The organism is Paenibacillus polysaccharolyticus (assembly GCF_023714295.1).
Taxonomy (GTDB): domain Bacteria; phylum Bacillota; class Bacilli; order Paenibacillales; family Paenibacillaceae; genus Paenibacillus; species Paenibacillus polysaccharolyticus_A.
Genome location: NZ_JAMAUN010000013.1, coordinates 1 through 57,671 on the forward strand (window position 1 = coordinate 1; position 57,671 = coordinate 57,671).

47 protein-coding genes, 9 tRNA genes, 1 rRNA gene and 1 other RNA gene (1 of these 58 running past the window's edge) are annotated in these 57,671 nt (G+C 45.6%); 55 read left to right on the forward strand and 3 right to left on the reverse strand.

Annotation, left to right across the window (positions count from 1 at the left end):
• The 31 genes from M3629_RS23860 to M3629_RS24010 form a co-directional block, all read left to right on the forward strand.
• Nucleotides 1–182 (forward strand): 23S ribosomal RNA (locus M3629_RS23860); the annotation flags it as partial.
• Between the two features lie 81 nt (nt 183–263).
• Nucleotides 264–355 (forward strand) — tRNA-Ser (locus M3629_RS23865).
• 43 nt (nt 356–398) lie between these two features.
• Nucleotides 399–475, forward strand: a tRNA-Met gene (locus M3629_RS23870).
• Between the two features lie 9 nt (nt 476–484).
• Nucleotides 485–560, forward strand: a tRNA-Val gene (locus M3629_RS23875).
• Between the two features lie 5 nt (nt 561–565).
• Nucleotides 566–641 (forward strand) — tRNA-Thr (locus M3629_RS23880).
• A gap of 9 nt (nt 642–650) precedes the next feature.
• Nucleotides 651–728: transfer RNA gene (locus M3629_RS23885), tRNA-Asp, on the forward strand.
• A gap of 20 nt (nt 729–748) precedes the next feature.
• Nucleotides 749–821, forward strand: a tRNA-Phe gene (locus M3629_RS23890).
• Between the two features lie 12 nt (nt 822–833).
• Nucleotides 834–919, forward strand: a tRNA-Tyr gene (locus tag M3629_RS23895).
• 7 nt (nt 920–926) lie between these two features.
• A tRNA-Lys gene (locus M3629_RS23900) sits at nt 927–999 on the forward strand.
• A 108-nt stretch (nt 1,000–1,107) separates the two neighbouring features.
• Complete coding sequence (locus tag M3629_RS23905) at nt 1,108–2,346, forward strand: PucR family transcriptional regulator (RefSeq protein ID WP_251510917.1); 1,239 nt, start codon at nt 1,108–1,110, stop codon at nt 2,344–2,346.
• Between the two features lie 103 nt (nt 2,347–2,449).
• A complete protein-coding gene (locus tag M3629_RS23910; protein ID WP_251510919.1) occupies nt 2,450–3,574 on the forward strand; it encodes an ABC transporter ATP-binding protein in 1,125 nt (374 codons plus the stop codon).
• Between the two features lie 470 nt (nt 3,575–4,044).
• Nucleotides 4,045–4,983 (forward strand): HPr(Ser) kinase/phosphatase, encoded by a 939-nt coding sequence (gene hprK / locus M3629_RS23915; RefSeq protein WP_251510920.1) that lies wholly within the window; start codon nt 4,045–4,047, stop codon nt 4,981–4,983.
• Nucleotides 4,984–5,181: 198 nt separating this feature from the next.
• The gene (gene lgt, locus M3629_RS23920; RefSeq protein WP_251510922.1) at nt 5,182–6,216 is read left to right on the forward strand and encodes a prolipoprotein diacylglyceryl transferase; all 1,035 of its coding nucleotides are present in this window, start codon (nt 5,182–5,184) and stop codon (nt 6,214–6,216) included.
• A 6-nt stretch (nt 6,217–6,222) separates the two neighbouring features.
• Entirely contained in the window at nt 6,223–6,879 is a 657-nt protein-coding gene (gene ppaX, locus M3629_RS23925; RefSeq protein WP_251510924.1) for a pyrophosphatase PpaX, read from the forward strand.
• Nucleotides 6,876–7,418, forward strand: a complete 543-nt coding sequence (locus M3629_RS23930) for an acyltransferase (protein ID WP_251510926.1) — start codon at nt 6,876–6,878, stop codon at nt 7,416–7,418. The genes ppaX and M3629_RS23930 overlap by 4 nt, the downstream gene beginning before the upstream one ends.
• 580 nt (nt 7,419–7,998) lie before the next feature.
• On the forward strand, nt 7,999–9,198 hold the full coding sequence (locus M3629_RS23935; RefSeq protein WP_251510927.1) for an ATP phosphoribosyltransferase regulatory subunit: 1,200 nt from the start codon (nt 7,999–8,001) through the stop codon (nt 9,196–9,198).
• 1 nt (nt 9,199) lies between these two features.
• Entirely contained in the window at nt 9,200–9,859 is a 660-nt protein-coding gene (hisG, locus tag M3629_RS23940; RefSeq protein WP_251510928.1) for an ATP phosphoribosyltransferase, read from the forward strand.
• Nucleotides 9,860–9,922: 63 nt separating this feature from the next.
• Complete coding sequence (gene hisD / locus M3629_RS23945; protein WP_251510929.1) at nt 9,923–11,227, forward strand: histidinol dehydrogenase; 1,305 nt, start codon at nt 9,923–9,925, stop codon at nt 11,225–11,227.
• Nucleotides 11,220–11,861 (forward strand): imidazoleglycerol-phosphate dehydratase HisB, encoded by a 642-nt coding sequence (gene hisB / locus M3629_RS23950; RefSeq protein WP_251510930.1) that lies wholly within the window; start codon nt 11,220–11,222, stop codon nt 11,859–11,861. The genes hisD and hisB overlap by 8 nt, the downstream gene beginning before the upstream one ends.
• A gap of 3 nt (nt 11,862–11,864) precedes the next feature.
• Complete coding sequence (gene hisH, locus M3629_RS23955) at nt 11,865–12,485, forward strand: imidazole glycerol phosphate synthase subunit HisH (RefSeq protein ID WP_251510931.1); 621 nt, start codon at nt 11,865–11,867, stop codon at nt 12,483–12,485.
• 152 nt (nt 12,486–12,637) lie between these two features.
• Nucleotides 12,638–13,372 (forward strand): 1-(5-phosphoribosyl)-5-[(5-phosphoribosylamino)methylideneamino]imidazole-4-carboxamide isomerase, encoded by a 735-nt coding sequence (gene hisA / locus M3629_RS23960; protein WP_154891573.1) that lies wholly within the window; start codon nt 12,638–12,640, stop codon nt 13,370–13,372.
• A gap of 30 nt (nt 13,373–13,402) precedes the next feature.
• Nucleotides 13,403–14,164, forward strand: a complete 762-nt coding sequence (gene hisF / locus M3629_RS23965; protein WP_251510932.1) for an imidazole glycerol phosphate synthase subunit HisF — start codon at nt 13,403–13,405, stop codon at nt 14,162–14,164.
• Nucleotides 14,157–14,903: a bifunctional phosphoribosyl-AMP cyclohydrolase/phosphoribosyl-ATP diphosphatase HisIE gene (hisIE, locus tag M3629_RS23970; RefSeq protein ID WP_251510934.1), complete on the forward strand. Its 747-nt coding sequence runs from the start codon at nt 14,157–14,159 to the stop codon at nt 14,901–14,903. Before hisF ends, hisIE begins: the two co-directional genes overlap by 8 nt.
• 14 nt (nt 14,904–14,917) lie before the next feature.
• Nucleotides 14,918–15,757, forward strand: coding sequence for a histidinol-phosphatase HisJ (gene hisJ, locus M3629_RS23975; RefSeq protein ID WP_251510935.1), 840 nt, complete (start codon nt 14,918–14,920; stop codon nt 15,755–15,757).
• An 89-nt stretch (nt 15,758–15,846) separates the two neighbouring features.
• On the forward strand, nt 15,847–16,794 hold the full coding sequence (locus M3629_RS23980) for a ribose-phosphate diphosphokinase (RefSeq protein ID WP_090924777.1): 948 nt from the start codon (nt 15,847–15,849) through the stop codon (nt 16,792–16,794).
• 267 nt (nt 16,795–17,061) lie between these two features.
• On the forward strand, nt 17,062–19,323 hold the full coding sequence (locus M3629_RS23985) for a helix-turn-helix domain-containing protein (RefSeq protein WP_251510936.1): 2,262 nt from the start codon (nt 17,062–17,064) through the stop codon (nt 19,321–19,323).
• A gap of 506 nt (nt 19,324–19,829) precedes the next feature.
• A complete protein-coding gene (locus M3629_RS23990; protein WP_435368264.1) occupies nt 19,830–21,416 on the forward strand; it encodes an extracellular solute-binding protein in 1,587 nt (528 codons plus the stop codon).
• A 104-nt stretch (nt 21,417–21,520) separates the two neighbouring features.
• A complete protein-coding gene (locus M3629_RS23995; RefSeq protein WP_251510938.1) occupies nt 21,521–22,417 on the forward strand; it encodes an ABC transporter permease in 897 nt (298 codons plus the stop codon).
• Nucleotides 22,418–22,490: 73 nt separating this feature from the next.
• Nucleotides 22,491–23,363, forward strand: a complete 873-nt coding sequence (locus tag M3629_RS24000; RefSeq protein ID WP_251510939.1) for a carbohydrate ABC transporter permease — start codon at nt 22,491–22,493, stop codon at nt 23,361–23,363.
• A 55-nt stretch (nt 23,364–23,418) separates the two neighbouring features.
• Nucleotides 23,419–24,372, forward strand: coding sequence for a sugar phosphate isomerase/epimerase family protein (locus tag M3629_RS24005; protein WP_251510940.1), 954 nt, complete (start codon nt 23,419–23,421; stop codon nt 24,370–24,372).
• A gap of 129 nt (nt 24,373–24,501) precedes the next feature.
• The gene (locus M3629_RS24010; protein WP_251510941.1) at nt 24,502–26,244 is read left to right on the forward strand and encodes a hypothetical protein; all 1,743 of its coding nucleotides are present in this window, start codon (nt 24,502–24,504) and stop codon (nt 26,242–26,244) included.
• Nucleotides 26,245–26,376: 132 nt separating this feature from the next.
• On the opposite strand, the gene M3629_RS24015 is transcribed toward M3629_RS24010, so the two are convergent.
• A complete protein-coding gene (locus M3629_RS24015) occupies nt 26,377–26,826 on the reverse strand; it encodes a hypothetical protein (RefSeq protein ID WP_251510943.1) in 450 nt (149 codons plus the stop codon).
• Between the two features lie 397 nt (nt 26,827–27,223).
• On the opposite strand from M3629_RS24015, the gene M3629_RS24020 reads away from it, so the two are divergent.
• From M3629_RS24020 to M3629_RS24065, 10 genes are all read left to right on the forward strand, one after another.
• Nucleotides 27,224–28,972: a tetratricopeptide repeat protein gene (locus M3629_RS24020; RefSeq protein WP_251510945.1), complete on the forward strand. Its 1,749-nt coding sequence runs from the start codon at nt 27,224–27,226 to the stop codon at nt 28,970–28,972.
• A 191-nt stretch (nt 28,973–29,163) separates the two neighbouring features.
• A complete protein-coding gene (trxB, locus tag M3629_RS24025; RefSeq protein WP_251510946.1) occupies nt 29,164–30,123 on the forward strand; it encodes a thioredoxin-disulfide reductase in 960 nt (319 codons plus the stop codon).
• 163 nt (nt 30,124–30,286) lie between these two features.
• On the forward strand, nt 30,287–31,318 hold the full coding sequence (locus M3629_RS24030) for an AI-2E family transporter (protein ID WP_251510947.1): 1,032 nt from the start codon (nt 30,287–30,289) through the stop codon (nt 31,316–31,318).
• A 411-nt stretch (nt 31,319–31,729) separates the two neighbouring features.
• Entirely contained in the window at nt 31,730–32,680 is a 951-nt protein-coding gene (locus M3629_RS24035) for an ROK family glucokinase (protein WP_251510948.1), read from the forward strand.
• A 52-nt stretch (nt 32,681–32,732) separates the two neighbouring features.
• Nucleotides 32,733–33,632, forward strand: coding sequence for an RNase adapter RapZ (rapZ, locus tag M3629_RS24040; RefSeq protein ID WP_090924789.1), 900 nt, complete (start codon nt 32,733–32,735; stop codon nt 33,630–33,632).
• 13 nt (nt 33,633–33,645) lie between these two features.
• A complete protein-coding gene (locus tag M3629_RS24045) occupies nt 33,646–34,632 on the forward strand; it encodes a gluconeogenesis factor YvcK family protein (protein WP_251510949.1) in 987 nt (328 codons plus the stop codon).
• Between the two features lie 6 nt (nt 34,633–34,638).
• Nucleotides 34,639–35,577 carry a DNA-binding protein WhiA gene (gene whiA / locus M3629_RS24050; protein ID WP_145335933.1) on the forward strand — a complete coding sequence of 313 codons (939 nt, stop codon included), beginning with the start codon at nt 34,639–34,641 and terminating at the stop codon, nt 35,575–35,577.
• 221 nt (nt 35,578–35,798) lie between these two features.
• Nucleotides 35,799–36,068 carry an HPr family phosphocarrier protein gene (locus M3629_RS24055; protein WP_090924792.1) on the forward strand — a complete coding sequence of 90 codons (270 nt, stop codon included), beginning with the start codon at nt 35,799–35,801 and terminating at the stop codon, nt 36,066–36,068.
• 173 nt (nt 36,069–36,241) lie between these two features.
• Nucleotides 36,242–36,994, forward strand: coding sequence for an SIMPL domain-containing protein (locus M3629_RS24060; RefSeq protein WP_251510950.1), 753 nt, complete (start codon nt 36,242–36,244; stop codon nt 36,992–36,994).
• Nucleotides 36,995–37,360: 366 nt separating this feature from the next.
• Nucleotides 37,361–38,458: a stalk domain-containing protein gene (locus M3629_RS24065; RefSeq protein WP_251510951.1), complete on the forward strand. Its 1,098-nt coding sequence runs from the start codon at nt 37,361–37,363 to the stop codon at nt 38,456–38,458.
• Nucleotides 38,459–38,677: 219 nt separating this feature from the next.
• Here M3629_RS24065 and clpP read toward each other — a convergent pair whose 3' ends face one another.
• Nucleotides 38,678–39,274: an ATP-dependent Clp endopeptidase proteolytic subunit ClpP gene (gene clpP, locus M3629_RS24070; protein ID WP_090924795.1), complete on the reverse strand. Its 597-nt coding sequence runs from the start codon at nt 39,272–39,274 to the stop codon at nt 38,678–38,680.
• A 179-nt stretch (nt 39,275–39,453) separates the two neighbouring features.
• Nucleotides 39,454–39,528, reverse strand: a tRNA-Arg gene (locus tag M3629_RS24075).
• Nucleotides 39,529–40,026: 498 nt separating this feature from the next.
• Here M3629_RS24075 and M3629_RS24080 point away from each other — a divergent pair.
• The 14 genes from M3629_RS24080 to M3629_RS24145 form a co-directional block, all read left to right on the forward strand.
• Entirely contained in the window at nt 40,027–41,058 is a 1,032-nt protein-coding gene (locus M3629_RS24080) for a sugar-binding transcriptional regulator (protein WP_154959907.1), read from the forward strand.
• A gap of 121 nt (nt 41,059–41,179) precedes the next feature.
• Nucleotides 41,180–42,187 carry a type I glyceraldehyde-3-phosphate dehydrogenase gene (gene gap / locus M3629_RS24085; RefSeq protein ID WP_056695277.1) on the forward strand — a complete coding sequence of 336 codons (1,008 nt, stop codon included), beginning with the start codon at nt 41,180–41,182 and terminating at the stop codon, nt 42,185–42,187.
• 149 nt (nt 42,188–42,336) lie between these two features.
• Nucleotides 42,337–43,518: a phosphoglycerate kinase gene (locus tag M3629_RS24090; RefSeq protein ID WP_251510953.1), complete on the forward strand. Its 1,182-nt coding sequence runs from the start codon at nt 42,337–42,339 to the stop codon at nt 43,516–43,518.
• A gap of 33 nt (nt 43,519–43,551) precedes the next feature.
• Entirely contained in the window at nt 43,552–44,304 is a 753-nt protein-coding gene (gene tpiA, locus M3629_RS24095; protein WP_251510954.1) for a triose-phosphate isomerase, read from the forward strand.
• Nucleotide 44,305: 1 nt separating this feature from the next.
• Nucleotides 44,306–45,850, forward strand: a complete 1,545-nt coding sequence (gpmI, locus tag M3629_RS24100; RefSeq protein ID WP_251510955.1) for a 2,3-bisphosphoglycerate-independent phosphoglycerate mutase — start codon at nt 44,306–44,308, stop codon at nt 45,848–45,850.
• A 238-nt stretch (nt 45,851–46,088) separates the two neighbouring features.
• Nucleotides 46,089–47,375 carry a phosphopyruvate hydratase gene (eno, locus tag M3629_RS24105; RefSeq protein WP_123066178.1) on the forward strand — a complete coding sequence of 429 codons (1,287 nt, stop codon included), beginning with the start codon at nt 46,089–46,091 and terminating at the stop codon, nt 47,373–47,375.
• Nucleotides 47,376–47,643: 268 nt separating this feature from the next.
• Nucleotides 47,644–47,877, forward strand: coding sequence for a preprotein translocase subunit SecG (gene secG / locus M3629_RS24110; RefSeq protein ID WP_123066179.1), 234 nt, complete (start codon nt 47,644–47,646; stop codon nt 47,875–47,877).
• Between the two features lie 590 nt (nt 47,878–48,467).
• Nucleotides 48,468–51,281 carry a ribonuclease R gene (gene rnr, locus M3629_RS24115; RefSeq protein WP_251510956.1) on the forward strand — a complete coding sequence of 938 codons (2,814 nt, stop codon included), beginning with the start codon at nt 48,468–48,470 and terminating at the stop codon, nt 51,279–51,281.
• A 158-nt stretch (nt 51,282–51,439) separates the two neighbouring features.
• Nucleotides 51,440–51,922 (forward strand): SsrA-binding protein SmpB, encoded by a 483-nt coding sequence (smpB, locus tag M3629_RS24120; RefSeq protein WP_090924803.1) that lies wholly within the window; start codon nt 51,440–51,442, stop codon nt 51,920–51,922.
• A gap of 521 nt (nt 51,923–52,443) precedes the next feature.
• Nucleotides 52,444–52,808, forward strand: a transfer-messenger RNA (tmRNA) gene (gene ssrA, locus M3629_RS24125).
• Between the two features lie 937 nt (nt 52,809–53,745).
• Nucleotides 53,746–53,991, forward strand: coding sequence for a hypothetical protein (locus M3629_RS24130; RefSeq protein WP_251510957.1), 246 nt, complete (start codon nt 53,746–53,748; stop codon nt 53,989–53,991).
• A 294-nt stretch (nt 53,992–54,285) separates the two neighbouring features.
• Complete coding sequence (locus tag M3629_RS24135; protein ID WP_251510958.1) at nt 54,286–55,212, forward strand: class I SAM-dependent methyltransferase; 927 nt, start codon at nt 54,286–54,288, stop codon at nt 55,210–55,212.
• Between the two features lie 347 nt (nt 55,213–55,559).
• Nucleotides 55,560–55,922, forward strand: a complete 363-nt coding sequence (locus M3629_RS24140) for a hypothetical protein (protein WP_251510959.1) — start codon at nt 55,560–55,562, stop codon at nt 55,920–55,922.
• Between the two features lie 259 nt (nt 55,923–56,181).
• Nucleotides 56,182–57,671: the 5' portion of a sensor histidine kinase gene (locus M3629_RS24145; RefSeq protein WP_353056775.1), read on the forward strand. It continues 877 nt past the right edge of the window; the window shows 1,490 of its 2,367 coding nt (coding positions 1–1,490); the start codon lies at nt 56,182–56,184; its stop codon lies off the right edge, out of view.

The window sequence follows — 57,671 nt, forward strand, 5'->3', positions numbered from 1 at the left end:
CACCGCTGGGTAGCTATGTACGGACGGGATAAGCGCTGAAAGCATCTAAGCGTGAAGCCCCCCTCAAGATGAGATTTCCCAGTATGTAAGACCCCTTGAAGACGACGAGGTAGATAGGCTGGGGGTGTAAGTGCAGTAATGCATGGAGCTGACCAGTACTAATCGGTCGAGGGCTTATCCAATAGCAAGTTTTAAATCGCGTGCGTTTCGTTTCGAATCTAGTTTTCAAGGAGCAATCCTTGTACAACGTTGAGATTGTCTTTGGAGAGATACCCAAGTGGCTATAAGGGGACCCTCTGCTAAGGGGTTAGGCTGAGTAATCGGTGCGAGGGTTCGAATCCCTCTCTCTCCGCCATCTTTACCTAAGGATGGACAAGCAATCGAAACATTTATAATATGGCGGTGTAGCTCAGCTGGCTAGAGCGTACGGTTCATACCCGTAAGGTCGGGGGTTCGATCCCCTCCGCCGCTACCATATTACCCAGGAGGCTTAGCTCAGCTGGGAGAGCATCTGCCTTACAAGCAGAGGGTCGGGGGTTCGATCCCCTCAGCCTCCACCATATATGCCGGTGTAGCTCAACTGGTAGAGCAACTGACTTGTAATCAGTAGGTTGGGGGTTCAAGTCCTCTCGCCGGCACCATTAATGCCTGGAACCGTGGTGTAGTTGGCCTAACATGCCTGCCTGTCACGCAGGAGATCGCGGGTTCGAATCCCGTCGGTTCCGCCATTAATTCTAAAAATAAATATGGCTCGGTAGCTCAGTCGGTAGAGCAGAGGACTGAAAATCCTCGTGTCGGCGGTTCGATTCCGTCCCGAGCCACCTTTAATCCTTGGAGGATTAGCGAAGTGGCCAAACGCATCAGACTGTAAATCTGCTCCCGTACGGGTTCGGTGGTTCGAATCCATCATCCTCCACCAGTTTCATGAGTCATTAGCTCAGTTGGTAGAGCACCTGACTTTTAATCAGGGTGTCGAAGGTTCGAATCCTTCATGACTCATCTTAAAAAAAGAGTGATTGATCATTTTATGATCAATCACTCTTTTTGTTTACACAGATATATTGCAGAATAGTGGATACAAAGCGGCAAGCATCAAGATATGATAAAATGATGATAAAAATAAAGCAGAGTGGTGAAGTTCATCAGATGAAGCTCATACCTGATTTGAAACAGCAGATTGAAGTGATTATAGGCACCACATTGGACGAGTATGAAATTACGATGCATGAGTGGATACAATCGATTGATCATTTGATTGGCTTAGACGAAAATAAATCGCAAAATAATCTAATTAAAGCGGGTAGGGATGAATACGAGCCATTAGAAAGTTCAGTCATATCAAGTGATGTTGTTAGTTTACACCACGGTGAGCGTATTTTTTTCAAAGTTGGCATGAACGAGCAGGAAAAAACCATTCTGTGCTGGAGATGCGATGCGGCGTCTATTACAATGGAGACTCGCCGTCTAATTGAGTTGCTGATTCTTAATAAGTTTGATTCCAGTCAACAAAGCGATGATGTATCATTGCTCACGAGCGATACCGATAAACAGTTATTTTTGCTGGGGACATGGCTTAAGGAGCAGATTAAAGCTTACGATACGGGAAATTTCGTTGCACTACCTGATTCGTTCACCTCTATTGCAGGATTCCGGGAGGAGAAAGTTCTTTTTCTGTTACAGGGTGAGACTCCGGATTCTCAGCGTGTTGACTCTAAAGTTTTGAATAAATTGTTGGAAAGTTATTTTGGCGAAGAAATTACACTAATTCCGCTCGGAGAGCAGGAATGGCTCTTCATGGGAGATGAAGAGATTGTTACTGGGGAAGCCGATGAAGATACAGCGGAAGCGAGAAAAGAGTCACTCAATGCTTTTTGTATGGGACTATATGAGCTTGTTGCCAGTGAATTTGCGGGTGTTTTCCACTTGTCGGCTTCGCTACCGTGTATTCCCAAGGAGGCTTTGCTTCAGGTGACATGCCTTCTTCAGGAAAGTATGCAGATTGGTCGCTCTTTTCATGTCACACAACATATCCACCTTCCTTGGAATTTGCAACTAGAGCAATTGGTGGCCAGTATTTCAGAGCAACAGCGGCTACGTTTTATTCGGGAAACGGGAAAGGACACAACTCTCTTTAATGATAGCGAGACATTGGCAACATTGGAGACCTTCTTTAATTTGGACTGTAACGTCAGCGAGACAGCAAAGCGTTTGTTTATTCATCGTAATACGCTGGTGTACCGTCTGGATAAGATTAAACAGGAGATTGGTTATGATGTAAGACACTTTAAAAGTGCGATCATTGTGCAACTTTTACTTCTAATGTACAAAGTGACGAAAAAGGCTTAATATTTTTGTGCAGTTTGCGAATAGTCAGATAACCAAGCAATAGGGTATTATAAAAATACAAATTGTATTCGATTACAAAATGATCTCTGAGGAGGCAACAATCATGGCAGGAGTACGTTTAGAGCATATTTTCAAAAAATACCCGGGTTCTGATAAAGCAACTGTAGTTGACATTAACCTGGACATTAAAGATAAAGAGTTTCTGGTACTGGTAGGTCCGTCCGGTTGTGGTAAATCAACAACACTGCGTATGATCGCAGGCCTTGAGGAAATTTCTGAAGGTAAACTCTATATCGGTGACCGTGTCGTTAATGATGTTGCACCTAAAGACCGCGATATCGCGATGGTATTCCAATCTTATGCCTTGTATCCGCATATGAGCGTATATCAGAACATGGCATTTGGTCTGAAATTGCGTAAGGTTAAAAAAGATGAGATCGACAAACGTGTACGTGAAGCAGCTAAAATTCTCGACATCGAGCACTTGCTTGAGCGTAAGCCTAAAGCATTGTCCGGTGGTCAACGTCAACGTGTCGCTTTGGGACGTGCGATTGTCCGTGATCCACAAGTCTTCTTGATGGATGAGCCACTTTCCAACTTGGATGCGAAACTCCGTGGACAGATGCGTGCGGAAATCACTAAGCTTGCTAAACGTTTGGAAACAACCGTTATCTATGTAACGCATGACCAGATCGAAGCCATGACGATGGGTGACCGGATCGTCGTTATGAAGGATGGTATCATCCAACAAGCTGCTTCTCCAGAAGAGCTTTATAACCACCCAGCAAACCTGTTCGTAGCTGGTTTCATTGGTTCCCCGACTATGAACTTTATCTCGGGTAAACTGGCTGAGCAAGGTGGAAATCTTCACTTCGTAGCTCCTGGTGTGGATGTTGAAATCCCGCAAGGTAAAGCACAAGTTTTGAAATCCAGAGGATATGTAGGTAAAGAAGTTATTCTGGGTGTACGTCCAGAAGACATTCACGAAGAGCCAGTATTCCTGGAAGCTTCCCCGAACTCTGTATTCTCTACTCACGTAGATGTAACAGAGAACCTGGGTCACGAAATGCTCCTCTACTTGAGCGGTGTAGGTAACGACACTACAATCGCACGTGTAGACGGACGTTCCAACACTCGTGATGGTTCTACAGTTAAAATGGCCATTGACATGAACAAAGTTCATATCTTTGACAAAGAGTCCGAAGTTAACGTACTTCTTCAAGACTAATCCTACTGTGGATCCTCGGTGACGATGGAATCTCCCAGTAACGCAATTATATAATGTAACTTGAGCCCCTTCCGTTATTGCTGGAAGGGGCTTTTTTCAAAAATACTTTTCCGCAGTGAATGAAGATGAATAAAACGTTCCGGCGGTAAATCTCGATTGATGAAAGTCTCTCCACCAGAAGACGTTACTTTTTTGTTCACCTACGTAAGTCTTTAGGAGTAAACTGCTCCTAGTTTCTTAGTATAGCGCAGGTAGAGCAGAGGGAGTCTGCGATTGCAATCGATCCCAAATTCATTTAAGATTATTTGAAGGTCTGTCTTCAAAATGTTGCATGTTGGAGTATTAAAGAGCGATATTTTACAGGCGAAGTGACCTGGTTATGAATGTTGTTGTGAATACGCTAATAATGGAAAGAAACGATACACGAATGGGTACATAGAGGCACAGCGAATGCTGAAAGGAAGAGACAAATGGCGAAAAAAGTGAAAGTATCCGAATTGGTGCAGCAATTTCAGATGGAAGTCGTTTCGGGGTCACAAGGTTTGAAACGATATATCACAGTAGATGATCTTAACCGTCCTGGCCTAGAGATGGCCGGTTACTTTGAATATCATCCAAAAGAGCGGGTGCAACTGCTGGGAAGAACAGAGCTGGCCTTTTTTGCGATGTTGCCTGAACATGAGCGTCGTGAACGTATGCAGCGTTTATGCACAGAGGAAACACCTTGTATTGTGGTTACACGTGGACTCGAAGTTCCTCAGGAACTGATCGAGATCAGTGAGGAACAGAATCTGGCTGTGCTCCGCAGCAATATGGCGACAACGATTCTATCCAGCCGCATTACTGGTTTTCTGGAAGGTAAGTTGGCGCCGACAGCCACCATTCACGGTGTATTGTGTGACGTGTATGGTGTAGGTATGCTAATCACTGGTAGCAGCGGTATTGGTAAAAGTGAAACTGCGCTTGAACTCGTAAAGCGCGGTCACCGTCTGATTGCCGATGATGCCGTTGAAATTCGCCAAACCTCCGACTTTCAACTTCACGGTACCGCACCGGAACTGATTCGTCACCTGCTTGAAATCCGGGGTGTCGGCATTATCAACGTTATGACTTTGTTTGGCGCAGGGGCTGTTCGTAATAATAAACGGATTACCTTGGTTGTACGTCTTGAAGCGTGGCAGCAGGATAAACAGTATGACCGCTTGGGATTGGATGAAGAAACAACGCGTATTATTGATACCGATGTACCTTTGGTTACCATTCCGGTTCGTCCTGGACGGAATCTAGCTGTAATTATTGAAGTAGCGGGCATGAACTATCGCTTGAAACAGATGGGGCTTAATGCTGCACTCCAATTCACGAACAAGCTGACAGCAACGATTTCGGAAGATATGGATGATATGGACTAAGGCAGGCCAAGGAAAGTTCACCGATTAGCTGGAATAACAGGATAAGGAAATACAAGGCATCAGGCTTTAAATATAAAGCATAACGGCTTTTACGAAGCATGGCATCTGGAGCTTGCACGCCTTCAAAGAGGAAGGTTGATAGCGGGCTCCAAACGGTCATGCTTACCGATGTGAATTGATTGATAGGAGTGTGAATGAATGGATACATTATTACTGTTGAACCCGATTGCGTTCTCTATTGGCGCTTTAAAGGTTCACTGGTATGGCCTTATTTTGGGTGCTGCTGCACTTTTGGGTCTATTGCTCGTTATTCGGGAGGGCAAACGATTTAATATTCCGCAAGAAGTGTTCATGGATATGGTTTTGCTAGGCGTGCCTTCTGCCATTATTGGAGCCCGAATCTACTATGTGGCGTTTAAGTGGGAAGATTATAAGGACAACCTCTGGGACGTTTTTAAAATATGGAACGGCGGTATTGCGATCTACGGCGCATTGATTGGTGCCATTATATGTGCAGTCATTTTCTTCCGTCGTAAAGGATACAACTTCTGGCGTATGGCCGACATCTGTGCACCTGGACTAATTGTTGGACAAATGATTGGACGCTGGGGTAACTTTGTGAACCAAGAGGCATATGGCGGTCCTGTAGAGGAATCATTTTTAAGAGACAAGTTACACTTGCCAGATTTTATTGTGAATCAAATGAACGTGGAGGGTGTATTCCATCATCCGGCCTTTTTGTATGAATCCGTATGGAGTTTTGCAGGGCTAATCCTGCTGTTGGTGCTTCGCCGTCAGAAGTTTATGCGTGCAGGCGAGCTGTTCATGTCCTATTTCATCTGGTATTCCATCGGACGGTTCTTTATTGAAGCTGTGCGTACAGACAGTCTCGGTTTCCAAGCTCCGGATTGGATTGCTTCATTGGTGAACGGATTATGGTCTCCAATGACTGCACTCGGCTTCGAACAAGGTTATTTAGATCCAGCGTACGGTAATGTACGAATTTCACAACTGCTTGCGATTGGCATTATTATTGTAGCTGTTGTGTTTATTGTGGTGAGAAGAGTGACAGGGAAAGCAAGCGCGCACTATAGTGATCCGATTGTCTCATCGAAAGTGGCTGCAGATGATATTGGACATTCGGAAACAGTAGCTGTAGAAGAGGACAAGGTAACAACGGCACCCATTGAGGATCAAGATGATCCGAAGCAAGTTGAAGATAAAAAGGAGTAATGCAACGTGATTAACACGGTACTGTTTGATCTGGATGGAACGATTATTGATACCAATGAGCTAATTATCAACTCATTCCTGCATGTTATGGGAGGCTGGGATCATGCTACGCCGTGGACAAGGGAACAGATTATCCCGCATATGGGAGGCACATTGGAGCAACAGATGCGAACCTTTTCAGGTCAGGAGGAGGTATCGGAGTACGTCAAAGGTTATCGTGCCTATAATGATATCCACCATGAGGCGATGGTCAAACCTTTTCCACATGTGATCGAGGTGGTTGAGGCTTTGGACCAGGCAGGGATTACGATGGGTGTGGTGACGACCAAAATCCGCCCTTCTACATTAAAGGTGCTAGAACGTTTCGATTTGCTTAAATATATGAAGTCCATTGTGACTGTGCAGGATGTAACTCATCCCAAACCTCATGCGGAACCCGTGCAAAAAGCCATGGCGGAACTGGGATCGAACCCAGCTCACACACTGATGATTGGGGACAGTCCTGTTGATATTCAATCGGCGCAAAATGCAGGTGCTCTCTCCGCTGGTGTAGCTTGGTCGCTTAAAGGGGAGCAGGTCCTTAGCGAGTATAAGCCAGATTATATTTTGCATGATATGAGGGACTTGCTGGATATGGTTCTTACGGGAACGGGACGTTCATGAGAAAGGTAACCCGCTATCCGGTAGAAAGTCAAAATGCACTTTGGCATATCTACAAGACAGTGAGTCCATGGAAGGGCGTACGTAATTTTATCTGGATTCAGTTTTCACGGTACTGTCCTGTACTGCCACTTAAGAACTGGATATATCGACGCATGCTTGGTATGAAGGTGGGGGAGCATACAGCTTTTGGCCTGATGGTAATGGTGGATGTATTTTTTCCGGAAAAAATAACGATTGGCGAAAACTCAGTGATTGGTTACAACACGACGATTCTGGCTCACGAGTATCTCATTAAGGAGTACAGACTTGGCGATGTCATTATCGGAGATAACGTGTTAATTGGAGCGAATACAACCATTCTGCCTGGGGTAACGATTGGAGATGGGGCTGTAGTTGCCGCCGGGGCCGTGGTTCATAAAAATGTCGCTCCAGGAGCCTTTGTTGGAGGTAACCCCTTACGTGATTTGTCTCGCCCGGCAGACTCGCCGGAAGAAACGGCATTTAAAACGGAGGAACCTTCTCAGCGAAAACTGCATTAAACGCGGGGATTATGGTTTGCAAGGATAAGCGTGTATGAAGTGGTACATGACCGATAATTGAACTGATTTTTGAACGAATGCATGAACTAGTTCATGGAGAAAGAGCTGCTGAGGAGCAGCTTTTTTCGTATACAAAACTTGAATTGAAGCAAACGGTGGGAATCATAACAGATGACAGGGCAGGCTTACCTATACCAAGGTATCTCGGCAAGAGCCTTCACGGTTGAAGTTTGTTGACGATTCAGCAGCATCCATGTTATCATATCCCATATCCTTTAGTTTGTTAGCACTTTACCATACGAAAGTGATTGGAATGAAAGTGATAAACATTTTATAGTTGGAAACGGGTTATTATTGTAAGAGGTAAAGCCTTCGTTAAGCTAAGAACATGTGGCTTTGCTGTAAATGGGTAACTAACATAGGATGGGGACTTGTTATACATAAATCCTATTGAGATAAAGTACTTGAACGATACAAATGACGACAAAGATTTTGTCATTGAATTGAAGTAGACGTGAAGATATTATAGTGAAATTTTATATAACAATCCAAATCCATGACTCGGGGTGAATCATTTTCCATGTCCAAACCAAAAGGCTTTGAAAAACCAACAGGTTTCCGTGACTATACACCGCATGTGGTGTCCAAGCTACGTAAAATTGAACGAAACGTACTGGAGTGCATGGAGCGCTGGGGTTATCGTCAGATTATAACGCCAACGATTGAGTATTACGACACCGTAGGGGTGGCTAGTTCTACTTCGGATCGCAAATTATTTAAATTGCTGAACAGCCGGGGTACAACACTGGTTCTGCGTTCTGATCTGACAGCACCGATTGCGCGCGTAGTATCATCAATGCTCAAAGATGAGGCTTTGCCGCTACGTCTGTCCTATCATGCGAACGTATTTCGTTCCATCGAAGAGGAAGCTGGACGTGAGGCTGAATTTTTTCAAACAGGTGTTGAACTTGTAGGAGACGATTCCCCTGAGGCGGATGCGGAAGTAGTTGCATTAGCGATTGCCTCATTGCAGGCAGCAGGAGTGTCTTCTTTTAAAATAGCAATGGGTCATATGGGTTTTCTGAATGGACTGCTGGAAGAAGTGATTCCGGGTCAGACAGCTGAGCAGGAACAGTTGAAGGAAGGGCTCTTAGGGCGCGATTATGTGGGCTACCGTCAGTCCATTGAAGCATTGCAACTGGAACCCAAACAAAAACAGCAACTTGAAGCGATTTTACGTCTGCGTGGCGGGAAAGAAATCTGTACACATGCGAGCGAACTTAGCTCAAGTGCTGAAGCGGCACAATCCATTGCACATCTGTATGCAGTGTTTGAAGTATTGGAGGCCTATGGTGTCTCCGAGCATGTGCTGATTGATCTGACGATGATCGGAGATTTCTCCTATTACACAGGCATGACATTCGAAGGGTATGCGGCAGAGCTGGGATCACCTGTGTGCAGCGGAGGACGATATGACAATCTGTTGCAGCAGTTCGGGCGAGCTCTTCCGGCTACAGGATTTGCGTTGAAAACCAACCGGATTATCGATGGTGTTCATGGCATTACTATTGAAGAGACGAAACCGGTACGTATTGAATATAGCCCAGATCGCCGTGCTGAAGCATTGACCGAAGCAGCGAGATTACGCAGTTTGGGTCACAATGTAGTTACATCTCTTCTTGCTAATGAAAAGGCAGAGACGACATCTGTAACAAGTGAAACGACTGCGGACCAGGTTGAGCAGGTCATTATCTATGGATCGAAAAAGGGAGGGAACTGAGATGTCGGATATTCTGAAGGTGGCCATGCCTAAAGGCCGCATCTATAAAAAGGCCTCCAAATTGTTCCGTGAGGCAGGGCTAGACATTCCGGAGGACGTGGACGATACACGCAAACTTGTGATCGAGGTACCAGAAGCGGGTATGGAATTTATTATGGCTAAACCTGTGGATGTGCCAACGTACGTGGAGTATGGTGTTGCCGATATTGGCATTGTCGGGAAAGACGTGTTGCTTGAAGAGGATCGTGATGTGTATGAACTGCTGAATCTAGGCATTGCCCAGTGCCGTATGTCGGTTATCGGGCTACCGGACTGGAAGGCAGGTATCCAGCAGCGAGTTGCAACCAAATATCCACGAATCGCTTCCCAGTACTTCCGTGAGCAAGGACAACAGGTTGAGGTTATTAAGCTGAACGGATCAATTGAGCTTGCGCCTCTAATCGGACTGGCTGATCGGATTGTCGATCTAGTGGAGACCGGGCAGACGTTACGTGAGAACGGACTTGTGGAAATGACAGAAATTTTGAATATCACGAGTCGTCTGATTGCGAATCGGGTGAGCTACCGGATGAAAAATGCGCGTATTCAGGCGCTGTGTGACGCACTTCAATCGGTCATTCCAAGTGGGAATGAGGTTTCTGCGGGAAGTGCAGGAAGATAGCAAGCAGATACGGGGTCTGTTGACTATAGACAAGAGAAGTAGATACGTGAGGAGGTTGTACGGATGAAGATTGTATCAGCACGGGACTTTGATCTGAAACGGGAAGTGGAGTATGGTACACCGGAGCAAAATGAAGCGGTACGGCGAATTGTCGCAGATATTCGCCGGGAAGGTGATGCGGCCCTGCTGCGTTACACGGAGCAGCTGGATCGCACGACGCTGACGGCTGCGCAGCTGCGCGTGCCGCAAGAGGAGCTCCAGGCAGCGTATGCCGCCGTGGAGCCATCTTTTGTGACGGCGATTCGCCAAGCCGCCGTCAATATTCGTGCGTTTCATGAGAAGCAGAAACGCAATTCGTGGATGGACTGGCAGCCGGATGGCAGTCTGCTCGGCCAGGTTATTCGGTCGCTTAAGAGAGTCGGCGTGTATGTTCCTGGGGGGAAAGCAGCGTATCCATCGTCGGTGCTGATGAATGTCATTCCGGCACAAGTGGCAGGCGTGCCGGAGATTGTGCTTGTCACACCGCCGGCGACGAACGGCGGTGAGGGCATTGACCCGTACATTCTCGTGGCTGCCGCGGAAGCGGGCGTGAACGAGATGTACCGGGTTGGTGGCGCGCAGGCAATCGCTGCCCTCGCTTACGGCACGGATAGCATTGCTCCGGTCGACAAGATCTGTGGACCCGGTAATATCTACGTGGCGCTCGCGAAGCGCGAGGTATATGGGGCGGTCGATATCGACAGTATCGCCGGACCAAGCGAGATTGTGGTACTCGCCGATGATACGGCGAACCCGGTGTATGTCGCCGCGGACCTGTTGTCCCAGGCGGAGCACGACGAGATGGCATCGGCCATTCTCGTCACGAATTCGGCCTCGCTGGCGGCAGCTGTGCAGACAGAGGTGCAGCGGCAGCTGGATGTGCTGCCGCGGCGCGATATTGCTTCTGCTTCCGTGGAGCAGCATGGCGCGATTATTGTGGTCGATTCCATCGATGAGGGAATCGATGTCGTGAACCGGCTTGCACCGGAGCATCTGGAGATCATGGTGCAAGAGCCGATGGCTTACGCTGGCCGGGTCGAGAATGCCGGTGCGATTTTCCTCGGGCCCTACAGCTCCGAGCCAGTAGGTGATTATTTCGCCGGACCGAATCATATTATTCCAACGAATGGAACGGCCCGATTCAGTTCACCGGTCGATGTGGATGATTTTATCAAAAAATCGAGTTTGATTTATTATAGTAAAGAAGCACTCTTGCAAAATGGAGCGGCTATTATCGAATTAGCCCGTCATGAGGGACTTGAAGGACATGCTCGTGCAATCGCTGTACGCTTAGAACAGGAAGGAAAGGCGGAATCGGACAATGGATAATCAGAATAAGAGTGTAGAACAGGATGTAGAGCTTCAAAATAAAGGTGCAGTTCGCCAAGCAGAGGTCGACCGCAAAACGAACGAAACGAATATCCAACTTTCATTCAACGTAGATGGCACAGGACAATCGAATATTGAAACGGATGTACCGTTTCTGAACCATATGCTCGATCTGTTCACAAAACATGGACAATTTGACTTAAACGTACAGGCTCGCGGAGATATCGACATTGACGATCACCATACGGTTGAAGACATCGGGATTTGCCTGGGACAGACGCTTTACCAGGCGCTGGGCGACAAACGTGGTATTAAGCGTTATGCCAGCGTGTTTGTACCGATGGACGAAGCGCTTGCTCAGGTTATCATTGATGTAAGTAACCGTCCGCACTTTGAATACCGGGCTGAATACCCGTCACAACAAGTAGGTAGCTTTTCTATAGAGCTGGTACATGAATTTCTGTGGAAATTAGCGCTCGAAGCACGGATTACGCTACATGTCATTGTGCACTACGGTCAGAACACACACCACATGATTGAAGCAGTCTTCAAAGCTCTCGGACGCGCGCTGGATGAAGCAACGATGATTGACCCACGAGTAACCGGAGTACCTTCCACGAAGGGAGTGCTGTAGCCGATGGCGATTGCAATTGTCGATTACGGTATGGGGAACCTGCACAGCGTCGGCAAAGCGGTCGAACGTCTTGGCTATGAGGCGCTGGTCACGGGTGAGCGAGAGGCTATTCTTGGTGCGGATGGTGTTATTCTGCCGGGGGTTGGTGCTTTTGGTGACGCGATGGTACATTTGCGGGAGACGGGTCTGGATGTGGTCGTTAAAGAAGCTGCTGCTGGAACAAAACCGCTCCTTGGCATCTGTCTGGGCATGCAGCTACTATTCAGTTCCAGTGCGGAGCATGGCGAGCATGAAGGACTGGACATTTTACCGGGAAAAGTAGTGCGCTTCGCCCCAAGTGAGCTGAAGGTTCCCCATATGGGATGGAACCGTTTGGAATTTCTACATCCTGAAAATCCGCTCTTCGCGGGTCTGGATGCAGGGCATGTCTATTTCGTCCACTCTTATCATGCACTTACGGAGAACAAGGGCGATCTGCTCGCCGTTACGGATTACGGACATCCCGTTACAGCGATTGTAGGTAGAGGATCGAATTTTGGCATGCAGTTCCATCCCGAGAAGAGCGGTGAACTCGGCATGAAATTGCTGGGCAATTTCCTGTCTTTGACGGGCTCATCAGTATAACATCCATATAAGCCTAATTCTCATCAATGTTTATAGTAAGTTGTGTGTATTGTTATTTCACCTAAAACGAAATTAGTTTTAAATATACGCAACTTGAAGTTACATGAAAGTTTAATCGATATTCAATCGAATCTACACTCAGGAGGCCTTGTATGTCATCTTTTATCTTATACCCGGCAATCGATATCCGGGACGGCAAATGTGTAAGACTGGTGCAGGGAGATTATAATCAGGAAACCGTGTACAACGATGACCCGGTTCAGGTTGCCCTTAACTGGGAGAAGCAAGGCGGTACATATGTTCATCTGGTGGATCTGGATGGGGCAAAGGCCGGACACCCGGTTAATGATGAGCTGATTGGACGCATCGCATCTGCTGTGAATGTACCTGTGCAGGTTGGCGGCGGGCTTCGTACAGTCACTGACGTTGAGCGTTTATTGGGACTGGGTGTTAGCCGATTGATTATCGGGACAGCGGCGATTGAGGATCGTGCTTTTACGGAAGAAGTACTGGGACGTTACGGGGATAAAGTAGCGATCGGTATCGATGCGCGGGGCGGATATGTTGCCACTCGTGGCTGGCTAGAAACCTCCGAAGTACAGGCTGAAGTGCTAGCGAAGGAGCTCGCTGCTTATGGAGCGGAAACGTTTATCTTTACGGACATCTCCCGTGACGGTATGATGCAGGGGCCTAATGTTGAGGCAATTGTGTCTCTTGCCAAAGCAAGCGGACGTACAGTTATTGCTTCTGGCGGTGTCAGTGTGATGGATGATTTGCTTCGTTTGAGTCGTCATGCAGATGACGGTGTTGGCGGAGCCATTGTAGGTAAAGCCTTGTATACGGGAAGTATTGATCTGGCTGAAGCGGTGCGTTTGGTTAACAAGTAACGGATAACCGGGTAGAGAGGAAGAAACAGTATGCTGGCAAAAAGAATCATTCCCTGTCTGGACGTGAAGGACGGCCGGGTCGTTAAAGGCGTGAACTTCGTCAATCTCCGCGATGCGGGTGATCCGGTAGAGCTAGCGGCACTGTACGACCGCGAAGGCGCGGACGAGCTCGTATTTCTCGATATCTCCGCATCGGTGGAGGGCCGTGAAACGATGGAGGAAGTCGTAAGACAGACAGCAGGCGAAATTGCCATTCCATTTACGGTAGGCGGCGGGATCTCCAAAGTGGAGGACATGAAGCGTATTTTGCGTGCAGGTGCGGACAAAATTGCGGTAAATACAGCGGCAGTACTTAATCCACAGATTATTGCGGATGGCGCACGCCGCTTTGGCTCGCAATGTATCGTGGTTGCAATTGATGCCAAGTATAACGAGGCGTGGGGCGAGTGGGAAGTGTACACCCACGGCGGACGGAAGCCATCTGGCATTAAAGCATTGGAGTGGGTGAGACAAGCCGAGGAACTGGGTGCAGGCGAAATCCTGTTAACCAGTATGGATGCAGATGGCACAAAGGACGGTTTTGATCTGAAGCTGACTGCTGCCGTTTCGGAATCGGTGAGCATTCCTGTTATTGCATCAGGCGGTGCAGGCAAGGAATCACACTTCTATGATGTATTCACAACAGGCAAAGCGGACGCAGGTCTGGCTGCAACCATTTTTCACTATAAAGAGATTGCCGTACCGGCTTTAAAACAACAATTACGAGAGCAAGGGGTGGAAATCCGTGACTAAAGTAAGCGATGAAATCAAGGAGCAACTCTCCTTGGAGCAGGTTGTGGAGCATATACGCTGGGATGAAGGATTGGTCCCTGCCATTGTGCAGGATGTGGATACCCGTGAAGTGTTAATGATGGCTTATATGAACCGTGAATCCCTCAAATTATCACTCGAATCAGGGGAAACTTGGTTCTGGTCACGTTCACGTCAGGAGTTGTGGAATAAAGGAGCAACTTCAGGTAATATACAGAAGATCGTTTCTTTAAAATATGACTGCGACGGCGACACGCTGTTAGTTGAGGTGAAGCCGAAGGGGCCGGCTTGTCATACAGGTGCAGTGACCTGTTTCCATAATGAAATTATCGGGTTGTCCGCAAGTGAAACGGAACAAGACAACAAAGACGAAGCGGGAAGCACTATAAACTCCAGCACAACCTCTTCATCTAATGCGGAAAGCCGCTTTGATGTTCTTGCTGAACTGGAATCCGTCATTGCTGAACGTGAGCGCGAACGCCCAGAAGGTGCGTATACCACGTATCTCTTCGATAAAGGTGTCGATAAAATCTTGAAAAAAATCGGTGAGGAAGCCTCCGAGACGATTATTGCCGCGAAAAATAAAGACAATGACGAACTTCGTCTTGAAGTCAGTGACCTGATGTATCACTTGCTCGTATTGCTCCAAGAGCGCAAGCTACCGCTGGATGACATCATGTCCGAATTGAGTCGCCGTCACGAACGGCCGCGCCGCGATTAGGAGGCGAACGCTGAATGCGTATAGACTATCACACCCACCATGAACGCTGCGGACATGCTGTTGGCAAGTTGGAAGAATACGTGCAACGCGGGATCGCCATCGGTCTGTCCCAGATTGGGTTGTCTGATCATATGCCGCTCCTGCACGTAGATCCGGCTGAATACTATCCAGAGATGGCCATGCCTATGGATGAATTGCCACGATATGTAGAGGAATGTTTCATCTTGAAGGAACGTTACCGCGGGCAGATTGATGTCCGTGTTGGTCTTGAAGGGGATTATATCGAAGGTTGGGAATCGGAGATTCGTTCAATCATTGAACGTTATCCATGGGATTATGTAATTGGCTCTGTGCATTTCCTTGGTGAGTGGGATATTACAGATTTTCGGCAGACCCACCACTGGGAAGGCAAGGATGTCCTTGAAGTATATCGCCAGTATTATGATGCTGTAAGCAAAGCAGCCGCTACAGGGTTGTATGATATCATTGGACATTCGGATGTGATCAAACGTTTTGGTTATGTACCATCTCCTGAGCAAAATGAGGAACGCATTGCACTGGAGAATGCGGCCTTGCAAGCTATTGCGAAGAGCGGCTGCGCTATGGAGCTGAATGCTTCAGGTCTGTCCAAACCTTGTGCAGAGATGTTCCCAAGCCGAAGAATGCTAACCGAAGCGATTCGATTGGGTATTCCTATGACGATGGGATCGGATGCACATGACCCGTTGAAGCTAGGCGATCATTTGCTTGAGGCAGAGGCACTTCTAAATGAGCTCGGCTGTAAGCAAGTGGCTGTGTTTGAAGGCCGCCAGCGCTCGTTCATTCCTTTAAATGTAGACAGCAGTGGAGTATAATAAGGGTAAAATAACCTTTTATACGAGTTGGATTCTCCAACTTAACTATACAAGGAATTATGATCGGGGATAACCCGCGGGAGGGCATTATGCAGCATTCGTTACGTATTTTTTCCGGTTCATCTAACCCTAAGCTTGCAGAGCAGGTATGCGACAAGCTGGGAGTACAACTGGGTAAGATTAAACTGTCCCGGTTCAAGAGCGGAGAAATATACGTTCATTACGAAGAAACGATCCGCAATTGTGATGTGTTCTTGATACAGTCTTTGTCTCATCCGATCAATGAACTGTTTGTGGAATTGCTTGTTATGATTGATGCGGCAAAACGAGCTTCGGCACGCACGGTAAATATTATCGTTCCGTATTATGGCTATGCTCGTCAGGAGCGCAAGTCCGCTCCACGTGAACCCATCTCTGCCAAAATGGTTGCAGATGTATTAACGACAGCGGGAGCAAGCCGGGTGGTTACGATTGACCTGCATGCAGCTGCAATTCAGGGCTTCTTCAACATTCCGGTCGATCACATGACATCACTGGACTTAATCAGCGAATACCTGCTCAGCAAAGAGATCAAAAACCCGGTTGTGGTTTCTCCTGATGCAGGACGAGCATCCATGGCGGAGAAGCTCGCGAATCGTTTGGATTCACCCTTTGCCATCATGATCAAGAAACGTCCAAGTCATAACGAATCGATTATCACACATGTCATCGGTGATGTCGAGGGACGAACGCCGATCATTATCGAGGATCTGATCGATACAGGTACGACGATTGTGAATGTTGTTGAAGGATTAAAAGAACGCGGTGCAGAGAATGCTTATGTTTGCGCAACTCATGGCTTGTTCTCGGATGGAGCAGTAAGCAAATTAAATCATCCATCGATTACGGAAGTTGTGGTAACAGACTCCATTGCATTGCCGGAGGATCACCCAGATTGTTTTAAAGTATTACCCGTCGCGCCAATGCTTTCACGAGCTATTCGCATCATTGTTGATGGCGGATCTATGGCCACACTGTTTAAGGATTCTGGTATTTAATTTTTAAAATGAGACAAATGTGTACATCACAGCCCTATCTCGTTTCATGGTCCGTGTCTGAGTATCCGCTCAGCACGGCATTTTTGTTTTAACCCCACCGATTCAATTCCGTGCTTTGCTGTTTGGTCGCTTGTGATATAATAACTATAAATATTAAGAAATGATAGCGTTTTATTATAGATGGATCTGGAACGGTTTTGTTACGGATACTAAACAGTAGAACCACGGCTGAGGACATTGGCATCGTGGAGTGAGGAGTGGGGTCTATTGTCGCGCACGTGGTATTATCGATTACTCTTTTCATATTTCCCTATATTTTTCTTTACGATGACCATAATCATTTTTAGTGCATTTGTCTTTATTAATGATATTTCCAAAGAAGAAACCCGGAAGGCCGATCAAATATCTTCCAGTTATCTTGCGACTACGCTGGACCATACAATTCGGGACATTGAACTGGCTGTAACGGAGAAAGTGCAATATGAGCCAGCGTATAGGCTTTATTTTAATGAAAATAATCCAAATAATTCAGATACAGTATATGCCATTGCACAAAATTTACGTGAGATGATGAACTCTTCTTCATGGATTCAATCCATATACCTCTATGATAAGCAAAACCAACGCGTGATAACGGTGAGCGGTTCAAGAGAAGTGGAGAGCTTCGGAGATAAAGAATGGATCAGTGAGATTTCAAAAGGGACCATGGGGCAAGGGTGGCAGCCTGTTCGGGAGATTGAATGGGACGATGTGCAGAAGACACCAGTACAAGTGTTGACCGTCAACAAAGAAATGCCACTGCCTTTTGGTTCAGAAGGTGCATTGGTCATTAATATCAAGATGAGTAGCATCAAGCAGAGCGTGGACGGGATGGTTAACGGAAAGCTCTCTTTCCTGACGATAACCGACCAGGAGGGCAGGGTTATCTATAATGCGCATTCCGATAAGGAGAGTGCACTCGAAGGTACCAAGTTAAATGAACTACCTTTGCAACGATTGGGCTGGAAAATTACTAGCGGTATCAAAGCGGGTAATTTGTTTGGCTGGGTTTCTGTTGTATCGTATGTTTGGGTTTTCATTGCCATACTGACGGTAATTTGTGCAATTATCTATATCGTGTATGTGACCCGGCGGAACTACAAGCCAATTCAAATCATCATGAATCGGATTGAGTCTCAACAGATCAAGGCATTTGAACAATCCGGTGCTCGTATGGACGAGATGAAGATGATTGACGGTGTACTTGAAAATCTGATCAATCATATGATGGATTATGATAAAAAGAGCCGTGAAAATGTGCTTATGCAGCGGAGTAAGCTGTTCAGCGCTTTGCTTCAAGGTGAGCACGTGGATGATGCAGCTGGGCAACTTTACGAGGTTTCTCCATTTGATGGAGCCCATGAAGGTTCCCGTTTTATAGTGGTCGTTGGGGATATTAACCGCTATGAGAAGGGGTTTCAGGAGAAGTTCACCAGAGGTGAACAAAACACACTTAAGTTTGCCCTGATGAATGTACTACAGGAGCTGTCTCGGGATACGAAAGTCCAATGCTGGACAGAATGGATCAGTGCAGACCGGATTGCTATTCTTTTCTTTTCGAAGGAAGAAACGCAGCAAGGACAGGATTTAGCCAAACAGATCCGATTGGTTGCTGAGGAATGTAAATCCTGGGTAGAGCAGAACCTCCGAATCTCCCTCAGCTTTGGCATTGGACCTGTTGCTGAAGGAATTGGGGCGATCCATCAATCGTTTACAGCCGCTGAAGCGGTGATGCAGCGTAAGCTGCTGATGAATGGCGATGTGGGTGAGGCGGAAGCAAGCGAGATGCAGCATCCATTGCTGGAGACCTACACATATCTACAGATGATTGCAGACTTTGTCAAACGGTTCAGGATGTCGAGTGGACAGTGGAGAGAGCAATTGGAGGATATCTTTAAGGAATTTGAGCGAAATAAACTGCCAGATGATGAGATCCGTTCCCTGATTCAGGCGATGCTCCAAATGCTCAGCCGTGAAGTCTCTATGATGTCGGAAGGGTTACAGAAAGAACTATCTGAAGAAAACATCAACAATTGGCTGAAAGCGATGGAAGAAGCAGAGTCGCTGGATGATGTTAAGGTGCTGTTATTCGATAGTCTTACCGATTTGTTCCGGACATACGTTGCTGTTACGGAAACGAAGAGCTACAAAGCGATGGTTAATGAAATGAAAAAGTATATCGAGGAGCAGTTCACCAATCCCGATCTGTCGCTTAAACATCTGAGTGACCGTTTTCAGATTTCCGGAAAGCATGCCAGCTATCTGTTTAAGACCGAATTCAACATGAAGTTTGTTGACTTCGTGACCGACCTTAGGATGAAAGAAACAGAGAAGTTGTTGCTGGATACCGATAATTCCTTGCAAGATATCGCTTTGAAGGTCGGTTATGCGAACGGGATCACACTTGGACGTGTGTTCAAACGGGTTACTGGAATTACTCCCGGAGATTATCGTCGAATGAAGAAAGATCCGAAGGTAGCAGATGAGTGAGTTCGGTCAGAATAGGCAAAATTTTATGAATGATGAACCCAATGATTGTGTCAGTTTATCGCACATGATGAGAGTGTTGATTTCTTAAATTAGGGTGAATTATTGCAATGAGTCTCCAAAATGTATGGAGATATCACATGCAATGGTTCACCTTATTTTGTGTATTTAACAATCTAAAAATGAAAGCGCTTGAAAGTTTTTGAAATATACATGATTCTTTCATCGTCATGTAAGAAGATGTTCCACCGTTACATCGGTATGTTATTTACGAATTTAGTCAGTGTGGGAAAATGGTTTATCCGTACCTAACACATGAAGAGGGGAGAAGCACTGTTTAAGCCTGATACCATTGGGTTTTCGGGCATTTTGGCGGTATGCGAAAATAAGCATATGATGCAAACCGAAACTCTTTTATTGATGTACCCGAATTTAGTCAGTTGTCTGGGATCACAATAGTATGGAATACTCAGGGCAAGCTTTAAAACATTCACGTAAAGCCAAAGGGGATGAACAGAATGACAAGAAAAGGGAGTCTAAAGAAGTTGATGGGTTTGGCACTTACAGCAGTAATGGGTGTCTCACTACTTGCGGGGTGCGGATCTTCAGACAACAAATCAGCAGAAGGCGGAGCAGCTGGTGATGGAAAACGCGTCACATTAAAGGTGGAGCTTTTCGACCGTGGTAAAACGCCTTCCCAGTACACGATCTCAAACAACTTTATCTCTCAAATGATTCAAAAGAACTTTGGTGATCCGAACAACATTGACGTACAATTCGTACCTGTTCAACGTTCTGAGGAAGTAACCAAGCTGAATGTCCTGATGGCTAGTGCTTCGGACGTTCCGGATATTGTCTTCGTTTATGACTCCAGCGTGTTTTACCGCTATGCACAACAAGGCGGTTTGACAGATGTAGGTGATCTGATTAATCAGTATGGACCGAATCTGAAAAAGTTTTTGGGCGAAGATACATTAAAGTTCGGTCAGGTGGAAGGACAGCAGTTCGCGATTCCGGGTAAACGTGCGATTACTGCTAGATACAGTTCCTTCATTCGTCAAGATTGGTTAGATAAGCTGGGAATGCCAACACCTAAAACAACTGATGAGTTGTATAACACCTTGAAAGCATTCAAAGAAAAAGATCCTGGCCAGATGGGAAGCCAAAACATTCCTATGGGTTTTGCTCTTGCACCAGCTTCCTATGAACCACTGATCTATTCTTTCATCAAGCCAATCGCTGGGGATAAAACATATTCTCAACGTTATGAATTACCTCTGCATGAAGGATTCAAAGAATCTATGCAGTTCCTGAATAAGCTTTACAACGAAGGCCTGATCAGTAAAGATTTCAGTTTGGATAAAGACAAAACGCAGCTCGGAAAAGACGTTTCTAACGGTAATGTTGGTTTCTTCTCGGAAGACGTAGACTCGATCTTCTGGCCAGAAGCTTCTTATGACCTGTTGAAAACAAACAAACCGGACAGCAACCTGATTCCGGCTGATGTGTACACCAATTCGAACGCTGACGGAAAACATATCAAGTCCCGTTATGGATCCAATGGTATGTACATCATGATTCCTAAGAGCAGCGAACGTGCGGCAGAAGCCATTAAATATCTGGATTGGATGGCATCCGGCAAAAACCTGACTGACATCTATGATGGTGTGGAAGGCGAGAACTATGATCTGGTAGACGGCATTCCAGTTACTAAAGCAGACGCTACTCAAGAAGCAAAAGACCGTTTGTTTAACGCAGGTGATACAGCTATCATCTCGAACGGTAAAAACCTGGGTGATCAAGCCATGAATGAAAAAGCATGGATTATGGGTTTCCCACCAGCCAATCAGGAAGTTTTGAAAAAGGCGCTTGAAGTTGCAAACACAGATACTGTTGGACCAATTGTCTTCAGTAAGCCAATTCAGGCAGAGATGAAGTACAGCACCGCACTGACAGACAAATTGGACGTTATTATCGTAAAAACAGCTATGGCAAAACCAGCCGATTTCGACTCAGTCTTTGAAAAAGAAATGGCTGATTACATGTCCCTGGGTGGAACAGAGCTGAAAAAAGAGTTGGAAGCTGCTGAACAATAAGATCGACATGAACTATATGTGAATCGAAGGGTTTCGATGAGGCCTGTGCCGTCGCTTTAGGCGGCGGCATAGCGTTTCTTCGTTTGTGAGGAGGAGAGAGAGACATGACCACATACTTGAAGAGATACTGGCAGCTGTATGCGTTAATTTCATTGCCCCTTATTTACTTTATCATTTTCCGTTATGGACCGATGTATGGTGTGCAGATCGCGTTTAAAGACTTTAACTTGTTCCAAGGGATTAACGGTAGTGAGTGGATCGGCTTCGATGCTTTTCGTGAGGTATTCGCAATGCCGGATTTCTACACTACATTACGCAACACATTTATGCTGAATTTTCTTGATCTGATCGTTTCATTCCCTGCTCCAATTATTCTGGCGATTATGCTCTATGAGGTGCGATTCAAATGGTTTAAGAAAGTTTCACAGACCATTCTGTACATTCCTCACTTTATCTCTTGGGTTATCATCGGGGGGATTGTATACCAGTTGTTCGGTAATCAATCCGGTATGGTAAACGGAATACTGGAGAGTCTAGGCCTGAATTCTATCCCATTTTTGACAGAAAAAAATCCATGGCTTGTTACCTACTTGTTTACAGGTGTGTGGCAAAGCGCTGGGTGGGGAACCATTCTATATCTGGCTGCATTAACCGGTGTGAACAAGGAATTGTTCGAAGCAGCTGAGATCGATGGCGCAACGCGGCTGAAGAGAATTTGGCATATTACACTGCCAAGCATTAAACCAACGATTGTAACCTTGCTTATCCTTAATCTTGGAAATATGGTCAGCATCGGTTTTGACCGGCCTTTCGTTATTGGTAATACGGCTGTTCGTGAATATTCCGATGTACTTAGTACCTTCGTATATAGAATGGGTATACAATCCGGGCAGTATACACTTGCAACGGTTGTAGGCTTATTCCAGGCGGTTGTTGGACTGATCTTTGTCCTCGGTTCCAACTATATCTCGAAGAAAACGACGGGAGAAGGTATTCTTTAAACTCACAAAAGCAATAAGATGTATGCCCTTCGGCTTGTTGTATATAGACCATTAGTAAAGGAGTTGTGCGCAGATGAGTGACCGCACCTCGAATCGTATTTTCGATATTGTTAATGTCACCTTTATTACTTTGTTTGTCATATTCTGTCTTGCTCCGTTTCTGCATACCATTGCCATATCCATGAGTTCGAACCGGGCCATTACATCAGGTGAAGTAACGATCTTCCCGAAAGAGTTCACCTGGGATGCATATGGTCAAGTATTTTCAGATAGTTCCATGATATATTCACTAGGATTTACTACACTCCTTACAGTTGCAACGACGTTACTCTGTATGTTGTTCACCATTGCTGCAGCATATCCATTAACAAAGAAAAAGTTGAAAGGCCGCAAGCTGTTTATGTACATCATTATCATTACGATGTTCTTCAGCGGCGGGATTATTCCCGAGTATTTGTTGATTCGTGATCTTCATTTGCTGAACTCGGTATGGGCATTGATTTTACCTGGATTGGTGAGTCCATTTAACCTGATTATCCTGATTTCTTTCTTCCGCGGAATACCGGACAGCCTAGAAGAGTCTGCCGAGATCGATGGAAGCTCTCATGTGCACACACTCTTTAAAATTATTTTGCCACTGTCTCTGCCTGTGCTTGCTACACTATCTCTTTTTTATGCGGTTGGACGCTGGAATGGCTTCCAGGATTCCCTGATGTACATTAACGATCCGAAACTATATCCATTGCAACTGAAGCTTTATCAGATGGTACAAAACAACATGGTAAGTGAGCTTACATTGCTGGAGGGTGCGAACCGTACAAGATTAACACCAGAAAGTCTCAAAGCTGCTACGGTTGTTTTTGCAACAGTACCGATCCTGCTTGTATATCCTTGGTTGCAAAAGTATTTTGTTAGTGGCGCAATGCAAGGAGCGGTTAAAGGTTAATTGGTAGTCCCCATTCACGCAAACATCACAACCGGGGAAGGAGAAGGAATGTATTATGCAGGGAATTGACAAGGGAGAATACTCATTCTCGACATGCTGGAATATCAGGAGACATCCTGTAGGAGAAGACATGATTCGGGAAATTGCAGGACTCGGCTTTCGCCGGGTGGAGCTTAACTATAACGTAACGAAGGAAATGCTGACTACAATCGAGCCGATGATTGAGCGCGGAGAGATTGGGGTGTCTAGTGTACACAACACATTTCCCCATAATCCCGATCCTGATTACGGAACCGATTCTGTGCTGCTCGGCTTTGAAGATGAAGTCAAGCGCAAGCGGGCCATTGATCTGCTAGTTGGATCGGCTGAATATGCTCATCGTTATGGAGGGGAAGCTGTCGTTGTGCATCCAGGTGAGGTACCTTTCCCACATGATATCAGCAAGGATCTGGAGAAGCTGTACCGCGAGGAAGGGACGGATTCGCCGCAATATCGCAGCAAATGGGCAGAGCTAATGGAACGGCGCGAAGCTCTGAGTGCAGGTTATATTGAGAAAATTATCATCAGTCTGGATGAGGTTTGTAACCGGGCGGTGTCCAAAGGACTGAATGTCCGTTTTGGGATCGAGACTCGCTCCAGACCGCAACAAATTCCTACACTTGCCGAAGCGAAGACGATCATCCAGGCTCTTAAAGGAGCCCCGGTAGGCATCTGGTACGATACAGGTCATGCGATTATGATGGATCGATTGGGACTGTACGACAGTGTCGGTGAGATGGAGGGGCTCATGGATGACATCGTAGGGGTTCATATCCATGAAACACTGGGATTATCCGATCACTGGTGTCCATACGTTCATAGTAAGGATATGCACTTCTATGATGCATATCTCCCCATGATCCGTAAAGCGCAGGTGAAGGTATATGAACTGAAGTCAGCCTGTGAACCGGAAGCGATTCACGAAAGTCATGATCTGCTAATGCAGAAACTTGAGAGTTTAGAAGCATAGATAGACAAGATGATAAGATCGGTTGGCTTGGGCTGTTAGAGCGCACAGCCTGCTGATCTTATCTTTTGAATAGGACTAGATTTGTATGGATTGACGTTATTGAATGGATGGGATGGAGGGGGAATGTAGATGTATAGACAAATGGTAGAAAGCAATGACAGAGCTACTGAACGAGGTATAGAGCGGCAGGTGCTTGATTCGGAAAGTCGTTACTACGGTGGAACAATTGATCCTTTTTCTGGTGTGGCTTGGGTTAACCATACGACGGGAACACCTACAGATATGTGTTTTTGGGGAGCTGCTCTCTCTAATCCAGACTCAACGTATTATCGTGACGAGACTCTGTTAGAGAGACTTCGGCTAGCGAGTGAGTTTGTATTACGTCATCAACACAGTGATGGATCGATATCACCTGGCTGGACAAACTATCACTCCCCGCCAGACACTGCTTTTGTTGTCGTAGGATATTCGCAGTTATATCAACTTTTGAACCAACAGGATTGGGCGCCACTGAAGCCTGTATTGGATAATATGCGATTGTTCCTGGAACGGACGATTCCAGTCATGTTAACGGGAGGCTGTCACACACCAAATCATCGCTGGGTGTTGTGTGCCGCACTTGGTTTTCTGCATGAGATCTTTGGTATAGAGGAAGCGGTGCAACGTGCGGAGCAATGGCTAGCTGAAGGGATTGATATTACTCCTGACGGGGAGTGGACGGAGCGCAGCAACGGAATTTACAATGCGGTGAGTGATATTATGCTGATTCATGCTGCACGTTTGTTGAATCGCCCTGAACTGCTGGAGCCGGTACGATTGAACCTCCGGATGATGGTATATCTCGTGCACCCTACCGGTGAAATTGTGACTGATTATTCGGGCCGTCAGGATCTGGGCAGTAAACATGGCTTGTCTTCATATTATTTGCCCTATGCGATTATGGCCAAACTGGATCAAGATCCGATCTTTGCAGGTATGGCTGCTTGGGCAGACAGCGATTTGACAGATCCAGGCGTGTGTTCGGTGAATGCGCTCGTACGATTGTTGCTGGAGCCTGAGCTTCAACAGACTACTGGAACAAGGGATGAGGTACCGAGTCAATATGAAGTGATGCTCAATGAGCATTTTGGACGGGAACGTTATGTGAGCCAAATGGAGAACGTAGGCCATTATGGACGAATCTCGCACAGCCGCATGCATACGGATTTTGGTGCTCCTGTTGCCCGAATCCGTGATGGAGAGACCAGTGTAACTGTCATGACAGAGGTAGCCCCGTTTTTTGCGCTTCGCCACGGTGAGGTACGTCTGCTCGCGGTTCAGTTAGCGTCTTACTTCAACCCCGGATATGTACCGATGCAAAATATGACGCGTCTGCCTCAGGGATATCGATTGACTGGGGAACAGAAGAAAGGCTATTACGGGCCTGTTCCTTCGGCTGATCTACCAGCCACAGCTTCTTCATCCATCAGTCCGTGGTATTTGCTTCCTCATCAGACTCGTACACTTACACATGAGCAGACATTCCGTGTTGGTGCAGAGGTACTTCAGACAGATCGTGGCTGGACGCTGCATCTGACTGGTGAGGAACCACAGGACATCATGATGCAATTATCCTTTGTATTTGGAAGTGAAGGAGAACTTAGCTGTGAGGATGGCATAGAAACCAGTGATGGAAGCATTCTGTGGAAAGGCGGCAAGCTTCGTTATAGTTGCGGAGAAGATTGGCTTGAGATTGATGGAGGCGAGATGGGACATCTGGCGGCAACGGTGCGTGAAGCCAAAATGCCTGAGAATTGCAAAATTGTACTGGTTAATTTCATGACTCCCTTCAATAAAACGCTGAATATAACCCTTTCTCCGTCAATAGTATGATGAGAAATCTCACTAAACTTCTTAGCTAAGTATTTATAGAATTAAGTAAACAGCGTGTACCGATATTCATCCGGTGCACGCTGTTTATGCTTTCTTGAATCTCTTTGTGGTAATAAATGGTATTATATGTTATTAATTTAGTTGTTCTAACGCAGTTTCAATTGCCTCCGTCATTAATGGGTGGTCGTTGCTGTTACTCCAGTAAATGATGAGAATATTTTCTTTTTCGTATGGGAAAGGGAACGTTGAAGAATTAATATTTCCTGTAACGCCACTGAATTCTTTAGCCCCTTTTAAACGATCCTTTTCTGAATTGAATATATAGAAATGGATAAATTCTTCGGTATTATTGTTTTCTTCTGAGCCTGGCAACTTAACGGAGTACACTTCCGGTATAACATCATTTAATTTCATAGGATATCCGGTAATGCCATAAGGCTCTAATTCTAAATTTTGCGATTTATGTACATCGAGCACATCATCCAAATTTAACTTCTTTTCATTATCTCTGGAACATCCGACTAAGGCAACGAAGCACATGATAATCATGATTAAGAGCAAATTTGTCTTTGTAATATTCATATGAATTCCCTCTCCTTGGATAATTTCTGCTTATTTTCGTCATAGACACAATTTATGTTGATTTTCAATGTGTAAAACTGAGTTAATGTGATGTATTAGGTGATATATTTGGGAAATTATATAAAATTAGCATTACAGTAAAAAGATAAACTTATTTTACCACAAACAATTCATACCATATAAATTCCCTTAAATGGAGAGTGTCATAGATGGTGTGGAATTTATCTATCTATGAAGCTCCTTACCGATGGTATTTCACTCATAATCGGGATGAAATGCCATCTGAATTATTTGTATTTTTTTCATAAACGACATGAAACTACATATAGCGAAGAGCGCCTAAAGATGTGGTATACTGAAGAGTATGAATGAAAACAAAGAGGAGGTGCCTTGCGAGATGAAGGGCAAGCTAGTGCGGACCGAGGGTCACCTTGCCAATATTATACCGATTCACTTGGATGCTTCTTTCTTTTTTGAAAGAGCTGTCCGCTCGCTGGACCGTAATCATGTCGACAAGGCATTGAAATATTTTCGCAAAGCTGTTGAGTACGAGCCGGAAAATCCGGTGAATCATTGTAATATGGCGGGTATATTATCAGAAAAGGGAGACTATAAAGCTTCCAATGCCATTCTGGCTCATGTGCTGGATGTGGTTGACCCGTCGATGACGGAATGTTATTTCTATATGGCAAACAATTATGCCAACATGGATCAATTTGAGGAAGCCGAGCGGGCGTTGGTCACCTATTTAGAGGAAGACACGCAGGGGCAGTTCATGACGGAAGCAGAAGAGATGATGGAGCTTTTGTATTATGAGCTGGATCGGCCAGCCAAATTAAATCGAATCAAGTCACGCCAGGGGGTTGTGGAGCACGATCAGGCACGTGAGTTGCTGGAAGAAGGGAAGTTTGCCCAAGCTGCAGAACTGCTTGAAGGTATGACGCCCGATTATCCGGATTATCTTGCTGCCCGTAACAATCTTGCTCTCGCCTATTATTATATGGGACTGTTCTCCAAAGCGAAAGAGACTATTGCTGAAGTGCTGGAACAAGAACCAGGCAATTTGCACGCACTATGCAATCTGGCGATCTTTTATCAAAATGAGAATCGGACAGACCAAGTGCTGTTGTTGATTAAAAAACTGCGCGCGATCGTGCCATTCCAGCACGAACAGGTGTACAAGCTCGCTACGACGATGGGCATTTTAGGCCAGCATGACGCAGCCTACATCCATTTCCGCCGCTTACTCAAGGTTGAAGAGACAGCTGCCGATCCGGCACTGGCGCATTACGCAGCAGTAGCAGCTTTCAACACAGAACGGTATGACATCGCAAAGCGGCTGTGGCATCACGTGAACAAGCTTGACCCAGGTTCTGAAGTGGCTCGTTATTATTTGGACGGCCTTGAAGCGGTAATTCAAGGTGTGCAGGAGCCGAGTAAGTTAAGCTATCACTACCATCTTCCTTTTGACGAGCAGTTCAAGCAATGGGAGGATTACGGTAATGGCATTCCGGAAGAGATGAAAAATGATCCACTGATTCGCTCATCGTTCTTCTGGGCTTTACGTCATGGAGATCAGGCAACCAAGCTGCAGGTTATTCATGCGCTTGGCATGATTGGGGATTATGAGGTGCAGCAGGCCTTGCAATTGTTCATTGATGAACCTGGTGAAGAGCCTGCCCTGGTCAAGGCGGCGCAAGCCGTTTTACATGATCTGCAAAGGGTTGAACATCCTGAATTGAACGCTAAAGTTTCTCAACCACTTACCCCGGAGGCGGAGGCGTTAAAGACCGTACCTAAGGTGAGTAAGAAGGAAATTACAGGGATTCGACTCGGAAAAGAGACATCCCCCCATTGGCAGGCTGTTGTTGATCGTGCGCTCCAGATGTCAGAAGCGAGAGCCGAACTACAGCAAGAGATGGAGCGGATCTGGACAGATTATGTCTCCAGGGTTCGGCCCGATCTGTCTGGTTCCAAACAGATTGAAGGATGGGCTGCAGGACTAGAGTATCTGGCATCCAAAAACCGTAGCCGTCCCGTTACGTATCAGAGTATTGCCGAACGTTACGGCATATCTGCATCTACCGTCAGCAAATATGCGAGGCAGCTCATTCAGATCTGTAGTGTAACTCCGCCAAACAGCTAAAATTCAGAGGATAGACTCAGTAAATACGTTGCAATTCAAGCTGGAAGCATGGTTGTCTCTAAGAGAAGGATACATTAACCGGGAAAACGGGTAAACTTAACGAATAGGTCTCAAAATGCCTGTAAATATCATCTTGGCAAGTTATTCGCGACCATTACACATCTCAACCTGATGAAGGAGGCTGTATCTATATGTCTAAATACAGAACGATTGTGATCGGAACGGGGCCTGCGGGTCTGACAGCTGCGATATACCTGGCTCGTGCGAATCTGAATCCGTTGGTGATTGAAGGTCTGCAGCCGGGCGGGCAGTTGACAACGACTACAGAAGTTGAGAATTTCCCGGGTTTCCCGCAAGGTATCATGGGGCCTGAGTTAATGGACAACATGCGTAAGCAAGCAGAGCGTTTTGGCGCTGAATTCAAGAATGGATGGGTGGAAGAGGTTGATTTCAGTAAGCAACCTTTTAAAGTAAGTGTGGGCGGTATCGGCGAGTTGGAAGCAGACTCCATCATTATCTCCACAGGTGCTTCGGCTCGTTATCTCGGTATTCCGGGCGAGCAAGAGAACGTAGGACGGGGAGTAAGTACATGTGCAACATGTGACGGATTTTTCTTCCGCGGCAAAAAGATCGTTGTGGTGGGCGGCGGCGATTCCGCCATGGAAGAAGCGAGCTTTTTGACTCGTTTTGCCACGGACGTTACACTGGTTCACCGCCGGGATGAGTTGCGTGCATCTAAGATTATGCAGGATCGTGCTCGCAGCAACGAAAAGGTAAAGTGGGCTTTGAACCGTACACCGCTTGAAGTTGTGCCTGAAGCGATGGGTGTCAAAGGGTTGAAGGTGCGCAACAATGAAACCGGTCAGGAAGAGTTGCTCGAAGCAGATGGGGTGTTCGTTGCCATCGGGCACACGCCAAATACCGGATTCCTTGGCAATGCCATTAAGCTTGATGAGCATGGATATATTGTGGTTAAGCCGGGCACAACCGAAACAAATATTCCAGGTGTCTTTGCTTGTGGTGATGTTCAGGATACAAAATATCGTCAGGCGATCACAGCGGCAGGATCGGGCTGTATGGCGGCGATGGACTGTGAAAAGTTCCTGGAGGGAAGCATTGTGCACGACTGGAGCGAGACATTGGATAAGTAATAAGCATGACCGCCATATGTTATGGAATGAATTAGCATAAGAGACAACGGGAAGTCTCATGAATTGAGAGAAGCCGGAGGGCTTCTCTTTTTTGAAACGATGGTGGGCATGGTTTCGTATACATAAGGGGTAAATTAGTTGTGAGGTGAAGGTGTTGGGGGAAATGATAAAAGAGTGGCTTCAGAATGCGACAGTTAGGCGTTTTTTGATCCTGCTGTTGTTCTGTTTAATTTTGTTCAGTATGGGGAGTATGCTTCATATGATCCTGCTGTTGTTCCTGGTGACTTACGTCATGAACAGGCTACAGCATCTCATCACAAGAGGTTTGAATCGATTTTTTCCGATCAATTATAAAGTTGTGGTCATTCTGCTGTATATGATCGTGATTGCCGGGATTGTGCTCGGGATATCCAGATATTCACCGCGGATTGTGGATCAGGTTGTACAGTTAACCAACGAGATTATGAAGTTTCTCGATACGGCGGATGGTGATAATTTTGCCTCCAAGATCGCAGGTTATCTGCAGTCCTTTGATATTAAAAATTATACCAACGAAGCACTGAAATACATCTTTGCCTTAAGCAAATGGCTTGAATTCATCCTGCTGGTTATTATTTTGAGCTTGTTCTTCCTGTTGCAGAAAAAAGAAATCTATAAATTCACGTCCAAGTTCAAAACAAGTAAAATCGGTTGGTTCTATAATGAAGTGGCATACCTGGGCGACAAATTTGTATCCTCTTTTGGTAAAGTCATTGAAGCGCAGCTGCTAATTGCCGTATTTAATACGGTGCTGACGATGCTCGGATTGTGGATCTTAGGTTACCCTTACCTATTCGCGTTAACAATTATGGTCTTCCTGCTCAGTCTGGTGCCTGTTGCAGGGGTTATGATCTCCCTTGTGCCGCTCTGTCTGATCGGGTATCAAATGGGCGGATTGCAGATGGCCATCATCGTGATCGTTATGATCATCATTATTCATGCGCTGGAAACATACTTCCTGAATCCGAAGCTCATGGCGCACAAGACCAAGTTACCGATGTTTTACACCTTTATCGTTCTAATTTTGTCGCAACATTTTCTCGGCATCTGGGGCTTGATTATTGGTATTCCAATCTTTGTCTTCATGCTGGACATTCTGGATGTAAACAAGATGGAGAAGACTGAGGAGCCTGTGCGAGTAGAGACCAAGCTTTAACTGATTTTTAAGAAGTTCGCCGAATGGTTGGTAAAAAAGAATAAACGCCTCCAGTATTTCGCTGGAAGGCGTTTTTTGTCATTCCTCTGCTCTTGAGATGGGTATCTCAGGGGTTTAGTAATCATTGTTATGATTATCAGATGACCATTGTCATTTTGTATGAATGGAACGAGGGATAATGAAATATCATGAGTTGAGGCTCCCCTTTCTATCAGGGGAGGAGGGAGCATGGCGTTTTAATAGATTAAAATGAGGATGTATACGCATTCATAAATGGTGTGTGATGTCGTTCACAACCCTGCCAAAGCATGTTGCGCGTGAGGTCTTCTCGTCTTGACCCCGGCGTATCCTTCAATTATAGTTGGTACGTAGGACTTAAACTATTTTAGATAGATAAAGGTGGCTTGCAGCATGTCTGAGAAAATCTACGTTGGGGTCGATCTCGGCGGAACAGCAATCAAGGTCGGTATATGTGATGATCAAGGTCAGCTTATGCATACGTATGAAGGACCGACTGAAGTGGATCAGGGCGTTGACACGGTTATCGCCAACATCGAGAAGTATGTCCGTCATATCGTTGCCGAATCACCGTACAGCTGGGAACAGCTTGAGGGTGTCGGAGCAGGAGTTGCCGGTTTCACGAATGTACGCGAGGGGATTATTGTTCATGCTCCTAACATCGGATTTCGGAATGTGGCCATTCGTTCGGTCCTGGAAGAGCGTCTGGGCAAGCCTGTCAAAATAGATAATGATGCGAACGTTGCTGCTCTGGGTGAAGCTTGGGCTGGAGCCGGCAAGGGTGTAGACAATTGTGTATGCTTCACACTCGGTACAGGCGTTGGCGGCGGTCTCATCCTGAACGGTAAAATCTATCAAGGGTTTTCCGGCATGGCAGGGGAACTGGGTCACATCAGTGTTGTACCGGATCTGGAAGCAATCAAGTGTGGTTGTGGTAAAATGGGATGTGTAGAGACGGTATCATCCGCAACAGGTATCATTCGCATGGCGAAGGATGCTGTAGAGCGTGGAGATCATACGTCCCTTGCTTTGGTAGACAAAATCGCTGCCAAGGAAGTATTTGACGCGGCCAAAGCAGGCGATGAAGTGGCACTGCGGATTGTAAACCGTGCAGCTTATTATTTGGGCAAATCCATGGCAACCGTAGCCGCTGTACTGAATCCGGAATTGTTCATTGTTGGCGGTGGTGTATCCAAGGCGGGGGACTTCCTGTTTGATGAGATTCGCAGCGTGTTTGCTCAATTGACCCCGGAACCGCTACAACAGGGAGTTCAGATTTTGGAAGCAACGCTGGGTAATGATGCAGGTATCGTAGGTGCGGCAGGTCTCCTCTTGCGTTCGTAGTAAAACTCGTAACACGATAATCCGACAGCAATATGATAAGGAGGGGACATTTATGCTTGACGGTGAAGGCTCACCAGGCACAGGCGCCACGCTCATTATCATTACCGGCATGTCAGGAGCGGGTAAAACGATAGCTGTGCAGAGCCTGGAGGATCTGGGGTTTTTCTGTGTGGATAATTTACCGCCTGTTTTAATTCCCAAATTCGCAGAACTGATCGAACAGTCCAATGGCAAGATCGGTAAAGTAGCGCTGGTCATCGATCTGAGGGGACGTGAATTCTTTACGGCATTATCCGAGTCTTTGAATTATATCAAGGATCATTTTACGATTCATTGTGAAATTTTATTTTTGGATGCGACAGATTCTGTGCTGGTCCAGCGTTACAAAGAGAGCAGGCGTCGACATCCGTTAGCACCAGAAGGTATGCCTCTGGATGGCATCAAGCTGGAGCGTAAGATGCTGGAGGAGCTTAAAAACTCAGCAACTCAGGTGCTGAATACCAGCACCATGAAACCTGCCCAATTGAAGGAGCGCATCATCTCACGTTTCTCCCACTTGGAGAGCCAGATGTTGTCAGTGAATATAACGTCCTTCGGATTTAAATACGGTATTCCGATTGATGCGGATCTCGTGTTCGATGTTCGTTTTTTACCGAATCCGCATTATATTGATCATTTGCGGCCGAATACAGGACAAAATAGTGAAGTGTACGAATATGTTATGAAATGGCCTGAAACGCAAGCGTTTCTGACCAAGCTGCTGGATATGCTGCATTTTCTGATTCCGCAATACCGGAAGGAAGGCAAAAGCCAGGTTATTATTGGAATCGGCTGTACCGGAGGCAAGCATCGTTCGGTAGCAATATCGGAATATTTGGGCAAAATGCTGGGAAGCAGTGAGACTGAAGCTGTTACCGTAAGCCATCGCGACGCTGACCGGGACCGTCATTGAAGAGGGTGAAGGGATGAAAGAGGCCGGACCACGGAGAGAACGTCCGAGAATCGTTGTTATGGGCGGTGGAACCGGATTATCCGTGATGTTACGAGGTTTAAAAGAAAAACCGATGGATATCACGGCGATCGTTACGGTTGCTGATGACGGTGGGAGTTCAGGGATCTTGCGCAGTGAGTTGCAAATGCCGCCTCCAGGCGACATTCGAAACGTGCTCACCGCGCTTGCAGATGTTGAACCACTGCTTTCGGACATGTTAAAATATCGTTTCAATACAGGCGCGGGGCTTGCAGGCCACAGCCTGGGCAATTTGATATTGGCTGCAATGACGGATATATCAGGCGACTTTGTGACCGCTGTGCGGGAGCTTAGCCGCGTGTTTGCCGTTAGGGGTCAGGTGCTTCCGGCAGCGGGTCAAGCAGTTGTGCTGCACGCTGAGATGGAGGATGGATCGATTATTACAGGCGAGTCCAAAATACCTGAGGCAGGCGGGCGTATTAAACGTGTCTTCCTTGAACCGGATCACGTGGAGCCGTTGCCAGAAGCTGTGGAGGCTATACGCCAGGCGGATGCAATTCTGATTGGTCCAGGTAGTCTATATACGAGTATCCTTCCTAATCTGCTTGTCCCCAAACTGGCAGAGGCTGTCGTTGAAACGGATGCAGTGAAGATGTTTATCTGTAACGTGATGACACAGCCAGGAGAGACCGATAATTATACTGTGAGCGATCATCTTAAAGCGGTGCAGGAGCATATTGGTCACCAGCTCTTTGACTATGTGATCGTGAACAATGGTGACATTCCGCTACAAGTGCAGAATAAGTATGCGGAAAAAGGAGCAAAACCGGTCGTTCTTGATATGAGTGTGCTGAAAAGTTCAGGATATCAGGTTGTTGCAGATACGCTAGTTTTATTCAAAACCTATCTGCGCCATGATGCCGATAAGCTCAGCCATCATATCTACCAGCTGGTTCAAAATTGGATGTTACGGAAGAGGTGAAGTCCCATGTCATTTGCAGCACAGACTAAAAAAGAGTTAACGATGATTGAAAGTGAAGCGTGCTGCGAACAGGCGGAACTTTCAGCCCTCATCCGTATGCTTGGTGCAGTGCAGTTATCGAATAAAAAAGTCATCTTGGATATTTCGACAGAGAATGCTGCGATCGCAAGAAGGGCATACTCTCTGCTTAAAAAGCATTTTCAAGTGCATACGGAATTGTTGGTTCGCAAAAAAATGCGGCTGAAAAAGAACAATGTGTATATTGTTCGTGTTCCGTCTATGGTTCAGGAGATTCTAAAGGAGCTGCACATCGTCTCCGAAGGATTCCTGTTCACACCTGGTATTAACGAAGAGCTGCTGGAGAAGAACTGTTGTAAGCGGGCGTATCTTCGCGGTGCGTTTTTGGCAGGTGGCTCAGTGAATAACCCGGAGGGTTCCTCATATCATCTGGAGATTGCGTCCATGTATGAAGAGCATTGTCAGGCGCTCGTAGATCTGGCCAATGAGTTTCATCTCAATGCCCGGTGTATAGAAAGAAAAAAAGGATTCATCCTATACATTAAGGAAGGCGAGAAAATCATTGAGTTGCTTAGCATCATCGGTGCTCACCAGGCCTTGTTCAAGTTTGAAGACGTGCGAATTATGCGAGACATGCGTAACTCGGTGAACCGAATCGTCAACTGTGAGACAGCTAATCTGAACAAAACGATTGGAGCAGCTGTCAGACAAATCGACAATATCCGTTTACTGCAAAAGGAAGTAGGTTTGGAATCTCTTCCAGATAAGCTACGTGAAGTAGCCGAAGTAAGGCTTGCTCACCCCGATATCAATCTGAAGGAAGTTGGCGAACTGCTAAAAGGTACAGTGAGCAAATCGGGCGTGAACCATCGTCTTCGGAAGATTGATGAGCTTGCTGAGAAAGTGCGTGCGGAACGTTATAGTTGAAGGTTGAAATGAATTGTTTAGGTTTAAGATGTGTTATGACCTTATTAGGTCATTGTAGACTACTCATGCAGGGTGAAGAAGACACTTCGGGCATTGGCTTTTTGTCTAAGTCCAAGGACCATGTTTTTTCTTCTAGTGTCCTGCACGGGTTAATGGTATAATGTTGTATAAATATAATTGTGTATTTAATGTCCAGATTTCATAATAGGGGGTAAGTTTCTATGACAAAGCACCCGGTAGTTGTCCGTTTGAAAACGGGTCTCCATGCCAGACCTGCAGCGCTGTTCGTTCAGGAAGCGAATAAGTACTCATCTGAAGTGTTCGTCGAGAAGGACGATAAAAAAGTTAATGCTAAGAGTATCATGGGAATCATGAGCCTTGCAATCAGCACAGGTACGGAAATCCATATTAGTGCAGAAGGCGCGGATGCCGATCAGGCTGTAAACGCTTTAGTTAGTCTGGTTAGCAAGGAAGAGCTTGAGAACCAATAAGCATGACGAACTAAATTAATAAATAAAGAAGTCCCGCAAGGGGCTTTTTTGCATTTTATATAATTTTGCAACAAACGGGTTCGTCAAGTGCAACATTATGGAATTTGTCCCGTCTGTTAAGGTATCAAATTGCTTCAAGTTTGAGAAGTTAACATATGAGGAGGTTGTTCGTAATGGGTAAACAATGGATGAAACCGTTTGGTGCGGTGTTGGTGGCAAGTTCGTTGCTGGTTGGAGGAACGGCTTATGTTGCTCCAGGAAACTATGCTTATGCTGCTGAAGTTCAAGGCGTACAGCAAAATGTAATCAATGTTGTAGGTAAAGGTGAGATTCAAGTGAAGCCGGACATTGCCTATCTGTCCATCGGTGTAAACAGTACTGCTGACACTGCTGCGTCGGCTCAAAAGGCAAATGCAGCCAAGATTCAAAAGGTTACTAACTTGCTGAAAAACACATGGAAGATCAGTGCAGATGATATTCAAACCAGTCAATTTTATGTGCAACCGAACTACACGTACAGTGAAAAAGATGGACAGAAAATTAAAGGTTACACAGCACATCACACATTGACAGTAACATATCGTGATATGGACAAGATTGGTGAACTGCTGGATGCGGCATCCCAAGCAGGGGCCAATAATATCGAAAATGTACGCTTCACAGTAGAGAATCCGGAGAAATACGAATCCGAAGTGATTGCTAAGGCAGTAGCTAATGCCGATGTGAAAGCAGGAGCGATCGCTAAAGCGGTTAAACGTCAGCTGGGTACTGTTCTTTCGGTAAGCCAGCCGGATGCTAATGTCCCTGTGTTCTATGCATCAGAGCTCATGTCGCAAGCGAAGAGTGAAGCAGATGCAGGTACACAGATCGAAGCTGGTCAGGTCAAAGTAAGCACCGTTCTGAATATCACGTATGAGATGAAGTAAGGAACTTTTCACTTCACGGGATAAAATATTAAATAATAAGAATTTAAAATAATGACAAAAACACTGTCCTTCGGGGCCGTGTTTTTTTGTTGCGGATGCTGGCTTTAAGGAAGCGAGGGCCAGAAAGTAGTTGTGTTACCTGTCTAAGAAATAATCGAATCATGTCGTTTTTGTAGCATTGTTCGTAACAAAACGTTCATTTTCTGCGATGAAAATCGTGCGATTTTCATCAACATTGTAACTGGAGCTGTAAACCTTTCCGAAAAAGGGTTAATTATAATAAAGAGGCAAGCGTATGGCCTATGCAATCTAATTCTATTTACATACGCATTAAACCTGATGAAATCTTAGAGAGGAGTTTTATAGATGAAAACATGGAAAAAGTGGACGAGTGCATTATTGGCAGCAGGTGTAATTATGGGAGGAAGTACAGCGTGGATGGATCAATCGGTTCAAGCAGCATCCGTATCTTCCAAAGTAACTGCACCGGCTGAAGTAACGTTGAAATCAGGTGGAAAAACCTTCACGCAAAAAGGGTTGCTCCAAGGTGGATCTACATGGGTGTCGCTGACAGCAGTTAAGGATGTAGCAGGTGGGACATTGAAATATGATGCAGAAACAAAGTCATATACCGTAACTGCAGCGAACAATGCGATGACTGTTAGTTTGATGGATGGCCAGCCAAACGTCTATATTAATGGTTTTTATCCTCAAGTGGAAGCAAAGTTGATCCAGGGTCGTTTGTACATCCCGTTCTCTGCAATGAGAGATTATTTGGGTGTACAAGGTAACTGGGATGCCAAAACCAAAACATTAACCCTGAGTAAAGTAAAACAAAATAACGTACAGGTGAAATCGACTAAAGCGAATGTAACCGTTAAAAATGCTGAGGTGGATGTGCAGTACCCGCAAGTGAGCGGACTAGCGAGCAAAGAGGCCGAAGCGGCGATTAACAAAGTGCTCAAAGATGAAGTAGACACCGCTGTTGCGGCGTTCAAAAAACAAACGTCTGAATTCGGTGGAGCAACTGCAAATCGTCCATATGCATTCGAAGCTTCTTATGTGGTGACTTACAATGAGAACGGTGTGCTCGGTCTGATCACTCAACGTTATGAGGACTATGCAGGAGCGCACGGTATGACTTACCGTACAGGTCACACGTTTGCACTCGACACGGGTAAAGAACTGACACTGGATGATGTGATTGCAAACAGCAAACCCATGCGTGAAACGATCAGCAAAAAGGTTGGCGAGCAACTGAAAGCAAACACGGGATACTTGAGTGGCTACAAAGGTCTTAACAAAGATCAGGATTTCTACGTGACGCCAACAGGCGCAGTGGTATTCTTCCAGTTGTATGAGTACACCGCGTATGCGGAGGGCTTCCCTGAATTCAAGTTCACTTACAAAGATATTCTGCCTAAAGGAACCGCACCATTCAGCAACGTAGCTTCTGAGAAGTAGATTCGTTTTAGCTTAGATGAAATCATAAATTAAATTAAATTCAAGTTAAGAGCCCTTATATCGTTCATTCGTGAAAAATAATAAACAAGAAGCCTCCGTCGAAGCAAAGATGACGGGGGCTTCTTGTCTGTTCGCAATTAAAAAGCGCAGGGCGTGCTCACCTATATTCAGGTGATGCACGCTCTGCGCCTATTTTCGTTGTCTCCAGGCAGCTAAAGCTTAGATGCCTTGGGAGCCTACGTTTTGGATTACTTTATCGATGATACCGTAATCGGCTGCTTCAGCAGCACTCATGAAGTAGTCACGATCTGTATCTTTTTCGATACGCTCCAGAGGTTGACCTGTGCGCTCGGAGATGATGCGGTTCAAGGTATCACGCATTTTCAGGATGCGGCGTGCACGGATTTCGATGTCCGACGCTTGACCTTGTGCACCACCAAGAGGTTGGTGAATCATAATTTCACTGTTCGGCAACGCAAAACGTTTGCCTTTTGCACCGGCATTCAACAAGAATGCACCCATAGAAGCCGCCATACCTACGCAGATCGTAGATACATCCGGTTTAATGAATTGCATGGTATCGTAGATTGCCATCCCTGCTGTAATGGACCCGCCTGGGCTGTTGATGTATAGGTGAATGTCTTTCTCCGGATCTTCCGCTGCCAGGAACAACATCTGTGCCATGATGGCATTCGCGACAACGTCATTCACGTCGCTGCCAAGGAAAATGATACGATCCTTCAGCAATCTGGAATAAATATCATAGGCGCGCTCACCCCGGTTGCTCTGTTCAACGACCATTGGAATATAACTCACGTGAAAAACCTCCTCGGAAATGTAAATGTTAAATGGTGTTTATACTTAAACTGTTACCGTATTAACCACATCATAAACAATCTCAAACAAAAAGTCAAAGAAAGTCAAACTAAGTTTGAAAAAAAAGAAACCTTTCCGGTTTCGTTGGTTAAATGCATTATGAGCTGTTAAAAATATAGTGGCGCGCCCGCCAAGAATCGAACTTGGATCTCAGGCTTCGGAGGCCTACGTCATATCCATTGGACCACGGGCGCAAATTATGTGACAGCAATAATGATTATAGCTTATGCACTGGTGAATTGCAAGCAGTTGCTTTGCATGAACATGGTGTGGTTTTCCTTACGATGAATGGGCCCACGCTGTCTTTCATGAATGGACCGAGTTATTCCGAAGATGGTTTGAATTGTTTCGGAAATGATCATGATGAAGAAGGATGGATAAAGCTTGTATTTCAGTACATGCTATAAGAAGTTTTGGACATGCCCTATGAAAATGAAACACAGCAAGATATAGATGTTATGTGTGGACTTCTTCTATATATGGTGTGAGATCCTCATTTCCTTATCTCGATGTGTAAAGGTTGTGAAAATAGGCGCGTATAAACGCCTGCTAACCTGTCGAAATAAGCAATTGAAACACTTGCATCTCGCGTCAGTTTTAGGTAGAATGAACGTGGGACTTAAAAAGTTAACCCGGGACATTTTAAGGCCATGCAGAAAGCTTGGAACATGAAGCTTGCGGGAGTGGAAAGCATGCGAACGATCTTGGAAGTGCAAAAGCAGCTTCTGCCCGATCTCATGGATGTCTTGAAAAAACGCTATACGATTCTGCACCAGATCATGTTATCGGATGTGATTGGGCGGAGAACGTTAGCCAATTCCATGCAGATGACCGAGCGGGTTCTGAGAGCTGAGACCGATCTGTTAAAGGCTCAGGGACTTATCGAAATTGACAGTGCAGGGATGAAGATCAGCGAGGCGGGTTATAATTTGCTGCAGCAATTAGAACCTGTCGCGAAAGAGCTGTTTGGATTATCCGAGCTGGAAGAGCGAATCAAGCAAGCCTACGGTCTGCAAAAGGTAGTCGTGGTTCCTGGCGATTCGGATATATCTCCTTACGCCAAAAGGGAGCTTGGAAGAGCTGGAGCAAAAGCTCTCAGCAGTATCATGAATGACAACGACGTTGTCGCTGTAACAGGCGGATCAACAACGGCCGAAGTCGCAGAACAACTCACACCACCGACTTCAATGAAGGGTGTCTGGTTTGTACCAGCACGTGGCGGGTTGGGAGAGAGCCTAGAAATTCAGGCAAATACGATTGCATCCACGATGGCAAAACGGACAGGGGCTCAATACAAACTCCTGCATGTACCGGATTTGCTTAGTGACCATGCCTATGAATCGCTGATCCAGGACCCGGGAGTTCAGGAGATTTTACAGCTGATCAGGCAATCGCGCATCGTAATTCATGGCATTGGTGATGCTGTGGAGATGGCGAAGAGACGCAAGCTTGCACCGGAGATCATAGACGAACTTCAGGAGCAGGGAGCTGTATCGGAGTCCTTCGGGTATTACTTCAATGGTCAGGGTGAGGTGGTACATACCATGCTTACGCTGGGCATGCGGCTTCAGGATATCGAACGCACCGATGTAGTCATTGGCATTGCGGGCGGCAAAAGTAAGGCAGCTGCCATCCATTCCGTACTGCGGTTCGGACAGGAAGATATTCTGATTATTGATGAGGCTGCGGCCGAAGTCATCGTCGCTGACATGGAAACCATCTAACTTTTCAGAGATGAAATGGTTTTATTTTGAACACAACTCTTGTTGTCTTGACGGACTTTACCGTCTGTCTTGAATATATAGTTTCATAAAAAACTAATCAAAACTTGGGAGGAACTTACTCATGATTAAAGTAGGTATTAACGGTTTTGGACGTATTGGTCGTTTGGCATTCCGCCGTATTCAAAATGTAGAGGGCATTGAAGTTGTAGCAATCAACGACTTGACTGACGCTAAAATGCTGGCTCATTTGCTCAAATATGATACAACTCAAGGTCGCTTCGATGGCGATGTTGAAGTACATGATGGTTTCTTCAAAGTAAACGGCAAAGAAGTTAAAGTACTTGCTAACCGTAACCCTGAAGAACTGCCTTGGGGAGACCTGGGTGTAGACATCGTTCTGGAATGTACTGGTTTCTTCACAACAAAAGAAGCTGCTGAGAAACACTTGAAAGGTGGAGCTAAGAAAGTTGTTATCTCCGCACCAGCTACTGGCGACATGAAAACCATCGTTTACAACGTAAACCATGAAATTCTCGACGGTACTGAAACTGTAATCTCCGGCGCATCTTGCACAACAAACTGCCTGGCACCTATGGCAAAAACACTGCAAGACAAATTCGGAATTGTTCAAGGTTTGATGACTACAATTCACGCTTACACTGGCGACCAAAACACATTGGATGCTCCACACCCTAAAGGTGACTTCCGTCGTGCTCGCGCAGCAGCTGAAAACATCATTCCTAACACAACTGGTGCTGCTAAAGCAATCGGTCTGGTTATCCCTGAACTGCAAGGCAAATTGGATGGTGCAGCTCAACGTGTACCAGTAGCTACTGGTTCCCTGACTGAGCTTGTAACTGTTCTGGGCAAAAAAGTTACTGCTGAAGAAGTTAACGCAGTTATGAAAGAAGCTTCCGATCCACAAACTTTCGGATACACTGAAGACGAAATCGTATCTTCCGATATCCAAGGAATCACTTTCGGTTCCCTGTTTGATGCAACTCAAACTAAAGTTCTGACTGTTGGCGACCAACAACTGGTTAAAACTGTAGCTTGGTATGACAACGAAATGTCCTACACAGCTCAATTGGTTCGCACATTGGAGCACTTTGCAAAAATGATCAAGTAATATCTGTAATAACATAGAGCGGAAACAGATTGTTATTGTTTCCGCTCTTTATATATGGATATTTAGTTAATTTCTCATGAACACCAGGACTGACAAGGGATTCAGCTCTTGAAAGGTTCACCAAATACATGGGTGCGGAGGAAATAGAGATGAACAAAAAAAGTGTACGCGATATCGAATTGAATGGAAAACGGGTATTTGTCCGTGTAGATTTCAATGTGCCGCTCGAAGATGGTAAAATTACAGATGACAAACGTATTCGTGCAACACTGCCTACGATCAACTTCCTGATCGAAAAAGGTGCAAAAGTGATCTTGGCGAGCCACATGGGACGTCCAAAAGGTGAAGTTGTAGAATCCATGCGTTTGACGCCAGCAGCTGAGCGTTTGTCCGAATTGCTGGGTAAACCGGTTACTAAAGCGGATGATTCCGTTGGCGAAGCGGTTAAAGCTCAAGTCGCGGCATTGAACGATGGCGACGTATTGTTGCTTGAGAACGTTCGTTTCCACGCAGGCGAAGAGAAAAACGATCCGGAACTGGCAAAACAATTTGCTGAACTGGCTGATGTATTCGTTAACGATGCATTCGGCGCGGCTCACAGAGCACATGCTTCGACGGAAGGAATCGCTCACTTGCTTCCTGCGGTGTCCGGTTTGTTGATGGAAAAAGAGCTTGATGTGTTGGGCAAAGCAATCTCCAACCCTGAGCGTCCTTTCACAGCAATCATCGGCGGTTCCAAAGTAAAAGACAAAATCGATGTGATCGACAACCTGCTCAACATTGCAGACAACGTAATCATCGGTGGTGGTTTGTCTTACACATTCATGAAGGCTCAAGGCCACGAAGTAGGTCAATCCTTGCTGGATGAGTCCAAACTGGATGTAGCACTTGGCTTTATCGAAAAAGCAAAAAAACTGGGCAAAAACTTCTACCTGCCAGTGGATATCGTAATCTCTGACGACTTTAGTGCGAACGCAAACACAAAAATCGTTGAAGTTGGCGACATTCCTGCAGATTGGGAAGGTATCGACATCGGTCCTAAAACACGTGAGATCTACGCTGACGTAGTTAAAAACTCCAAACTGGTTGTATGGAACGGACCAATGGGCGTATTCGAAATCGAGCCATTCTCCCACGGTACTCGTGCAGTTGCAGAAGCTTGCGCTACAACATCTGCATACACCGTAATCGGTGGTGGCGACTCTGCAGCAGCTGCTGAGAAGTTCAAATTGGCTGACAAAATGGACCACATCTCTACAGGTGGCGGCGCATCGCTCGAGTTCATGGAAGGCAAAGTGCTTCCAGGCGTAGTTGCATTGAACGACAAGTAAGCTTTAAGCTATAGCATGAAGGAGTTGAAACCAATGAGAACACCAATTATCGCGGGTAACTGGAAAATGTTCAAAACGGTTTCCGAATCCAATGACTTCATTCAGGAAGTTAAAGGAAAAGCGGAAGTCGCAGGCGTAGAAACAGTAATCTGCGCACCTTTTACAAACTTGCCATCCTTGGTAGAAGCTGTGAAAGGTACTAACATCAAAATCGGCGCACAAAATCTTCATTTCGAAGACAACGGTGCATTCACTGGTGAAATCAGCGGTATCATGCTGAAAGAACTGGGTGTAGATTACGTAATTGTAGGTCACTCGGAGCGCCGTCAATATTTTGCGGAAACCGATGAGACTGTCAATAAAAAGCTTCATGCAGCATTCCGTCACGGATTGACTCCAATCTTCTGCCTCGGTGAAACGCTTGAAGAGCGCGAAGCAAATCAAACAAAAGACGTATGCAAAGTGCAAACCGAAGCAGCTTTGGCTGGTCTGACTGCTGAGCAAGCAGTACAAGTGGTTATCGCTTATGAGCCAATCTGGGCGATTGGTACAGGTAAATCCTCTACATCCCAAGATGCGAATGAAGTTATTGCTTACATCCGTACATTGGTGAAGGATCTGTACAACGAGCAGGTTGCAGATGCAGTTCGTATTCAGTACGGCGGCAGCGTGAAACCGGAAAACGTAACAGAATACCTCGGACAAAGCGACATCGACGGCGCACTTGTTGGCGGTGCCAGCTTGCAACCGGCTTCGTTCATCGCGCTTGTTGAGGGGGCGAAGTAAGATGACCGCTCCAAAACCTGTAGCACTGATCATTATGGATGGCTTCGGTCTGCGTAACACGGTGGAAGGCAATGCGGTAGCGCAAGCCAAAAAACCGAACTATGACCGTTTCATGAGCCAGTTCCCACACACAACTTTGACTGCATGCGGTGAGGCTGTAGGTTTGCCGGAAGGCCAAATGGGGAACTCCGAGGTAGGTCACCTGAACATTGGTGCCGGCCGGATCGTATATCAGGATTTGACCCGTATCTCCAAATCGATTCGTGACGGCGAGTTCTACGACAATGAAACCCTTGTCAAAGCGGTGCGTGAAGCGAAACAGAACGGTAAAAAGCTTCATCTCTATGGCTTGTTGTCCGATGGTGGCGTACATAGTCACATCGACCACTTGTTCGCGATGCTGGATTTGGCTAAAAAAGAAGAAATGAACGAAGTATATATTCATGCCTTCCTGGATGGCCGTGACGTTATGCCGGACAGCGGTAAGGACTTCATGCAGAAACTAATCGCTAAAATTGATGAAGTTGGTGTAGGTAAAATCGCAACGGTACAAGGCCGCTATTATGCCATGGACCGTGACAAACGTTGGGAGCGTGTGGAGAAATCCTACCGCGCTATCGTTTATGGCGATGGACCGAAATACACGGATCCACTCAAAGCGGTTGAAGAATCGTATGAGAAATCCGTATTTGACGAGTTTGTTGAACCAACAGTCATCGTCCAAGCGGATGGTGAGCCGGTAGGTTTGGTGGAAAGCGGCGATTCCGTTATCTTCCTAAACTTCCGTCCTGACCGTGCAATCCAGTTGTCGCAAGTATTCACGAACTCCGATTTCCGCGGTTTCGATCGTGGGCCGAAGTTCCCTGTGGGCTTGCACTTTGTGTGCCTGACATTGTTCAGCGAGACGGTTGAGGGGTATGTGGCTTATGAGCCAAAAAACCTTGACAATACGCTGGGTGAGGTACTGGTGCAGAATAACAAAAAACAACTCCGTATTGCAGAAACCGAGAAATACCCGCACGTAACCTTCTTCTTCAGCGGCGGCCGTGATGTAGAGCTTCCGGGCGAAACTCGCGTGCTGATCAACTCGCCTAAGGTGGCAACGTATGACCTGCAACCAGAGATGAGCGCTTATGAAGTAGCAGACGCAGCAGTCCGTGAGATTGAAGCGGATAAACATGACGCAATTATCCTTAACTTTGCTAACCCTGACATGGTTGGACACTCCGGCATGCTGGAGCCTACGATCAAAGCGGTTGAAGTAACGGACGAGTGCATGGGTCGCGTTGTAGACGCGGTACTTGCCAAAGGCGGCGTGGTGCTGATCACTGCGGACCACGGTAACGCGGATATGGTGTTTGATGAGCAAGGACGTCCGTTCACAGCTCATACAACGAACCCGGTTCCATTTATCGTGACTGATCCAAATGTAACGTTGCGTGAAGGCGGAATTTTGGCTGATATCGCGCCAACCATTCTTGACTTGATGCAATTGCCAAAACCGGCAGAAATGACGGGAACATCCGTTATCGCTACCCGTAAGTAATTCGTTTTAATAGGTTGTCGAATAAGACAGAGTGGAACCTGGAACGAAGCGGGCAGAACCGATCTGAAGAAGCGTTAGCGTTCGCCTTTATCACATGATTCCAACTTATGAAAATAAGTTCAAAGGAATCAGGGGATAACAGCGATCGGAAGATGGTACTGCATGCGGAGTGGCTTGGTGAAACTCACCTATTCTGAACGTATTAAAATAAATTCAAAATTAAAGGAGATTATCACTCATGACTATTATTTCTGACGTGTACGCTCGCGAAGTCCTCGACTCCCGCGGTAACCCTACAGTTGAAGTTGAAGTATACCTGGAGTCCGGCGCAATCGGACGCGCAATCGTTCCATCTGGTGCATCCACTGGTGCCCACGAAGCGGTTGAGCTCCGCGATGGTGACAAATCCCGTTACCTTGGTAAAGGCGTTCTGCAAGCTGTTAAAAATGTAAATGAAATCATCGCTCCAGAAGTCATCGGTATGGATGCTTTGGATCAACTGGGTATCGACAAATTGATGATCGCTTTGGATGGTACGCCAAACAAAGGTAAATTGGGTGCAAACGCAATCCTGGCAGTATCCATGGCTGTAGCTCGCGCTGCTGCTGATGCTCTGGAATTGCCGCTGTATGTTTACCTGGGCGGATTCAACGCGAAAGCATTGCCAGTACCAATGATGAACATCATCAACGGTGGTGAGCACGCGGACAATAACATCGACGTACAAGAGTTCATGGTATTGCCAGTTGGCGCGCCAAGCTTCAAAGAAGCTCTTCGTGTAGGCGCAGAGATCTTCCACAACCTGAAATCCGTACTGAGCTCCAAAGGTTTGAACACAGCTGTAGGTGACGAAGGTGGTTTCGCACCAAACCTGGGTTCCAACGAAGAAGCCATCACTACAATTATCGAAGCAATCGAAAAAGCAGGTTACAAACCAGGTGTTGATGTATTCCTGGGTATGGACGTTGCTTCCACTGAGTTCTACAAAGATGGTAAATACACTTTGGCGGGTGAAGGTAAATCTTACACTTCCGCTGAGTATGTTGACCTTCTGGCTTCATGGGTTGAGAAGTACCCAATCATCACGATTGAAGACGGTATGTCTGAAGATGACTGGGATGGTTGGAAATTGCTCACTGAAAAATTGGGCGACAAAGTACAACTCGTTGGTGACGACTTGTTCGTAACAAATACTGAGCGTCTTGCTAGAGGGATCGAGCAAGGTATCGGTAACTCCATCCTGATCAAAGTAAACCAAATCGGTACCCTGACTGAAACATTCGATGCAATCGAAATGGCTAAACGTGCAGGATACACAGCTGTAATCTCCCACCGTTCCGGTGAGTCCGAAGACAGCACAATCGCTGACATCGCTGTTGCAACAAACGCGGGTCAAATCAAAACGGGTGCTCCTTCCCGTACAGACCGTATCGCAAAATACAACCAATTGCTTCGCATTGAAGATCAATTGGATGAGCTTGCTCAATACAATGGTCTTAAAGGATTCTACAACCTCAAAAAATAAGCTGCGTACACAGCATTTCGGGCAAGCCGGGTAACCGGCTTGTCTTTTTTTTTGATGATGCAAAACAGGTAAAAGGCATAATCTAATGAGAAGGCCGGTTATTACCTGCCTAACTCTAATGGGCAAGCTATTCAGGGTTGTAAGATGGTGGACTTGAATTGAAATTGCTTGCCGTGTACTACTTGTAGTACAACCATTGCTGTGCTACAATTAAAGTAACTGTTTTTATGGTGAGATGTTATGCCCACATGGGTAGGAGGTGGAAAGAATGGATATTGCTTTGAAATTGCTGCTCGTTGTTTTCTCGATCGGTCTAATCACTGTAGTATTGCTGCAGCACGGGAAAAGCGCTGGTTTGGCGGGTGCCATCTCCGGTGGTGCGGAACATCTTTTCGGTAAAACGAAAGCGCGCGGATTGGATCTTTTCTTGCAACGTGCAACGGTGGTACTAGGTGCAGGATTTATGATTCTGGCTATTGTTGTTACGGTGGTTTCCAAGTAACTTGGATTTAAGCCGTCGAACCAAATCGAATAGCTAAAGCCAATGGCTTAACGGATAAACCTTCGTTTCGTGCAGAAACGGAGGTTTTTTAATAGAAATTTATTTCTCCAAAGTTTGCCAATTATATTGCTATATTGCGACCAAATCCTTCTTGAAATCGATGGATACTGCATTATGCTTGTAACTTCTGTTCAATTCCCCCTTACTGTTTTAGAGACCCATTTCAGGCAGTTATGCCACGGCGAGATATAAAATTCTTGTGATTGATATTTCTAACGTATAGATCAGATCTGTGATGAGATTTATTTTCTACATGCTAATTTAAATCAGGTCGGGCATATCACATACTGCATAAACTGTTTAAAGGAGCACATTTGAAAGGCTAACTGGCAGCGTTTATAGACCAAAAGGCTTTTTTGGGTAGCTACGGATGGGCTGGATTGAATTCGTGTATACTAGGGTATGAGATAGTAAGGGTGCGGTAATCATACGCATTTTACTATATGGAATCTGTACGAATACGGCACGAATTCCGATACATAAAGAGAAGAGATCAGACTATACTCTTACGTTTCCCGAGGTGAAAACTAATGATAACCGAACAACAATTGCTTGACTTCATGCGGGAGACCGCTTATAAACCGATGACTTATCAGGAGCTGGAACAGCACTTTCAGATTGAAAATGCTGCTGATTTCCGAGCCTTTTTGATTATGTTGAATACGCTGGAGGAATCCGGCCAAATTTTACTGACGAGTAACAATCGCTATGGTATGCCGGAACGTATGAATCTGGTGCGTGGGCGCTTGCAGGCGCATGCGAAGGGGTTTGCTTTTCTGATTCCAGAAGACCGCGAACACCCGGACGTATATATCCATGCCAATGATATGAAAAGTGCAATGAATGGTGATATTGTACTTGTGAAAGTGACATCCCAAGGGCCGTCCGGCGGGCGCCTGGAGGGTGAGATTGTACGGATTGTGACGCGTGCAATCACACAAGTTGTGGGTGTTTTCCAGAGCCACGAAGTGTATGGATTTGTCATTCCGGACGATAAACGGATTAATCGTGATATTTTTATCCCGCGTACGAATTTTGCCGGTGCTGTAGATGGACAGAAGGTTGTTGCCAAGATTGTCAGTTATCCGGAAGGCCGTGCAGCCGCTGAGGGTGAAATTATAGAGATTTTGGGTCACAAGGATGAGCCAGGCATTGATATTTTATCGGTCATCCGCAAACACCAGCTGCCTGAAGCTTTCCCGGATGAAGTGATGCAAGAAGCGGAAAAAGCACCGGACTCCATTACGGATGAAGAGATTATCCAGCAAGGACGTCGCGACTTGCGTGGTCTGAACATCGTTACGATTGATGGCGAGGATGCGAAAGACCTGGATGATGCGGTTAACGTGGAAAAACTGCCGAACGGCAACTACCGTCTGGGCGTGCATATTGCCGATGTGGGATACTATGTACGTGAGAATTCGAAACTGGATCAGGAAGCATATAACCGTGGATGCAGTGTGTATCTCGTGGACCGGGTTATTCCGATGCTGCCACAACGTCTGTCGAACGGAATCTGTAGTTTGCACCCACAGGTGGATCGTCTGACGTTGTCTTGTGAGATGGAGTTTAACGACCAGATGAAGGTTGTGAAACACGACATTTTCACGAGTGTTATCAAAACGAAGGAACGTATGACCTATACTAACGTACGCAAAATCCTGGAAGGCGAAGAGCCGGAGTTGCTTGAACGTTACAAAGATTTGGTGGATGACTTTCACCTGATGAAAGAGATTGCCTTGAAGCTACGTGCGATGCGTATGCGCCGCGGGGCGGTTGATTTTGATTTTGAAGAGTCCAAAATCATTGTCGATGAGAACTGCAAACCGGTCGATATCGTGAAACGGGAGCGCTCCATCGCAGAGCAAATCATTGAGGAGTTCATGCTTGCAGCCAATGAGACCGTAGCGGAGCATTTCCACTGGCTTAAAGTGCCGTTCATCTATCGTGTGCATGAAGACCCGGATCAGGAAAAATTGCAAAACTTCCTCGCTTTTGCGGCGAATTTTGGACACCAGGTCAAAGGGCGTGGCAATTCCATTCATCCAAGGGCGCTTCAATCTTTGCTGGAGGATATTAATGGTACGAAGGAGCAAACGGTCATCAGCACGATGATGCTACGTTCCATGAAACAGGCGAAATATGATTCGGAAATGTCAGGTCACTTTGGTTTGGCTGCTGAATTTTATAGTCACTTTACATCCCCGATCCGCCGTTATCCCGATCTGGTCATTCACCGAGTCATTCGTGAAGTGATTGAGAACAAAGGAGCATTACCGGAGAATCGCCAAGAGTATCTGGCAAGCCGGATGTCGGATATCGCCCAGCAGTCTTCAGAACGCGAGCGTGTGGCGGTGGAAGCTGAGCGCGATACGGAGAAAATGAAGAAAGCAGAGTACATGCTCGACAAGGTCGGCGAAGAGTTCGAAGGCATCATCAGCAGCGTAACCAGCTTCGGTATGTTTATTGAGCTGGAGAACACGGTAGAAGGTCTGATTCGACTGAGTGCGCTGACAGATGACTATTACCATTTTGATGATCAGCATATGGCCTTGATTGGTGAGCGTACATCCAAAGTATTCCGCATTGGCGACGAAATTAAAATTCGCGTAGCACGTGTGAGTATGGAAGAGTACACGATTGATTTTGAAATGGTCGATATGAAACCTCGTCGAGAACGCGATGGCGGTTTCGATCGTGGTGCCCGCGGTGGTAAAGGTGGTCGTCCTGGTAGCGGCGGCGGCCGAGGCGGTGCCAAAGGTGGCTTCGGTGGAGGCCGTGGCGGCAAAGGCGGCGGTGCTGGTGCAGGCGGTAAACGCGACCGTGGTGGCAGATCAGCAGAAGACAGTGGTCAAAGCGCTCGCGGTGGGCGTGGCGGAGCGGCAAATGCCGGAGCAGGTGCAGGCTCATCAACGGGTGGGTTTGCTGGTAAAGGCGGAGGCAGACCGAAAGGTGAGCGTCGTGCGAGTGATGCAAGTGCAGGCGCGGGTGCTTCAGGTAGTCGTGGTAAAGGTGCAGTAAGCTTTGGCTTTGGTTCAGGCAAGGGCGGATATAGCTCATCCCCAGCTGGTCAGGATAGTGGATCAGGTGAACGTAACCAAGGAAGTAGCCTGAATGGTAGCGGCCGTGGAGAAGGAAGCTTCAAATCCGGTAAGGGCGGTAGCGGTAAAGGTGGCAAAGGCGGAGGTAAACGCAAAAACACCTCACCTAGTGGTATTTTTATCGGGGAAAATGCTACACCGGGCGGCGCGCAAGAAGGCGGAGCACCACGCCGTAAACGTAAGAAAAACAAAGGCGGGGCCGGGAATGGGACAGCCGCTTTTGTTCGGAAGAAAAAGAAGTAAGTGAGAAGCCAGAAAGGGGCGGCGCAGGCCGCCTCTTTCTTGATTTTAACAGCCGTCCTTGCTACAATTAAGGTCTGGCACAGTTTTTTTGGTGCAACATGGATGCTATGCTGGTACAGCATGGTACGGGTTTATATTTACGAAGAAGGAGTGAGGACATGGGCAAGAATGATGGGCAGAATAAAGTGCTTGCACAGAACAAAAAGGCTTCCCATGACTACTTCATTGAAGATACGTATGAAGCGGGCATGGTGCTGACGGGCACAGAAATTAAGTCGATTCGTAACGGCCGTGCGAACATTGGAGACTCATTTGCAACGATTCGTAACGGTGAGATTCATATTCACAATATGCACATTAGTCCTTTTGAACAAGGCAATCGTCATAATCCGCTTGATCCAACACGCACACGTAAATTGTTAATGCATAAGGTGCAAATTCATAAACTGCTTGGGTTGTCAAAGCAGGATGGATACAGCATTGTGCCGTTGAAAATTTATATTCGTAATGGTTATGCGAAGCTGTTGCTTGGCTTGGGTAAAGGTAAGAAGCAGTATGATAAACGTGACACTGCCGCGAAGCGGGATGCACAACGTGATATCCAACGTGCACTGCGCGAGAAGCAGAAGGTTGCCCGTTAAAAGAGAACGACGTTTGCAAATGTTCATTCGCGTCGATTCGCAGTGGTTTAGGGTTGTTAAGCCTTATAGCTTAGCTGGTCGATAGCGGAATACGATAAGCGAAGTATGATTGGAAACTTGGAATCGATGGAGTCTCGCAGTTTGCCTATCTACGGGTGAGTGCGAGGCTTTTTTATTTTGTAGATTGCGTAAATGTGTGCATCGGTGGGTAAATTAATTAAACCAACGGTTGTAGCTGGGTAAACTTTACTTCCGATGAGTCACGCGGTATAATATGTAGACGATTGAGCCTGATGGCATGGTTAGTTGGCTAGTTTGGATAACCTTTCATCTGCGCTCAGTAGACTGGATTGCTTTCCAGCAATCTGCACTATATCGGTGCTTCGGGCTGTGATATGATTATTCATGTAGCAGACAGGAATGCCGAGTATGTAAGAAACATCTTATCACCTTGGAGGGATTAGATGTGTAGCACCTTTGCTCCGTATTCACGGATTAATCCTGGAGCCCTTCTTATATGAGGGGGCGTTTATGGATTCGACGGGGATAGTTCGAGCATGGGTAGCGGGTAGTGGGGACGCGTCCGCTTTATCAACGCTAAAGCCTATTAAACGGCAAACAACAAACAAACTACGCTTTCGCAGCCTAAGAAACTGTGTGCGTGCTTCTACCCTGCATCGCCCATGTGACAGGACTAGGGGCTAACAAGTAGTGGGATACGCTGTCACATCTCCGCCTGGGGTGTGCTGAAGAAGACAATCAGGCTGACCCAACGTATAGCCGGTTACGGGGCGATACTCGGGTGACATCAAAACTGTGACTACACCCGTAGAAGCTTATGTGTCGTTATCTTCGGACAGGGGTTCGACTCCCCTCGCCTCCATTAGTAGTATCAGTGACAGCCACCATTTGGTGGCTGTTTTTGTATATCAATCTATTGGATCGTTGTTTTCGTTAATCAAATTACAAACTGAAATGATACGGGAATTAACTGCTGATGATGGAACAATTTCACACAGCAGAGAATTGATCACTTTATAAATATATTAAAAGAAGTAGCTGATGGATGCTTGTTATGCAACAAATGCAATCAAACATATAAATTTAGGATTTATACTGGGCTAAGTTATAAAAAGACAATACAATTGAGTTAAACTTGTGAAGGGTGTGGCGATTGTTACACTCATGCTCAGGAGCAAAGTCATTTCACCTATTTTAGCTATACAACACCATCGATCAGTGTTCTGATTGGTGTTATTCAGTTTTTGATAAAATAGGGATAATTTAATACTGGAGGGGACTGAGAATTTTTATCAATTTAAAACAACTCGATGAAATTCTAATAAAAGCAAATCAACATGCACAGACAAATACTAAAGAATCAGGTGCCTCTATTTATTATATAAAAACAACAAACGCGTTCGTGAGGATGCTGAAGGAAATAAATTCGAAATTATATTTGATGCTACTGGGAAACGCCAGGAGTTTGAGTATCATAATTAAATTCAGAGCAGTCATGACTGTGTTTGCTGGAACCAATTGAGCTGGGAAAAGTGCACTCAGTATGCAAATGAGAGAGTGACTTGGTGAACTGGTTGATCCAGATCAAATTGCTAGAGAGTTGAAGCCAGATAATCCGCGCAGTGCTGACCTATCTGCCGGTAGAGAAGCTGTAAAAAGGATCCGATCTCTCATTAAAAGTGGTGTAAACTTCGCTATTTAAACAACATTGTCCGGATCATTTTGTTTTAAAACATATGGAAATTTCAAAAGAAAACAGTTACGAATTTATTATTTACTATATCGGTCTTGAGGATGTTCAAATGCATATAGATCGAGTTGCATCTCGGGTTGAACAAGGTGGACATTGGATTGCAGAAGAAGACATTCGTTATCGATATGGTCAGTCATTGAAGAACCCTAAACCGGCTCTGGCCATTGCAGATCAGGTTATCATCATTGATAACACATACGAGCTTTTAATTGTTGCGGAAATCATACAGGGTAATTTGATCTATTGTGTTGAGTCTATACCTGCATGGGCTAATCCTGTTCTTAAGGATCACTGATACTTGGGTGACATCAAAACTGTGACTAAATTATAACTCGTCATGCCCCTCTATGGGTAACTTAATGGAGCACGAGCTTTGGATTACAGGAAACATATTCGTTATAGATAAGTGAGTCATTCATTGTTCAAGAGGACCTGATCTAACGTGTGAGGCCAAGAGTATAGACAACTTTTTAACTTTCTAGTATAAAAATCTGACGAATCTTCTGCATTGAATAAATTTAACTTTTATATTTCACTTTAAAGGTATAGTATTTTATTTATAATACTAATCTACCTTGAAGGAGATTTTATGGATAACGATAAGAAAGTTATACTTTATGGAGCAGGCAAAAACGGAAGACAAATGTATACTTTCCTTAAGCTTAAGGGATATGAGAATGTTGTATATTCATTTTGTGATGAAAGAGCTCAAACGATAAAAGAAATCGATGGAGTTAAGGTCTGTACTTACGAGGAACTGAAAGAAACGAACCTTCCTTATTACATTTCGGTTCGTGAATTTCAAGAGGTTGAGAAACGTCTCTTAGAAGATGGGAAAAAGGTAATAGACATAGCTGCCTTTGTTGGAGAAGAGGGCGTCTCTTTTTATAGGGACTATTGTGCACATTATCATATAGATAATATGGATGATTATTTTGAAAATGCCGAAAAGGAGTCTAGTCTCAATGTATTCTGGAGTGATGACAGCCCCTTCTATGAATTTTTTAGAAATTTAGACTTAAGTAATGTTATTGAATTGGCTTGTGGTCGTGGGCGTCATGTTCAGAAATATGTAGATAAAGCAAAACATATTACTTTGGTTGATATCCTAGATAAAAACATTGAGGTTTGCCAAAAGAGGTATCAAAACTATTCCAATATATCCTATTATAAAAACAGTGGATACGACTTGAAAGAATTAGAAAGTGAAAAATATAGTTCGTTATTTAGCTATGATGCTATGGTCCATTTCGAAATGTTTGACATTTACAACTATATGAAGGAAATTGGCCGTGTATTACAGTCAGGTGGCTATGCATTACTTCATCATTCAAATACAATGTCTAACTATAAAATCTCATTTGCACAAGGTAATGCTCATGGAAGAAACTACTTGAGCAAAGAACTGTTTGCATATATAGCCCATCGAGCAGGTTTTGAAGTTATTGAACAAAAAGAGATTGATTGGGGAATTCCAAATCTAGACTGTATATCTCTCGTTAGAAAGCCTGACTGAGCCCATTTTATATTTTCTAATCAAAACTTGTGAAAATTACCATAGATGCATATGTGTCGTTATTTTCAGACAAAGTAGTCCAGCTGACTTCCCTCATCTCCTATTAGAGTCAAGAAACCATCAATCAGTGTTCTGGTTGGTGGTTTTTCTGTTGATGATCGATTAAGTATAAATTTCTATCAGCCATAAAATTATGATTAGATTAATGAAGTATACTAAAATATACAATTTTAAAGAAAGGAGTTTTAATCAGGCTATTCTTCTACAGGCCAAGAGGTCAATCCATTCTATCTCGAATTCAATAGAACTGGTGAATAAGAAATACTACATAAAGGAGTTAACCCCAAATGAGTGAAAAACACTGGCTTGTCGTGCAATATCCGCTAAAGAGTGCCAACGGTAGCAAACGTGATCAGTGGTTGAAGGAGAAGGTTATGGAGTCTCTTGGAACTGCTCTAACCCAGCATGAACTGGGGGAAGTGGATGGATGCGACATAGGAAGCAGCGTGGCTGATCCGAAAAAATATGTGATGAACATCTTCTGTGTGGTGACGGATGAAGAGCGGGGCATAGCATTGGTCAAAAAATTACTTCGAGAGAGCCGGCTAGATTACACCCGCATCCTCATTGCAACCATGCCTTACGGCACAGAAGGCAGCTACACGCTGAAATTTGCCTCCAAAAAGGGTGTTACAGAGTTTTCGCTATAATCTCAACTACGTATTCAATATCAATATGAGCGATCTTCACATCTTACAGTGGAGGTCGTTTTTTTAAGTCGAATAAGGCACGTCCATATCGAGGTCAGCTTTTTTCCACCTAACGCCCAACCTCTCTACCAATACAAACCGGCACAAAGCGATAAAAGGTGTTGAGCCTCTTCCAGATCCAGGCATATAATGTACAATTGTATGCAGTCCGAGGGAGCGTGAATCTCTCGGAAATCTGAGAAGAATGGAGGGCCCCGTATTGAGCAGGAAGTTAAATCTGATATTACGTCTAAGAGAGTTTATGCAGCGTAAGCCCAAAACACTCGCCTTTAAAATTCCCTTTGCGTACTTTGTTATTATTCTGCTAACGGTGGCGTTTAGTGCGCTGGTGTTGAACCGTATTTCGGAGAATGACGCGCAGCAGAAGATCAACGAAGCGTCTCTGCAGACGATTACGTCGATCCAGACGAATGTCAATCTGATGATCGAGAATGTGAACAATTATTCGAAAATGATTTTCTCCGATCCGAACCTGCAGAACCTGCTGAGGCAAGGCAATGTATATTCTAATTTGCAGATGCAATCCAAGGTTAGTTCGTATTTGACCAATCTTATGCAAGCGGTTCCAATTATTGATTCGGTCTATATTTACGACAATTCGGGACACCGTTTTTCGGTGGGCACACAGCAGTGGCCGGCTTTTCTCGAAGCGAATGTGAAGAATGCACCGTGGTATGAGCAAGCTCTAAATTATAAAGGGCGATACCTACTCAGGCTAAATGGCGGTGACAGCAACGAAAACGAAGCCGGATTCGGAACGGTAGCGGAGAACATGAACAACACCGTATACACACGGGCGGATGAAAAAGAAAATAAACGACAGAACTCCCCTAATCATGAATTTGCTAACAAAGTGACAAGCAACAACTCGAATAGTAATGATCAAGTTAATGAGCAATCTAATAGAGAAAATCATGAAAACAATATCAGTATGGACAGTAAAAATACCAACAATATAACCTATATTCATAATGTCCGCAGGCCCCCGGCTACCGGAAGAAGTTTAGAAATGGAGACGGAGAAGGAAACAGAACAGGGGAAAGAAAAAGAGAAAAAAAATGAAAATGAGAAACCAAAAGAGAAAGTGGTCTCTTTTATTCGTTTAATGCGCGACCTGGACGATACCTCTCCACTCGGCTTTCTCGTCATGAATATCAAAGAGAAATCCATTGCGCAGGCTTATGCTAATCTACCGGCATCTGATTCATTTCAGGTAGCCATTCTGGACGAGCATCAGCAGATTATCGCATCGAATGCCACTACAAATACGGCAATAAACACCATGATAATTGCTGTAAAGAATGCAGATTCTACTACTTCTTCAACACCTCTGGCATACACAGCCTCATCAAAATCTACCGCACATACAGCAACTCCAACAGCTACAGAATCAGAAGAGGTAATTCCATCTGATGCATCCTCGTCCACAGCTCAGAAACAAGCAAGTATGCAAGAGATTTTAGAGGCCAATCAAGCAAAGTTAAAACAGGCATTTCAGGAACAGCCTTCAGGCGTTCTGACTCTACATTCCGGAGGACAAGATTACGCGGTGACCTACCACTCAGCAGGTGAAGATCAGTGGAAATACATCAGTATGAGTCCGTATCGTGCAACAGATACCCGTAATACTTCTCTGGTTCTGCTTGCTTTTATGCTATTGGCGGTGAACGGGTCCGTCTTTTTTGTCAG

Coding starts and splice junctions, on each gene's coding strand:
- M3629_RS24090 (WP_251510953.1), top strand. CDS start 42,337: ATGAACAAAAAAAGTGTACGCGATATCGAATTGAATGGAAAACGGGTA.
- hisH (WP_251510931.1), top strand. CDS start 11,865: ATGGCGATTGCAATTGTCGATTACGGTATGGGGAACCTGCACAGCGTC.
- rnr (WP_251510956.1), top strand. CDS start 48,468: ATGATAACCGAACAACAATTGCTTGACTTCATGCGGGAGACCGCTTAT.
- hisB (WP_251510930.1), top strand. CDS start 11,220: ATGGATAATCAGAATAAGAGTGTAGAACAGGATGTAGAGCTTCAAAAT.
- hisG (WP_251510928.1), top strand. CDS start 9,200: ATGTCGGATATTCTGAAGGTGGCCATGCCTAAAGGCCGCATCTATAAA.
- M3629_RS24140 (WP_251510959.1), top strand. CDS start 55,560: ATGAGTGAAAAACACTGGCTTGTCGTGCAATATCCGCTAAAGAGTGCC.
- M3629_RS24035 (WP_251510948.1), top strand. CDS start 31,730: ATGTCTGAGAAAATCTACGTTGGGGTCGATCTCGGCGGAACAGCAATC.
- M3629_RS24030 (WP_251510947.1), top strand. CDS start 30,287: ATGATAAAAGAGTGGCTTCAGAATGCGACAGTTAGGCGTTTTTTGATC.
- M3629_RS23990 (WP_435368264.1), top strand. CDS start 19,830: ATGAACAGAATGACAAGAAAAGGGAGTCTAAAGAAGTTGATGGGTTTG.
- M3629_RS24010 (WP_251510941.1), top strand. CDS start 24,502: ATGTATAGACAAATGGTAGAAAGCAATGACAGAGCTACTGAACGAGGT.
- M3629_RS23995 (WP_251510938.1), top strand. CDS start 21,521: ATGACCACATACTTGAAGAGATACTGGCAGCTGTATGCGTTAATTTCA.
- M3629_RS24020 (WP_251510945.1), top strand. CDS start 27,224: ATGAAGGGCAAGCTAGTGCGGACCGAGGGTCACCTTGCCAATATTATA.
- M3629_RS24130 (WP_251510957.1), top strand. CDS start 53,746: ATGCATATAGATCGAGTTGCATCTCGGGTTGAACAAGGTGGACATTGG.
- gap (WP_056695277.1), top strand. CDS start 41,180: ATGATTAAAGTAGGTATTAACGGTTTTGGACGTATTGGTCGTTTGGCA.
- M3629_RS24080 (WP_154959907.1), top strand. CDS start 40,027: ATGCGAACGATCTTGGAAGTGCAAAAGCAGCTTCTGCCCGATCTCATG.
- hisJ (WP_251510935.1), top strand. CDS start 14,918: ATGCGTATAGACTATCACACCCACCATGAACGCTGCGGACATGCTGTT.
- rapZ (WP_090924789.1), top strand. CDS start 32,733: ATGCTTGACGGTGAAGGCTCACCAGGCACAGGCGCCACGCTCATTATC.
- M3629_RS24000 (WP_251510939.1), top strand. CDS start 22,491: ATGAGTGACCGCACCTCGAATCGTATTTTCGATATTGTTAATGTCACC.
- hprK (WP_251510920.1), top strand. CDS start 4,045: ATGGCGAAAAAAGTGAAAGTATCCGAATTGGTGCAGCAATTTCAGATG.
- M3629_RS24060 (WP_251510950.1), top strand. CDS start 36,242: ATGGGTAAACAATGGATGAAACCGTTTGGTGCGGTGTTGGTGGCAAGT.
- M3629_RS24045 (WP_251510949.1), top strand. CDS start 33,646: ATGAAAGAGGCCGGACCACGGAGAGAACGTCCGAGAATCGTTGTTATG.
- M3629_RS24005 (WP_251510940.1), top strand. CDS start 23,419: ATGCAGGGAATTGACAAGGGAGAATACTCATTCTCGACATGCTGGAAT.
- M3629_RS24055 (WP_090924792.1), top strand. CDS start 35,799: ATGACAAAGCACCCGGTAGTTGTCCGTTTGAAAACGGGTCTCCATGCC.
- eno (WP_123066178.1), top strand. CDS start 46,089: ATGACTATTATTTCTGACGTGTACGCTCGCGAAGTCCTCGACTCCCGC.
- M3629_RS23980 (WP_090924777.1), top strand. CDS start 15,847: ATGCAGCATTCGTTACGTATTTTTTCCGGTTCATCTAACCCTAAGCTT.
- whiA (WP_145335933.1), top strand. CDS start 34,639: ATGTCATTTGCAGCACAGACTAAAAAAGAGTTAACGATGATTGAAAGT.
- M3629_RS23935 (WP_251510927.1), top strand. CDS start 7,999: ATGTCCAAACCAAAAGGCTTTGAAAAACCAACAGGTTTCCGTGACTAT.
- hisA (WP_154891573.1), top strand. CDS start 12,638: ATGTCATCTTTTATCTTATACCCGGCAATCGATATCCGGGACGGCAAA.
- tpiA (WP_251510954.1), top strand. CDS start 43,552: ATGAGAACACCAATTATCGCGGGTAACTGGAAAATGTTCAAAACGGTT.
- gpmI (WP_251510955.1), top strand. CDS start 44,306: ATGACCGCTCCAAAACCTGTAGCACTGATCATTATGGATGGCTTCGGT.
- M3629_RS24135 (WP_251510958.1), top strand. CDS start 54,286: ATGGATAACGATAAGAAAGTTATACTTTATGGAGCAGGCAAAAACGGA.
- secG (WP_123066179.1), top strand. CDS start 47,644: ATGGATATTGCTTTGAAATTGCTGCTCGTTGTTTTCTCGATCGGTCTA.
- M3629_RS24065 (WP_251510951.1), top strand. CDS start 37,361: ATGAAAACATGGAAAAAGTGGACGAGTGCATTATTGGCAGCAGGTGTA.
- M3629_RS23930 (WP_251510926.1), top strand. CDS start 6,876: ATGAGAAAGGTAACCCGCTATCCGGTAGAAAGTCAAAATGCACTTTGG.
- trxB (WP_251510946.1), top strand. CDS start 29,164: ATGTCTAAATACAGAACGATTGTGATCGGAACGGGGCCTGCGGGTCTG.
- M3629_RS24015 (WP_251510943.1), bottom strand. CDS start 26,826: ATGAATATTACAAAGACAAATTTGCTCTTAATCATGATTATCATGTGC.
- hisF (WP_251510932.1), top strand. CDS start 13,403: ATGCTGGCAAAAAGAATCATTCCCTGTCTGGACGTGAAGGACGGCCGG.
- M3629_RS23905 (WP_251510917.1), top strand. CDS start 1,108: ATGATGATAAAAATAAAGCAGAGTGGTGAAGTTCATCAGATGAAGCTC.
- M3629_RS23910 (WP_251510919.1), top strand. CDS start 2,450: ATGGCAGGAGTACGTTTAGAGCATATTTTCAAAAAATACCCGGGTTCT.
- lgt (WP_251510922.1), top strand. CDS start 5,182: ATGGATACATTATTACTGTTGAACCCGATTGCGTTCTCTATTGGCGCT.
- hisD (WP_251510929.1), top strand. CDS start 9,923: ATGAAGATTGTATCAGCACGGGACTTTGATCTGAAACGGGAAGTGGAG.
- smpB (WP_090924803.1), top strand. CDS start 51,440: ATGGGCAAGAATGATGGGCAGAATAAAGTGCTTGCACAGAACAAAAAG.